This is a genomic window from Streptomyces sp. NPDC017993 (genome assembly GCF_044328065.1).
Classification (GTDB): Bacteria; Actinomycetota; Actinomycetes; order Streptomycetales; family Streptomycetaceae; genus Streptomyces.
Window position 1 is genome coordinate 110958 of the sequence record NZ_JBIRGO010000018.1, and the last position, 57545, is coordinate 168502.

Below are 57545 nucleotides of genomic sequence, written 5' to 3' on the forward strand. Positions count from 1 at the left end.
GCCGGCGGCGGCAGCGGGTGCGTCCAGGTCTCGTCACTGCCCGGCAGTTCGAGGGCGTGCGCGACGGCGGCCGCGATGCGGTCGTGGCCGAGCGGCCCTGCGTGCAGTCGGTCGGGGCTCCAGATCCGTGGGTCGGTGACGACGTCGTGGTGGGAGGTCTCCGCGACGACGACTCCGTGGCGCCCCGCGGCGGCGCGAATGCGGTGGTTCAGGGCGACGACGCGGGGGCTGATCGGGCGCGCGAGCGGGATGATCCGCGCGACGTCGGGAAAGGTCACCGTGGCCACGCGTGCCCCTGATCCGGTCAGGGCGGCGAACATCGCTTCCAGGTGGCCTGCCACCTCGTCGGCGTCGAAGCTCGGGCGCAGCAGGTCGTTCATTCCCGCGACGACGGTGACCAGGTCGGGTCGAAGGGCGAGGGCGGGCGCGAGCTGCTGGGTGTGCACCTGGGCCGCGACGCAGCCGCGAACGGCGAGATTGGCGTACCGCACCTCGGGGGTGGTCTGCGCGAGACGCTCGGCGAGCCGGTCCGCCCATCCTCTGAGGCCGGTGTCGTCGTCTCCGTCGCCGAGGCCCTCGGTCTGACTGTCCCCGAGTGCGACATAGCGCAGGTAAGCGGTGTTCGTCATGGTGTCGGCGCCTCTCCGGCTCGGTCGGCCCACGCCGTGCGGCGTGCCAGGATTTCCAGGACCTGTTGGCCCCATCGCAGGTTCTCCTCTTCGAAGGAGAAGCCCCGCAGCAGCGTCAGATAGGGGCCGATGCGCTCACCGTCCCGCAGATACTCCTCCTCGCTCATTCCACCGAGGAGATGCCGGCGCAGCCGCTCGTAGCGGGCGAGCTTCCCGCGCGCCCAGTCCATCCGCTCCTCGATGTGCGCCCGCACCGCCTCCACGTCTCCCCCGTCGACGGCCTGGACCTTGACCATGAGTTCGTCGCGGGCGGCGGTCGGCCGGGGAGGTTTGGCGGTGAAGGCCGCGAGGTCCTGCCGTCCGGCGTCGGACAGCGTGAACATCCGCTTGTTGGGCCTGCGTTCCTGCGGAACGACCCGCGCATCGATCAGGCCCTCCCCCGCCAGGCGCTCCAGTTCGCGGTAGAGCTGCTGAGGCGTCGCCGCCCAGAAGTTCGACACCGATACATCGAAGATCTTGGCCAGGTCATAGCCGGAGGACTCGCCCTCCAGGAGCGCCGCCAGGACCGCGTACTTCAAAGACATATGGACACGCTACATCGATGCGATTACTGTCATCCACACCTACTCACCAAATTGACTATGAGGTGACCCGCGTGCACGCATTCCGCAAGGCCGTGGAAGCGAACGATCACGAGGCCATCGAGGCGCTCCTGGCCGAGAACGTCGTCTTCACCAGCCCCGTCGCCTTCCGCCCGTATCCCGGCAAGGCCATCACCGCGGCGATCCTGCGCGGGGTGTCCCGCGTCTTCGAGGACTTCCACTACGTCCGGGAGATCAACGGCGCCGACGGCCGCGACCACGCCCTCGTCTTCGCTGCCCGGGTCGGCGACCGCGAGATCACCGGGTGCGACTTCCTGCACCTCGACGAGAACGGGCTCATCGACGACTTCACCGTCATGGTCCGCCCGCTCTCGGCCGCACAGGCCCTCTCCGACGCCATGGGCGCGCAGTTCGAGCAGATCAACAGGGAGGTGCGGGCGGCGGCCGGCTGAGCGCATGTCCGCCGGGCCGTCGCTACCAGGTGCGGGCGGACTGCAGCAGGTGGTCCCGGACCAGGGCGACGTGCGGGTTGTCCGAGGTACCGGGGCGCTGCACGAGAAAGCCGGTGTTGATCGGCGGGTCGTCCGGCTCGCCCAGCAGGACCAGAGCCCCGGAGGCGAGGTCGTCCAGGCAGAGGTAGCGGGGCAGCACGCTGAATCCGGAGCCGCCGACGACCGCGGCTTTGACGGCACGCAGGTCCGGCACGGTGACGGCGGCCTGGCAGACCAGCCGCTTGCCGAAGACGTGGCGCCAGTAGCGGCGGACGATCGGCAGATCCTCGGCGTACGAGACCAGCGGTATGCCGTGCAGGGCGGCCGGGCCTTCGGCGGCTATCCGGGCGGGCCCGCCGATCCGCTCCGCCCAGGAGGGTGCCGCGACCAGTACGAACTCCTCGTCCGTCAGGGGCACGGAGGCCAGTTGCCGGCCGCGGGGGCGGACCGTGGCGATCACCAGGTCGTGCCGCCCCGCGCGCATCTCGTCAAGAAGCGGCTCCGTCAGGCCGGTGGTGATGCGCAGCCGCACGCCCTTCTCCACCAGAGGCCCAAGGGTCGGCACGACACTGTGGGACAGGAGCTCGGCCGGGCCCGCGAGGTGCACGGGTTCGGCGGAGCCGTCGCCGGCGAATCCGCTCTGGCCGGCGACGGCGGCGAGGGTGTCCAGGGGCTCTACGACGCGGGCTGCCAGCTCGTCCGCGAACGGCGAGGGGGCGGCGCCGCGCGGCAACCGCGCGAACAGCTCCCGGCCCAGCTGCCCCTCCAGGGAACGCACCTGGGCGGTGACCGTGGGCTGTGACAGACCGAGCAGGCGCGCGGCAGCCGTGAAGGACCCCGAACGGTAGACCGCGAGGAAGGTGCGCAGGAGATTGAGGTCCGGCGGTGCGGTGCCCCCGACCTGCCCTCTTCCGTTCTCGCCATCGGGATTCCTATGCCTCATATGGCCGAGCCTATTGGATTCCGATGGCTGAGGGGGCCTACCTTCGAGGAGGTCGGCGCACCGACGAGTCGAGCACCGAGTGCCGGATTCCCGTACCCACGAGCCCGGAGCGTCCAAGCGTGCGCCGCGAAGTCCTCCGCCCGGCAGGACCCGCATCCCACACCGAAAGAGCCTCACCATGTCGAAGATCCTTTTCGTGATGACCGGCGCCGACCACTGGACGCTGGCCGACGGCACCAAGCACCCCACCGGCTTCTGGGCCGAGGAAGCCGCCGCCCCGTACGAGGTGTTCAAGGCGGCGGGTCACGAGACCGTCGTCGCCACCCCGGGCGGCGTCGTGCCGCACGTCGACAAGGGAAGCCTGGCCCCCGAGGCCAACGGCGGTCAGGAAGGCGCCGCCAAGGTGTCGCAGGCCCTCGCCTCCTTCGCCGAACTCCAGCACCCCGTCAAGCTGGAGGACGTACGCCTCGACGACTACGACGCGGTCTTCTACCCCGGTGGCCACGGCCCGATGGAGGACCTCGCCGTCAATGCCGACTCCGGCAAGCTGCTGACGCGTGCCCTGGAGTCCGGCAAGCCCCTGGCGCTGGTGTGTCACGCCCCGGCCGCCATGCTGGCCGCGACCGGGCCCGACGGCGCCAATTCCTTCGCGGGCTTCCGGCTGACCGGTTTCACCAACGCCGAGGAGCGCCAGGCGGGATTCGCCGACAAGGCGGCGTGGCTGCTCCAGGACCGCCTCGTCGAGGCCGGCGTCAACTTCCGGGAGAGCGAGCCGTGGGCACCGCACGTGATCATTGACCGGAACCTGGTCACCGGGCAGAACCCCTCCTCCGCCGCCCCGCTCGCGACCGAACTTCTCAAGAAGCTGGCCTGACGGCGGGACGGAAGGACTCGACGCTGCCTCGACGCCCGCCACGGCGGCCCGAGCGGGTACGGCGACGGGCGGTCCACGACGACGGTCCGTCAGTCGCCCTCTCCCGCTTCGAGCAGCTCGCGGACCTCGTCCTCGCCGGTCTCCCGGAGTTCCTCTCCGACGAGCAGCCAGCGGGTGATCCCGACCGACGCGAGGAAGGGGAGGTCGTGGCCGGCGATCACGAGCGCGCCCTGGTAGGAGTCGAGGGCACTTGTCAGCTGCCGGACGCTCGCCAAGTCGAGGTTGTTGGTCGGCTCGTCCAGCAGCAGTAGCTGCGGCGCCGGTGCGGCGAGCATCGTCGCCGCGAGGGCGGCCCGGAAGCGCTCTCCGCCCGAGAGGGTGCCTGCCGGCTGGTCGGCACGTGCCCCCTTGAACAGGAACCGCGCGAGCTGCGCACGGATGTGGTTGTCCGTGACCCCGGGGGCCGACCGGGCCACGTTCGCGGCGACGCCTTTCTCCTCGTCCAGCACATCGAGGCGCTGCGGAAGGAACCTCAGCGGCACGAAGGTGCGAGCTTCGCCGGACAGCGGTGCGAGCTCTCCCGTCAGGGTGCGCAGCAGCGTGGTCTTACCGGCTCCGTTGCGGCCGACCAGCGCGATGCGTTCGGGGCCGTGCACATGGAGGTTGCCTTCGCGCAGCGTGCCGAACGGAAGGCGTAGCTCGTGCAGGCTCAGGACGGTGCGGCCCGCGGGCACGGCGGTGTGGGGAAGGCTCACGCGGATCTCGGCGTCGTTGCGGATCGCCTCCGCGGCCTCCTCGCGTCGTTCACGCGCCTCGTGCAAGCGGTCCTCCTGGAGGCCACGGAGCTTGTCCGCCGATTCCTGCGCGGACCGTTTGCGTTCGCCGGCGACGATTCTCGGGGCGCGCCGCTCGGCGTCCATCTTCTTGCTGTGTCGCTGCCGGCGGGCCAACTTGACCTGGGTCTCCTCCAGTTCGCGCTTCTGCCGACGCACGTCCGCCTCGGCGGCCCGCAGCATCCGTCCGGCCGCTTCCTGCTGGGTCGCCAGGGCCTCCTGGTACGCGGACCAGCCTCCGCCGTACCACGTCAGCGAGCCGGATCGCAGGTCGGCGATGCGGTCCACGCGCTCCAGCAGTTCTCGGTCGTGACTGACCACGACCAGCACTCCGGAGCGCCAGGAGTCGACGGCGTCGTAGAGCCGACGGCGCGCGAACAGGTCGAGGTTGTTGGTCGGCTCGTCGAGCAGCAGCACGTCGGGACGCTCCAGCAGCAGCGCGGCGAGGCGAAGCAGTACAGTCTCCCCGCCGGACAACTGCCCTACGGTGCGGTCGAGTTCGACGTCGCGCAGCCCGAGTGAGCCCAGGGTCGCCAGGGCCCGCTCCTCGACGTCCCAGTCGTCGCCGATCGTCTCGAAGTGCGCCTCGCTCACGTCTCCGGTCTCGATGGCGCGCAGTGCGTCGCGTCGTTCGGCGATGCCCAGCGCCTGGTCGACGCGCAGCGTCGTGTCGAGGGTGATGTTCTGCGGTAGGTAGGCGAGGTTGCCGCCGACGGTCACCGAACCCCGGGAGGGGCGGAGCCGGCCGGCCAGCAGTCGCAGCAGGGTGGACTTGCCTGTGCCGTTGGCGCCGACGAGGCCGGTGCGGCCGCGGCCGATGCCGAGGGAGAGTCCGTCGAAGACGGTCGTGCCGTCCGGCCACCGGAAGGACAGGGCGGAGCAGGTCACGGAGGCGCTGGGGGTGCTGGGGTGAGCCATGTGATTCTCGCAGTCGCAAGCGCAGGGAAGGGGGCTTCGTTTGCGAGCACCACGCGGCGACCGAACCGGGAAAAGGAGGTGCGGCCCTCCAGAAGGGTGAGGACGGCTCATGCACCGAGGTCGCATCCGCGCGGGGTCACGGGCGGCAGGCATGCCGGCTGCAGCGTGACGGGAGTACGGGCGATGCCGTACCGCGCGATGATCGCGGACCTCAGATGCGCAACGTCCACCTCTATCGGAGACAACAGGACTCGAAAACCGTACCCCACCTCCTGCGCGGGCTGCGAGAGATTTATGCGGGCCGCGCGGCTTCGCCGGAGAACACGGTCATACGCGGGAGGCGGCTCCCGAGGGCGGTCGGCCATCGGCACCATCACCCCGGACAATCACAAAAGGGCCATAGTTCGCTTGACGCTTCCGTGCGTACCGACCATGATTATGCGGCTGTTCGTATTCTGGATTGCTTCGGGGGAGATATGAGTGACGGATACGGAGCGGATGCCGCGTCCATCGACGGCAGCGCACATCTTCTGGTGGAGATCGCGGGATTGCTCCACGAAGGCCGACTCGACAAAGATATCGGCACGCTTTCGCGGACACCGCATTCACATCGCGAAGTGGCCGACGAGGTGAATGAATTCGCCCGCTTCGCCGCCGACCAGCAGCAGGACCTCGTCCTGCTGCTCACCGCACTGTCCACCGCGCTCAAGACCACCGGAAACAACTACACGAAGGTCGACGAGCAGACGCGCGATGACTTGAGGGCGCTCCTTGATTCCTCCAAGTACGAGGCACCGAAGGAGGCCACCGCGTGACTTACTACGCCGATGTGAAGTTTCTCCAGGACTGCAATCCGGCTCTCATCGAGCGAAATGCCGACGAATTCAAGCGGATGTACGACCTGCTGCACTCCGCGGCGCCGTCCGTGAAGAAGGCGGAGCGGCTCGATTGGACGAGCGTCTCCCGCAGCCACTACGAAGCGCGGATTCGTGACGTCGAGGGTCTCGTCACCGGATTGACGGAGGGATACCAGAGGGCGTGGAAAGCGCTTCTGGATTATTCGGACGCGGTGTCGCACGCCAAGCAGTTCCTCACCACTGGCGAGGAAGCCCAGTCCGCCCTCTCGGACGTCATGTCGCGAGAGGCGACTCCCGTGACGTCCAAGGCCAAGGCCGCAGAACCCATGCGCCAGTGGGAGGACCTTCGGGGGACGACCGGTTTTCTGGACGCACTGGCCGAGCTGATGGTCGACGTGGACGCCATCCGGGAGGAAGCCGACAGGTGGCACAAGCGCGCGTCCGAGGCGTTCGGCAGCGCCTTGAGAACCGAGGAGACCGCGCGCCGGGCCTGCGTCGCCGGCCTGCAGTCGGCGCGCCACCTCATCCCGAATTTCCGTACGGACTTCAAGGACGCGGCCGGTTTGATGGAACGCGTGGGCGCCTTGCAGTCCGAGGCCCGGCAGGCCGGCGACAACCCCCTTACGAAACTGGCGGGCAGCGGCAGCAAGACGGACTACTTCCCCGGTGTGGGGCCGGCCACCGTGGTGTCCCCGGCTTTGATGCGGATCAAGCGACTCTGCGCAGGGCTGTCCGAGGGAACGGGGAACAACTACTGGCTGCCCTCCGATTCGGATGAGAGCCGCCGGGACTGGATCGGCGCCAATCGAGAGATCCTCAAGGCCGCGGCCAAGGAGAACGGGCTGCCCCCGGACATGATTGCCGGCATTGCCTGGAAAGAGGTCGAAGGGGACCCGGGTGTCATCGACGATGTCGCCGATACGGTGCGCGGTCTCGGTATCGGCGGAGATGCCGACAAGACGTCCATGGGGCCGATGTCCATTCAGATCCGTCGTGCGGCCGAGGTACTCGGCTACGATCCCACGCATCTCACCGGCATGCAGCGGGACCAGGTCGAGGAAGCGGTCAAGGATCCCGCTCAGAACGCCTTCATCACCTCCGAGTATCTGGCGCAGCTGAAGGCGGAGAGTTCCTTCGCCGACGTACCCGCTGACGAGATGTCCCCCGAGCAGTACCGGGAGTTGGCCGCTCGCTACAACGGTGGTCCCTACTGGGAGAGCGATGACGCGCAGCGCTACGGCGACAGCTTCATGACGCATCTGGGTAACGCAGGGCAGGCCCTGCGGTGAACCGTCCCAGGGCGCACACCGCCGACCGGCGCGCGGGCACGTCCGGAAGCGGACGCCGAAGCGGAGGCGAAGCCGTCGGTGCCGTCATCAGCGCCGCGGTGCTGACAGCGGCGAATACGGTGGTCCTCTACGTCGTGTACCTGGCTTTGGCCATCTCGCCGGACGGCCCCTGGGATGTGCGCGAGTCGGCCGACGACGTCCGGATCCTGTCCCTGACGGGCGGGGCACTCGCCTCCGCCGTGGCCCTCCTGACGGTGTTCCTTCTGGCGACCCGATGGCTGCGCAGCAGATGGTGGCTCGCGGCGCCGGCGCTGATGCTTCTGTGTGCCGTCGTCCGATGGCTCCTCCCCTCGTAACCCCTCACTCCCCAGGGCTCGTTGGCCGCCCGCGGCGTCCGGTCTGACGCCGCGGGCGGTTCAGCGGTCGAGCAGGAGGGAGCACCCGGATGGTGCGGCGGTGCTCCGTTCAGGGATCAGAAGGTGAGCTTCCAGCTGTCGAGGTAGCCGGTGTCCTGTGCTGCCACGTCCTGCACCCGTAGCTTCCACGTCCCGTTGGCGGTCTCGCCGGCGGCGTTGACGGTGTAGGTCGCCAGGACGTTGTCCGCGGAGTCGTTGGCGCTGGAACTCTTCAGCCGGTAGGCGCTCCCATCCGGGGCCAGGAGGTCGATGACGAGGTCGCCGCGCCAGGTGTGCTTGATGTCGACGCTCACCTTGAGGGCGTCGGGGGCGTTGCCGCTGCGGCCGCTGACGCCGACCGACGAGGTCACCGCCGCGCCGGCGTCCGGCACGGGAAGGTCGGCGGCGTTCTCGTAGACGTCTCCGGACGGGGGCGTGCTGCCCGCGCTCAGCGTCCAGACGGCGTGCGCGACGGCATCGCTGTTGCGGTCCAGCGCGGTGTCGTTGATGTTCGCCGTGGTGTCGCACGAGGAGTGGTAGCAGCGGTCGAAGGACGCGCCTGCCGTGCCGCCCCACTTCTGCGCCTGGGCGGACGTCTTGGTGTAGTCGGCGCCGGTGAACAGGCCACCCACCGGGATGCCGACGTTCTTGAAGGGCGCGTGGTCCGAGCGTCCGTCGCCCTCGGTCTCGATCTCGGTGGGGATGTTGAGCGAGGCGAAGTAGCCCTTGAACACCGACTCGATCTGCGGGTCGTCGTCGTAGACGAAGTAGCCGGGGTTGGGCGACCCGATCATGTCGAAGTTCAGGTAGCCGGCGACCTTCGCACGCTCGGTGGAGGACAGGTTGTTCACGTAGTACTTGGAGCCGAGCAGGCCGAGTTCCTCCGCGCCCCACCAGCCGAAACGCAGGTGCTTCGTGGGCTGGAGGCCCTCGCGGGAGACCGCGAGCGCCGTCTCCAGAACGGCGGACGACCCCGAGCCGTTGTCGTTGATTCCGGGGCCCGAGGTGACCGAGTCGAGGTGTGCGCCGGCCATCAGGACCTGTTGGGGGTCGCCGCCCGGCCAGTCGGCGATCAGGTTCCAGCCGGTGGCACCGCCGGCGGTGAACTGCTGGAGGGTCGTGGTGTAGCCGGCCGCGTCCAGCTTGCCCTTGATGTAGTCGATCGAGGCCCGGTATCCGGCACGGCCGTGGGCCCGGTTGCCGCCGTTGGCGGTGGCTATCGACTGCAGCTGGCTCAAGTGGGCCTTGACGTTGGCCACGGGTATGTCAGGGGCGGCGACGGCCGGGGCGGCGGGCTGCGGCGGGGCGGCGGCCGTGGCCGTGGGGGCCGTGGCGAGCAACCCGAGCACCGCGCCGGCCGCGGTCACCGCCAGGGCGGCCCGGCGCGACCACGATCTTCGGTGGGTGGGCGCGGTGCGTCTTTCGGCGTGCGAGGTCATGAGGGGTCTCCGGATTCCGTAAGGGAACGAGACGGACCGTGCATGGCGCGAAGCCGATCGTCGGGGTGACCCGCCCCCACGACAAGCCTGTATTCGGACACGCCACGCCGGATATCGACCCCGGGGCCGAGCCGTGGCTCCTGAGGTGCGTCTTCGAGGCGCTGGGCGCTGTCACGAGTCGGCCTTCCTCACTCACGTCACCGTCGCCGCGAGCCGCACCACGCCCCTTCAGGACGGGTCAGCGGAAGACTTCACCACCAGGCGCTCCGGGGCCGTCCTCGGCGGAGAGGGAAGACGCAGCCCGCCCGCACCAGGGGTGATCGAGCCCAGGACGCTGGGGTGCCGGGCGCCGGTGCACGAGGGAGCCGTGGCGGGCAGGCCGTGTGCGGTGAGAAAGCCGAGGACCGCGAAGGCGTACGCCTCCTTGGCGGCAGCCGGCAGGCCGAGGTCGTCGGAGGTCTGGAGTCGGATGGCGCCGAGTTCCGTGCGGAGCAGGGTCATCAGGGTCGGGTTCCTTGTGCCGCCGCCCGAGGCGATGACCTCCGACGCCCCCACGGAGCGTGCCGCGTCGGCGACGGTCCGGGCCGTGAGCAAGGTGACCGTCGCGGTGACGTCCTCGGCCGGCAGCGGCCCGCACTCGGCCAACGCCGCCAGGAGGTACGGGAGATGGAAGAGTTCCTTGCCCGTCGTCTTGGGGGCCGGCTGGGCGTAGTACGGCTCATCGAGGAGCCGGTGGAGCAGGTGTTCGCTGAAGGAACCCCGCGCGGCCAGGGCCCCGCCCGTGTCGTAGTCCAGGCGGCCGTTGGTGAGGTGCTGGACCGCGGCGTCGATGAGGGCGTTCGCGGGGCCCGTGTCGAAGGCGATGGGGTCCTTGCCTTCCGGGAGCGCGGTGATGTTGGCGATTCCGCCGAGGTTGAGAGCAACGGGGGCTCCCGGCCTGCCTCGTAGCCACAGGGTGTCGAAGATGCTGACCAGGGGCGCGCCCTGGCCCCCGGCGGCGACGTCGCGGGCGCGCAGGTCGGAGACGACGGGGCGGCCGGTGGCCTCGGCGATCCAGGCAGGCCGGCCGATCTGGAGGGTGCCGTGGACACGTCCGTCGTCCGTCCAGTGATAGACGGTCTGTCCGTGGGAGGCGATCAGTTCGGCGCGTCCTGCGCACAGTTCACGGTCGGCGCGGGCGGCCAGGGACGCGAAGGACTGGCCGATCCGCGTATCGAGCCGGCATACGTCCTCCATCGTGGTCCCCGCCGGGGGCAGGGCCGCGGCGAGCGCGGCGCGCAGAGCGTCCGGGTACGGCTCGCTCAGCATGCCCAGGGGGGACAGTTCGAGGGTGTCGCCGACGAGTTGGAGGTCCGCTGCCGCGGCGTCGACGGCGTCGTAGGACGTGCCGGACATCAGGCCGATCACCCGCATCGCTTCGCTCTCCTCCGTCTTCGGTGGCACTGAAACTCGGTATTGGGCCCCCGGGACGGAAGCCCCGGTCGCCGCCGGGTCCCCGTCTCCGGTCGGCTCGGCCTCCGGCGGCCCGGCCGGCCCATCGTCAGTCGCGCAGGGACCGGCGATGGTCGTCGCCACGCAGTGTCAGCAGTGCCGCCACGCTGATGGCGCAGGTCACGGCCACGTAGTAGGCGGGGATGTCGGCGTCGCCGGTCCGCTTGACCAGCTCGGTGATGATGAGGCCCGCGCAGCCCGAAAAGACGGCGTTGGACAGGGCGTAGGACAGGCCGAGGCCGGTACATCTGACGCGGGTGGGGAACATCTCGGCGAGCATGGCGGGCCCGGGACCCGCCATGAGACCGACGACGGCGCCCGCGGCGAGGACCGCCAGTCCCTTGGCCGTGGTCGGGGCCGCGGGGTCCTGGAGCAGGTTCAGCAGCGGGAAGGCCAGGGCGACCACCAGGGCCGCGCCGGCCGTCATCACGGGGCGTCTGCCGATGCGGTCGCTGAGTGCGCCGGCCGGGAGGATGGCGAGGGCGAAGCCCAGGTTGGCCAGGACGGTGGCGAGGAGTGCCTGCCGGAAGCTCGCGTTCAGCGTGCTCTGCAGATACGTGGGCAGCACGACGAGGAAGGTGTAGCCGGCCGCGGACCAGCCCATCAGCCGTCCGGCGCCGAGGGCGATCGCCCGCGCCAGCTCCCCCGGCCCGGGCGCCACGGCGGGCCCGCTGACCGGCACCTCCAGTCGGGGCCCTCGCCCCGGTTGCTCCTGTCGGTCAGGGTGGTCAGGCCGGTGCAGTCGGTCCGGTGCCTCGCCGGGCTCCCCGTGCGTGCGGGTGAAGGCGGGGGTTTCCTCGATCCTCAGACGCAGCCAGAGCGCGGCGAGCCCCATGGGCAGGGTCAAAAGGAAGGGCAGGCGCCAGCCCCAGGAGTCGAGGTCCGCCTGTGTCAGCAGGAGGGTCAGCAGAGCCGCAACACCTGCGCCCCCGAGCAACCCCAGGGCCACCGTGAAGGACTGCCACGCGCCGTAGAGACCGCGTTTCCCGGGCGGCGCGAACTCCGTCATGATCGACACCGCTCCGCCGAACTCACCGCCCGCCGACAGCCCTTGTACGACGCGCAGCAGCGTGAGCAGCCACGGTGCCGCCGCTCCCAGGGTCGCGTAGGTCGGCAGCAGTCCGATGAGCGTGGTGGCTCCGGTCATCAGCAAAATGACCAGGACAAGCGTCGGCCGGCGGCCGATCCGGTCTCCGAGCCGCCCGAAGAGCGCGGCACCGACGGGGCGGAAGAAGAACGCCAGCGCGAAGGACGCGTACGTCTTGATGAGCGCCTCGACGTCGCTGCCGCCCTCGGGCGTGAAGAAGTTCGCGGCGATGACCGTCGCGAAGTAGCCGTAGACGCCGAATTCGTACCACTCGATGAAATTGCCGACGGATCCCGCCACCAGCGCCCGGCGGGAGCGGGACGGCGCGACGGTGTCCTGGGGCTGGTTGTGCACAGAGGCGGTCATGGGGCCCTCTCGCGTCGCGGATTCCGGGCGGAGACGGGAGTCCGGGAGAAGAGTCAGTTTCTCCGGCCCCTGAGAGGTCGTCAATAACCTTCACCCGCTCGCTGGATGTCGGCTTCCACGAGGCAGCACGGACACGGGCCAGGGGCGAGCCGGGTGGTCGCGTCACCGTGGAGCGGCCCGGCCTGACCAGGAGCTTCTCATTTCACTGGGTGTCGCCCGGAATCCGCACTGTATGCGCGTACACAGATGCTCGTCAATGGCTCCTGTACGCGCATACATGCCCCTTGACGTGGGCTGATCGCACAGCGGTTTCGGCGGCCAACACCCGTCCCCTCGAAGGCCGCAGAAAGTCTTGACATCCCCGCAACAAGCCCTTTAACTCCAAGCCAACTTGTGTAACGAGAACCCCGAAAATTGCCGACCTTTGTTAAAAGGATGAACTCATGGCTGGTATTCAACGGCGGACCGTGCTGGCTGCGGTGGGGGGCACGGTCGCCGCGGGCGGCGCTGTCGGCAGCGGGCTGATGGGCAGCGGTACCGCGCATGCCGCGCAACCCGCCGCCGTGCCGGCCCCCGCGAAGGCCCCTTCCGGCCCGCACGAGGCGAAGGTCAGGTCGCTGCTCGCCCGTATGACGGTCGAGGAGAAGCTCGGCCAGTTGCAGCAGTTGCCGTGGTCGTACAACACCGGGCCGGGCGGCTCGGAGACCAAGGACGTCGAGGACGCGGCCCGCAAGGGTCGGCTGGGGTCCGTCCTCAGCATCTTCGGTGCGCGCAGCAGCAACGCCCTGCAGCGGATCGCCGTGGAGGAGTCGCGGCTGGGCATCCCGCTGCTGTTCGGGCTGGACGTGATCCACGGCTTCTGGACCACCTTCCCCATCCCCCTCGCCCAGGCGGCCAGTTTCGACCCGGAGGTGAGCAAGCGGGACGGGGAGGTGTCGGCGAAGGAGGCCCGCTCCAGCGGGGTGCACTGGACGTTCGCCCCGATGATGGACGTCACGCACGAGCCACGCTGGGGACGCATCGCCGAGAGCTGCGGCGAGGACCCGTACCTCACCTCTGCGTTCGCCGCCGCCAAGGTCCACGGCTACCAGGGCAAGGACGCCGGTGACCTCGGCGCGAAGGACCGCCTGGCCGCCTGCGCAAAGCACTTCGTCGCCTACGGGGGCGCCGAGGGCGGGCGCGACTACAACACGGTCGACGTCTCCGAGTCCCGGCTGCGCAATCTCTATCTGCCGCCGTTCAAGGCAGCGCTGGATGCCGGCGTGGCGACCGTGATGGCGTCGTTCAACACCATCGGCGGCGTGCCGGCCCACGGCAACACCCACACCCTCACCGAAATCCTCAAGGGTGAGTGGGGCTTCGACGGCATGGTGGTGAGCGACTGGACCGGTGTCCAGGAGCTGATCGCCCACGGCTTCGCGGAGGACGGCGCGGACGCCGCACAGATCAGCCTCAATGCCGGTGTCGACATGGAGATGACCAGCACCAACCTCACCGCGCACGGCAAGCAGCTGCTCAAGAGCGGCCGGATCAAGGCCGACCGGCTGGACGAGGCGGTGTCACGGATCCTGCGGCTGAAGTTCGAGCTCGGTCTCTTCGCGCATCCGTATGTGGAGCAGTCCGCCGAGATCACCGAGCCGTCGAAGGAGGCGCGGGCCGCGGCGCGGGAGACCGGGGCGCGGTCGATGGTGCTGCTGAAGAACGCGGACGACATGCTGCCGCTGAGCGCGTCCGCCTCCTCTATCGCCGTGGTGGGGCCGTTCGGCGACTCCTCGGACCTGCTGGGGACCTGGGTGATGCCCGCTGCGCAGGAGAAGTTCCCCTCGGTGAAGGTGCTGGACGCGGTGCGCAAGGCCGCGCCCGGTGCGAAGGTCCGCTACGCCCGGGGCGTGGACGCGGAGGGCAAGGACGTGAGCGGCATCCCCGAGGCCGTCGCGGCGGCCAAGGCTGCCGACGTCACCATCGTCGTGGTCGGCGAGCCCCCGGCGATCAGCGGGGAGGCCGCCGCGCGCAGCGACATCGGCCTGCCCGGTGCGCAGGAGAAGCTGATCGCCGCGGTCGCGAAGACCGGCAAGCCCTTTGTCGTCGTCCTGGTCAACGGCCGCCCGCTGACCATCGGCGACTGGCTGGAGCAGGCTCCCGCCGTCCTGGAGGCGTGGCACCCGGGCATCGAGGCCGGAAACGCCATCGCGGACGTGCTCTTCGGCGCCGTCAATCCGGGCGGCAAGCTTCCGGCGACCTTCCCGCGCAGCGCCGGGCAGATCCCCGTCTACTACAACCACGAGAACACGGGCCGCCCTTACGACCCCGACAACAAGTACACCTCCAAGTACCTGGACCTGCCCAACGGGCCGCAGTTCGCCTTCGGATACGGGCTCAGCTACACCACCTTCGAGGTCGGTGAGCCTCGGCTGAGCAGCAGCGGTGTCACGGCCACGGCCCTGCGCAAGGGAGACACAGTCGAGGTCGCGGTCTCCGTCACGAACACCGGGAATCGTGCGGGCGATGAGGTCGTGCAGCTGTACGTCCACGACCGCGCGGCCAGCATCGCCCAGCCCGTACGCAGGCTGCGCGGTTTCCGCCGGGTCGGCCTCGCGGCGGGCAAGAGCCGGACCGTACGCTTCCAGCTCGGCGCCGAGGACCTCGGCTTCTGGAGCAACGATCCGGACGGCGAATTCCGCATCGAGCCGGGTGCGATCGATGTGTATGTCGGTAACAGTTCGCAGGCCAAGGCCAAGGGCACGCTGACGATCCGCTAGAGCAGCCGGAGGAAACGGGCTCGCCTTCCCGGAGGGCTCCCCGGTTTGGAGGTCGGGGACGGACGTCGACATCCGTCCCCGGCCCGCCGGCTTCACCGCGCCGCGGGACAGCCACAACTCCCAGAACCCACGCCCCGCCCACTCCGCCGCGCCACGGCCTACGTCGGAGCGCAACCACAGCTTTCGCGCAGTACGACCTGCACGGGCAGTTGGCGGTGTGCCGGGGTGCGCCGCTCCTGACTCACCTGATCGGTGAGGAGCTCCACCGCGACCCGCCCGAGGGCGTCCATCGGCTGGCGGACGGTGGTCAGGCCCGGCCGCAGAAAGCGGCCCGCGTCGAGGCCGTCGAAGCCCGTGACCGCGATGTCGCCCGGCACCTTCACGCCGTTGCGGACCAGCACATCGATGACTCCGAGCGCGATCTGATCGCTGCTGCACACGATCGCCTCCGGCAGGCTTCCCCCGCTCAGCATCTCTTCGGTCATCGCACGGGCGTCGACGCGGAAGCCCGTGCCGCGCAGCTGAGGTTCGTCGGGAACGGGCAGCTGCGCAGCCCGCAGGGCCGAGCGGAAGCCCTGGAAACGTTCCGCGCCATCGGCGCTCCGCCGCTCCTCCAGACCGACGAACCACACATCCCGCAACCCGTGCCCGGCCAGCAGATGGTCCGTCATCGCCCGCATCCCGCCGAAGTTGTCCACCGTCACATGGCTGAGCGGCGAGTCGGCCTCGGGGGGAGCGGCGATCACGACGACCGGGATACGGCGGGCGACGTGTTCGAGCACCTCGTCCGGCACCACGCCCGGCAGCACCACGAGTCCGTCGACGCGGCCCGCCACCTCGCTGATCATCGCGTGGCCCGGGTCGTCGTCACCCCATCCGAGCATCAGCGCGAAGCCGCGGACCGTGCACTCCAGCTGGGCACCGCGCAGCACCTCGTCGGCGAACAAGGGGTAGAGCCGCGGCTCGGCCAGGTCCCGGGTGAACGATACGGGTGCGCCCTTCTCCAGCGGCGGAAGGGCGAACTCGTCCGGCTCGTGCCTGCCCCAGGTGCACAGCCCGAGCACGCCGGTCCGCCGAGCTGCCAGACCCCGGGCGCTCCCACTGGGGACGTACCCCAACGCGACCACGACCGAGCGGATCTTCTCCCGGGTGGCCTCCGCCACCTTCTCGGGCTGCCGGAAATACCGCGACACCGTCGCAGTAGAGACACCCGCGACGGAAGCGACGTCATAAACCGTCGGCACTCTGTCCACCTGCACCGCCGCATCCCTCCCCCGCCAGGATACGCGCCCGCTTCGCGCCGGCACCGGTGAGATCGCAGGTCAGGCCTTGGTGAAGCACATCGTGTAGCGGGTGTACTTGCTCGAGTAGTGCATGACGTAGACGTACTGCGGTCCACACTTGGCGTCCGCGCCGAAGTTCCTCTCACCCATCTTGTACTCGGCCTCGGCGGAGCCGCATTCGACGATCACCGGAAGCGGATCCTCCTGGGAGCCTTCGACCTTGATGCAGTCACCGACCTTCGGATCGTGCGTCTTGTTCTCCTCGGCCTGCGCGGACTGCGAGGCCTCGGCCTTGGCCTTGCCGCCGTTGGGGTTGGTGTTGTAGTCCCACACGTACCAGGCACCGCCACCGAAGATCGCCAGGACCACGACGACGGTCAGCAGCGCCTGCAAGGGGCTCCTCTGCTGGGGCCGCTGGGGCCCGCGCGGCGGCTGCGGGGCCCCGTACTGCTGCGGGGCCTTCGGAGCCCCGTACTGCTGGGGAGCCTGCGGAGCGCCGTACTGCTGCTGGTATGCCTGCGGAGCACCGTACGGCTGCTGCGGCGGCTGATACTGCGGCTGGTGCTGGTAGGGCGGCGGCGGTGTGGACACGACTGAGATCCCCCATGAATGAACTGCAAGAACGGAGGTCAACGCGCTGTTGACCGATGCAGGCTACCTGCCGACGCGTGCCTGTCGACCGGCAGCCCGGGTGGGGGCGGCTTATCAGTGCCTGCGGGCAGGTTGATGGCCTGTCACGTCCTTGGATAGGGAACATTCCCCCCTCGCGGGACACCTTCGCCACCGCGTCCGCGGCCGGACGCTGCCGGGAGCCGACCCGGCCCTGAGGCGCCCCGGTCGCGGGTGGGCCCTCGCGATGAGACGGTGGAACCGGGAAGAGTCGGCAAAGCGCCATGCCCATAAATGGACATGGGACCTCGCAGCGCGGCAGCGCCGTGCGGGATCGCCGTGTGCCCGCTTCGCGCCGACATCCATCCGCAAGCGTTCGCAGCCTCGATGGTGCGCACAAGCCGTGCGGACTGCGCCCGGGGTGGCGGCAAGGGGAGAGTCATGAAGGCAGCCGTATACGAGGGACCGCGCACAGTGACCATCAAGGATGTGCCGGACCCGACGATCGAGCATCCCTGCGACATCCTGGTGAAGATCACCAGCACCAACATCTGCGGCTCCGACCTGCACATGTACGAAGGGCGCACGTCCTTCGAGACGGGCCGCACCCTGGGGCACGAGAACCTGGGAATGGTCGTCGAGGTCGGCACCGCGGTGACGAAGGTCAAGGTCGGCGAGTATGTGGTGCTGCCGTTCAACATCGCGTGCGGCTTCTGCAAGCAGTGTGAGCGCGGCCTGACGAACTACTGCCTGACCATGCAGCCGGAGCCGGACATGGCCGGGGCCGCCTACGGTTTCGCGGAGATGGGGTCCTACCAGGGCGGACAGGCGGAGTACCTGCGGGTGCCCTACGGCGACTTCAACGCCCTGCGGCTGGGTGAGGACGCCGCCGAGCGCCAGGTGGACTACGTGATGCTGGCGGACATCTTCCCCACCGGCTACCACGCCGCGGAGATGGCCAACGTCAAACCGGGAGACCAGACGATCGTCTACGGCGCGGGCCCGGTGGGGCTGATGGCTGCCTACTCCGCATTGCTCAAGGGCGCGGGCCGGGTCTGGGTGGCCGACCACCACCCCGACCGGTTGCGCGTGGCGGAGGAGCTCGGCGCCATCCCGATCAACACCGCCGAGCAGAACCCCTCGGACGTCGTGAAGGAAGCCACCCTCGGGCTGGGCGCCGACAACGGCTGCGAGTGCGTCGGCTACCAGGCGCACGACGCGCAGGGACATGAGGACGCCACCCTCACGCTGAACGGGCTGATCGACTCGGTCCGCTTCACCGGCGACCTCGGCGTGGTGGGTGTGTTCCTGCCCGAGGACCCCGGCGGGAAGGAGGCGCAGGGAAAGCTCGAAGCCCAGGGCAAGGTCCCGCTCGACTACGGCCTGATGTGGTTCAAGGGGCAGAAGATGGGCACCGGCCAGGCGCCGGTGAAGCGGTACAACCGGGCCCTGCGAGATCTGATCGCCGCCGGGAAGGCCGAACCCAGCGTCATCGTCTCCCACGAACTCAGCCTCGACGAGGCCCCCAGCGCCTACGAGCACTTCGACGACCGCGACGAGGGCTGGACCAAGATCGTCCTGCATCCCGGCGGCGCCGCGTAACGGCTGAGGCCAGGGTGACCCGCCAGGCGCCCGCCGCTCTCCCGGCCCGCTGTGGTGGGCCGGGAGAAGTGCTGTGGGGCGCGGCGTCCGGGTAGCCCCCAAGCATCCCCGGAGGGGAAGACGGGTACGGACCTACTTCGCTTGCGGGGTGTCGGCCTTCTTCAGCATCGCCTTGATCGCGTAGACGTCGCTGTAGTTGGCGGGGCCGCTCATGGTGTCGTTGTAGTGGGCGTTGGCGGAGAAGTAACTCATGTTCACGGCGAGGCGGTCCTGGCCGAGTTCGAGCCGGTAGGTGGTGCCCTTCTTCAGCCGTGCCTTGGCGAAGGTCGAGCCGCGCACCGTGGACCAACTGCCGGTGTTCGGCATGGCGATGACGTCTTCGGTGACCAGCTCGCCGGTGGCGTCGTCGTAGACGCGCAGCATCTTCATGCCGCCGGCCACACCGGTGTTGACGGGGTTGCCGACTGCCGCGTCGGCCTGGAGGAGGTACTCGCCGTCGGCCTTCGGCGTGATCCGGGCGGCAAGCTTGTCGCCCGGCGCGGTTCCCCAGTCGGCGTAGTAGGTCCCGTTGTCGTTGGTGGTCTTCTTCCCACCGGTCGCCTCGAAGTCCTCACCGGTGACCTTCTGGACGCGGTCGTGGCCCGGCCCCCAGTAGCACTCCGGCTCGGCGTGCTGGGAGGTGTTACCGCTGGAGGCGTAGCGCAGGCGGGCGCTGTAGCAGTGGGATACGGAGTCCATGTCGGCGGAACGGTCGTCCACCCAGGTCTGCCGGCCGCCCTTGACGGGGACGCCCTTGGCGATCACGGCGCCGTCCCGCAGGACGTCCATGGTGACCTCGGAGGGGTCCTCGTCGCTGGTGTCGACGGACAACTGAAGCCTGTTTCCAACGGAGTTGGGGGCTACGCGCCGCACATCGGGCGTGGTGGGGCCGTACAACGCCTCCTTGGAGGAAAGGTCCACAGGTTGCGCGGCGGCCTCGCCGGAACCCACTGTCGGCGCGCCCATCGTGACCACCAGCTCGGCGGTACCGTCGCCGAGCATGTCCTCGGTGAGCGGCCGGTCGGCGTTGATCCGCTTGCCGTTCAGCGTCATCGACGACACCTCGAAGGCGCCCTGCTCGGCCTTCCCCGAAGGGAGGTCGAGCGTGATGTCCAGCTTGTGGCCGCGGTAGTTCAGGCCGTTGAGGGTGGCGCGCCGGCTGTCGGCGAAGTAGGTGTCGCGGAGTTTCGCCGGCAGGAACGGCGTGATGCGCAGGCCGTCTTCCTGGGCGTCGATACCGAAGATGCTCTGCTGCACCATCGACATCATCCCGGCCACGCTCCACAGCTGCCGGTCCGAGTTGATGGCGGTGTCGGTCTCGCCGGTGGTGAGGTTGATGTTCTCCTTGTTGGTACCGAACAGCGCGGCTCCCCGTACCAAGGAGTTGGCCTGTTGCGTCGCCACGCCGTCGTTGCCGGTCTTGGCCGCCGCCCGCATCATGTAGGCGGTGACGAAGGGCCAGATGCCGTTGTTGTGATAAGCCTCGACGCCCTGCTGCTGCGGCCAGAGCACGGACGGGCCGTACTGCGTCTGCGGGTAGTTCTTGACGGCCTTCGCCGCCTGACCGGGCGTCGCCACGCCGGTGAGCACGGCAAGCGAGGTGCCCAGCGCGTCGTAGCGGTCGACCGGCGAGGTGTCCAGTTCGGTGGAGAGCATCTGGGAGAACTGGCCCTTCTCCGGCAGCCAGAACTTCGTACGGACCGCCTTGAGCAGGTCGTCGGCCCACCTGCGGTACTTCCCGGCCGCCGCCCGCTCACCGGCGCCGGCCGCGAGGTGGGAAGCGGTGTCGAGGGCGACCCAGTGGGCGACGTTCGTGGACAGCGAGCGGGACGAGGCGATGGTCGCCACATCGTCCTTGGTCCAGTCCGGGTAGCTCTGCTCACGCCAGTCGAGGAAGGAATGCTCGCCCCGGTACAGCCCGTCGCCGGTGTCGAAGACGACCTTCCGGTCGTGCTCGACGGTGTTACGGATGGCGTCGTATGCCTTGGCGGCGAACGCCTGGCGCTTGCCGTCCGGAAGCCAGTTGATGATTTCGCCGGCCCCCAGGGCCCACACGACCCGGTCGGTGGAGTTGGGGTAGCTGCCGCCGGTGCCGGTGTCCTGGATGATCTGGGTGTCCCCGGACCCGTCGCGGCGGTCGCTGAGCTTGAAGGCCAGCGTATTGCGCATCCGTTCCGGGTCGGCCGGGGTCAGGCCCAGGTCGGCGGAGTAGGAGACGTCCCGGGTCCAGACGTACGTCCAGGACTTGCCGGTGATGTAACAGCCGCCGGGGCAGTCGACCGGATCGCCGTGGTTGTAGGAGCCGTCGCTGACCCGGTCGGTCCTGTTGAGGGCCGCGTCGTCGTGGGCCATCGCGTACAGCCCGTCGAGCAGCACCGACCCGGACCTCAGTGTCGGCGTGCCGGGCGCCTCCGTGAAGACGCGTTCGCCGGTGAGCGAGCTGCTCAGCTTGTACGTACGCCGGCAGTCGTCACTGACGTCGGTCACGGTCAGGGTTGCGGAGCCGGTGCCGTCCTTGAACCGGCCGGGCCCTGCGGGAACATGACATTCTGCAGTGCCTTTCGCGCCGCCGGCCCTCGATGAGGTGGCGGTCGCCGGCTGAACGGTGGAGAGCAGGGCAGCCGTGACAGCGAAGGTCAGGACGGCCTTCGCCGAGGGCCTGCCGGAGGTACGCCGCGGCTGCGGGCGCGAGGAGGTACTCATACTGCTCCTTGGCGGTGTCGCCCGACCGACGAGCGGTGGCGGACCGGCGTAGCTGCGTCTACGCCTTCCTCCGCATCCGGTCGGGGAGAAGGGGCGGAATGCACGGGGCGGATACGCGGTGAGCGGAGAACGGTACGGAGGTGAGGAGGGGCGGTGGGATCAGCCCATCTCCTCCAGTGCCTTGCCCTTGGTCTCCGGCACCCACTTGAGGATGAAGGGGATCGAGAGCGCGGCAAAGGCCGTGTAGATGAGGTACGCGCCCGACAGGTTCCAGTCGGACAGGTTGGGGAAGGTCACGGTGATCAGCCAGTTGGCGACCCACTGGGCCGAGGCGGCGACGCCCAGCGCCGCGGCCCGGATCCGGTTCGGGAACATCTCGCCGAGCAGCACCCAGACGACCACTCCCCAGGAGAGCGCGAAGAAGAGGACGAAGGAGTGCGCGGCGACGAGCGCGACGGTGCCCTGAAGGTCGGGCATGGCGATGTCCGTGCCGGTACCGGTCTTGTACGAGAAAGCCCAGGCGGCGATGCCCAGGGAGACCGCCATGCCGGCGGAGCCGATGAGCGCCAGCGGCTTGCGGCCGATGCGGTCGACGAAGGCCATCGCGATGACGGTGCCGACGATGTTGATGATCGAGGTCGTGAAGCTGTAGAAGAACGAGCTGCTCGGGTCGATGCCGACGGACTGCCACAGCGATGACGAGTAGTAGAAGATCACGTTGATGCCGACGAGCTGCTGGAAGACCGAAAGCCCGATGCCGATCCAGACGACCGGGAGCAGGCCGGCCCGGCCGCCCAGCAGGTCCTTGAAGGTCGACTTCAGCTCGCCGCGCAGGGCGGTCTCGATCTCGCCGACGCGGACGTCGAGGTCGACCCGCTTCCCCTCGACCTCGGCAAGCACCTGCTTCGCCGCGTCGAGGCGACCGACCGAGATCAGGAAGCGGGGCGACTCGGGGATCCGGTACGAGAGCAGTCCGTAGAGCACGGCGGGCAGAACCATCACGCCGAGCATCCACTGCCAGGCTTCCAGGCCCGCCAGCGTGCCGCGCTGGTCACCGTCGGCGAGACCGAGGATGCCCCAGTTCACCAGCTGGGAGACGGCGATACCGATGACGATCGCGGCCTGTTGGAAGGACGCGAGCCGGCCACGGTAGGCGGGCGGGGCCACCTCGGCGATGTAGGCCGGCCCGATGACCGAGGCCATACCGATGGCGCCGCCACCCAGAACGCGCCACATCGTCAGGTCCCACAGGCCGAACGGCAGCGCCGAGCCGACCGCGCTGAGAGTGAACAGCGCCGCGGCTATCCGCATGACCTTGATGCGGCCGAGCCGATCGGCGAGGCGTCCCGCTGTCGCGGCACCCAGGGCACATCCGATGAGGGCGGCGGCGATGACCTGGGCGAGGGTGGAGGGGCCGACGCCGAAGCGACCCCGGATGGCTTCGACCGCACCGTTGATGACGGAGCTGTCGTATCCGAAGAGGAAGCCGCCCATCGCGGCGGCTGCCGTGATGAAGATGACGTGGCCGAGTTGCTCCGGCCCGGCCTCACGGCCCTCGGTCGGCGGTGACTGCACGGTGCTGCTCACGGTGTACTCCTTGACCCCGCCGAGCGGCGGGGCGCGCGGCGACGTTCCGGGACAGGCAGATTGCCCTTCGGGCGGCGCACGACGCAGCCGCTAGGTGAAGGTGAAAACGACGTTGCAGAGACTATGCGTTCGGATTTCGAAGTCAACAGTCTTCACACGACGGATATTGGGATGCAGCCTCAGGTTTTGCTTACAAGCCTTGAAGAAATGGCTCCCGTCATCACCGAAGGGCGCGAGCGGAACTCCCGACGCACCGAAGAGGGAAGGAAACGGTGGATACGGGACGCACGTGACCCAAGTGCGCACAGTGGCCACGCGGCAGGCTGGGACGGCGAAGGCGGAACGGGCTCGACCGCAAAGACGTCCGAGAGCTACCTCGCCGGCCTCCACCTCCGCGCCTCGATGATCTGGGCCCGACCTCGTGCAGGCAACTGGTGGTCCCCGGCCATCCCGGTTGGCCGGGTTGAACACGGCAGTTGGCCACCGGAGTGCTGCCCTGGGCGTGGCTCCGCGCCTACCGGAAGCCGAGCTGCGGATCGGTGCCGACCAGATCGGCGCCGGCGGCCCACAGGCGCGCAGCGACGGCCGGGTCTGCCATATGAGCGGGGACAGGCTCACGCCGAGGTCGGCCACGCAGGCCGAAGACCCTCGGCCCCCACAGCTGCCCTCCCTGCACTTCCGAGTCGAGGACGGCACGGACGACGGGCCATGCTCCGGCGTCCTTGCCCTGCACGACGAGCCCGGCGGGCGAGGCTCGCAGCCGCTCGCCTGGGGTTGTCGTGCTTACCGGCGGGCGGGACGGGGTGAGGGAATCCAGTGCGCCGCCGGGGTGGGCCACCACACTGAGCACCGTGCTGCCGACGGCTCGCAGGCGGCGATCGAGTTCGAAGCCAAAACTCATCTGCGCCACCTTCGACCGGCCGTAGGTGCGCTTGGGCCGGTAGTCCCGGGTCGACTGCAGATCGTCGAGGTCCAGTCGCTCGGACCGCGCCGCGAAGCTTCCCACCGTCACGATGCGGGCCGCCGACGCCGCGGACAGCAGGGGGGCCAGCCACCGGGTGAGTGCGAAGTGGCCGAGGTGGTTGGTGCCGAACATCAGCTCGTGGCCGTCCTCGGTCTCCCGACGCGGCGGGTCGTCGAGCGCGACCCCTGCGTTGTGGACCACCGCGTCGAGATGATCGAGGTCCAGCCTGTCCACGGCGGCCTTCAGGGACGACAGGTCGGCAAGGTCCAGTTGAAGGTGCCGCACCTGCGCGCCGGCGACGCGCGAGCGGATCGAGGCCATGGCGGCGTCGGCCTTCGCGGCGTCCCGGCTGCCGAGTACGACGACGGCGCCGGTGGCGGCGAGCTGCTCCGCGGCGAAGTAGCCGATCCCGGCGTTACCCCCGGTGACCAGGAAGATCCTGCCCTCGGCAGACGGCAGCCGGTGAACGTCCCACGGCCGGCTCCGGGATACGGAAGACACGATGACAGGCTCCTCGCGCTCTGGGTCCCATGGTCATGGGAAGCCTCAACCCGACCACGGTCGCAACCTTCACCGACAGACCGCCGACAGACTTCCGACACTCCTCCGGAGAACGGCAGGGAGCCAGAAGGCCGCTACGCCACGACCGGCGCGGAACTGGGAGCGAGCGCAGCCGGGGGACACACTCAGTGGTCAACTCGGGCGCTCAGCCACACCGCTTGATCACAACCGCACACCGACCCTGGTGCGACCGTCACGTAGCGGGACTGTCGCACCGAGAGGATCGGAGGGCGGCGGCGCTCAGTCCTCGACGCTCTCCGCCAGCCGGAAGGGCCCCGCGGCCCCGGGACCGAACATCACCGGCAGGCTGCGCCCATGCGGCAGAACGACGAGCGGCTCGTCACGATATTCCCTGAGAAAGTTCTCCAGCGGCTCCCAGATGAGGCTCCGATAGCCGGACTCCGACCGCTGCCCCTCGAAGGAGAGGGTCAGCGCAGCATCCATCACCGTGACGCTTATCGAGTCCACCCCCAGCCACTCTCCGCCGATCCACGCTTCGAGCCTTACGTATGACATGGCGTAAGAGTGCCTTGTTCAGCAGGTCAGCCGCAATCGTCTGCGTGCGCGCCGCCGGCGAGGAGAGTGCAATGAGGTGCCGGGAAGTCGGCCGGCGGGTGATCGCGAGGCCCCACTGCGTCGGCGCACGGCGTCAGCCACGGCGCCGGGCGCGGCATCGACCCGCTCCCCACGTCGCCCCGCGCCTTCCGGCCGCGACGTGGCGCGTGACAACGGCGGCCCGCGCGGGACCGGACCGTGCACCGGTGAGGGCAGGCACGGGCGATCTCCGCAGGGGCGGCACACGTACGATGCCCACCAGCGGTGTCATGAGTGAGGACACTACGAGTCAGAACGCCGTTCAGCAATACTGAACAGGGAGCTGTTTCATGGTCCAGGCGGTGCACAGGGCTGTCCACGTCCTCCGGGAGCTCGCCACGGCGACCCCGCGCCTCGGCGTGACCGAACTGGCCGACCGCATCGGGATCGCGAAGCCGACCGTCCACGCCCTGCTGCGCACGCTGGAGGCGGAGAGCCTGGTCGTCCAGGACCGGGAGACGGGCAAATACCAGCTGGGGCCCGGCCTGGTGGCCCTGAGCAATGCCTACCTGGACTCGCACGAGCTGCGCACCCGCGCGGTGACCTGGGCCGATCTCCTCGCCACCCAGGCCGGTGCGGCCGTATGGGTGGGCGTTCTGACGAACCATCACATCCTTGTCATCCACCACGCGTTCCGCCCCGGCGGGTCGGTGCAGGTACTGGAGACCGGGGCCAGCCTGCCCTGGAACACCTGCGCCCTCGGGAAGGCCGTCGCGGCATTCCTCCCGGCCGACCGCCGTACCGAGCTACTGGCGGGCGAGCTGCCGAGGGTCACCGGCTCCAGCATCGACGATCCGGCACAGCTCTCCGCGCAGCTGGATCAGGTGCGCAAGACCGGATACGCCCTGGACGACCAGGAGTTGACGTTGGGCGATGCCGGTATCGCGGCACCCGTGTTCGACCGCACCGGCGAGGTGGTGGGCGGCCTCGGCCTGGTGGGACCCGTCGAGCGCCTGCTGGTGGACAGTGCGCGGCAGGAGTGCGCCATCGCCGTACGCGAAGTGGCGCGGAGCCTTTCGCGGGACCTGGGAGCGCCGCGCAACGCGGGGTTGCGCGCCGGCGGCTGACAGCCGACCGGGCAGCGCCGTCCGTTCGTTGAGCGTTCATCAACTCGCCCCCGTCGGGCGGCAATCGGCCGGAGATGCACTCTCGACCGGACCACCCTGCGAGAAGTCCTTGACGGAGTCGGGGTCGCTGGGCTTTGCTCTGCATGGGCATTCGGTAATGCCGAACGCCTTTCGGATCGATTCAGTGGTCCGAGTCTCACCGCTCAAGGCTGCGCGGGTCACGGGGGAGCGAAGGAGCGCCTGGCATGCGGAGAACTGCAGAGAAAACTGATGATTTACCCGAGGCGCCTCCCGGCGTCCCCTCCGCCACCGGAGGTCCGGGGGCGGCCTCCCCTCCTGCCAACGGCCTTGGCAGCACGGCCGTGCGGGAGCGGTGCGTGGTCCTCGCCGACGCCGCCGGAGTCGTGACGCCGCGCGGCACAGCACCGACGCGCAGCGCTGGACGATCCGCACCCGAAGGAGGACCGGTGGATTTTTCACTCGCCCTTGGCTGGATGCAGAACACTGCCGCGGCCATGAACCGAAATCAGGAGTACCTGACCCAACTTGATTCGGCCATCGGGGACGGCGATCACGGAGCCAATATGGCGCGTGGCTTCGGAGCGGTGCGCGACCGGCTCGACGACGGATCGCGAAGACCCGCCTCGGTCAGCGAGATCCTGGTGATGACCGGCAGCTCCCTGCTGTCCGTGGTCGGGGGCGCCTCCGGGCCGCTGTTCGGCAGCGCGTTCCGGGCCGTCGGCGAGGCGCTCGGCACCGCGTCGCGCATCGACGCCCCACACTTCGCGGCAGCGCTCGCCGCCGGACTGGAAAAGGCCCAGCAGCTGGGTGCGGCCGTGCCCGGCGACAAGACCATGATCGACGCTTACGCACCCGCCGTCAGCGCCTTCCGCGACGCGGCAGCAGCCGGTGCCGACTTCCGCACGGCCGCCCACGCCGCGGCCGACGCGGCCGAAGCCGGCATGCGGGCCACGGTCCCCTTGCAGGCCAGGAAGGGCCGGGCGGCGTACCTCGGGTTGCGCAGCATCGGCCACAAGGACCCGGGCGCGGCATCGACGGCCTATGTCTTCCGTGCTCTCGCCGACACGACAGACGCACGGTGAACGGCACCGCCTCCACCACCTCGCGCCTCGGCGGAATTTCGCGTACGGGCATGGTGCAGTCCGGGCCCTGGCGCCCGTAGGACGGCATCCCGCCGTACGGACGACGTCGCGACGGGCCGGCAGGCGCCGTCGCCCCTCATCAGCCGAGCCCCGTGGCCGGGGCTGTCGGTGGGCTGCTCGCCCGCAGCGCCGACGCAGCGCATCCGGCCGCCAAGCCGGGGCGGCACCATGCCGCCCCGGACCTCATCCGCAACCACAGATCGGATCAACGTGACCGCCCATTCCATCGACCATGTCGAGTTCTTCGTGGGGGACGTCAACCAGGCCGCCCACTACTACCGCGGTACCTACGGCTTCCGGGTAGTGGCCGAGGCGGGCCCGCTCACCGGACTCGCCGGGGCACGCTCCCTCGTACTGGCCCACGGGGGCGTCCGCGTGGTGCTGACCTCGGCCCTGCACGCCGATCACGCCGCGGCACGGTTCGTCCGCAAGCACGGCGACGGCGTACGCGACGTGGCCCTGCGGACCACCGACGCCGCCGGCGACTTCGAGCGGGCGGTGGCGGCCGGGGCATACGCTGTCGCCGAACCCGCGACCTTCGGGGACGACGGCGGCCGGGTCATCCGGGCCACCGTCGCCGCGACCAACGACCTGGTGCACACCTTCGTCCAACGTGACGATCCGTCAGGTGCTTTTCTCCCGGGCCGGTATCGCCCCACGGGCGAAGCCGACGCGACGGATCCGGGGCTGCTCCGCTCGATCGATCACCTGGCTCTGTGCCTGCGCCCCGGCTCGCTGGAGAGCATGGTCGACTTCTACCAGCGCGCCCTGGGCCTGCGGCACACCTACGACGAGTACATCGTCGTCGGCGGCCAGGCCATGGCATCCAAGGTCGTGCAGGACGAGACCAGAGGCGTCACCTTCACCATGGTGGAGCCGGACCCCGTCAGTAACCGCGGGCAGCTCAACGACTTCCTCGACGGCTTCGACGGCCCCGGCGTCCAGCATGTCGCCTACGGAACCGACGACATCGTCCGGGCGGCACGCGAACTACGCTCCACCGGCGTGGAGTTGCTCTCGACACCGGCGGGCTACTACGCAGCCCTGGCCGAGCGGGGCATCGAGGTGGACATCGACACCGCGGTGCTCCAGGACCTGGGCCTCCTCGCCGACCGGGACGAATGGGGCCAGCTGGTCCAGGTGTTCACCCGCTCCCCCTACGCCCGCCGGACGGTCTTCTTCGAGCTGATCCAGCGGCTCGAAGCCCGCACCTTCGGGAGCGGCAACATCAAGGCTCTCTACGAGGCCGTGGAGCGCGAGCGCACCGACGATGCACAGGTCGCCGTGCCTGTCGGTGCCGCGGCGGGGGCCGAGGGGTGACCCCGCCATCGACTGTCCCGGCCGACCCGCACAGCGGGCCGGAGGGGCCCACGGCGCTGTTACCGCGGGACTATGCGGCGGCGGCCCGCGAGCGGCTCGACGGGCCGGTGTGGGACTACATCGCCGGCGGCAGCGGCGACGAGGTGAGCCTGCGCGGCGACCGTGCGGCCTACGACCGCTACCGGCTGCGCCCGCGGGTCCTCGTGGACGTGTCCCACTGCGAGTTGAGCACCACGCTGCTCGGCCGTCCGGTGGCGTTCCCCGTGGGCATCGCGCCGATGGCGTACCACCGTCTGGTCCACCCGGAGGGCGAGACCGCCACGGTCCGTGCGGCCGGCGAGGTGGGGGCGCTCACCATCGCCAGCACCTTCGCGAGCAAGACGCTGGAGGAGACCGCCCGCGCCGCGACCGGTCCGCTGTGGCTGCAGCTGTACGTGTTGCGCCGCAGGGAGATCACCGAGTCGCTGGTCCGCCGGGCCGAGGCCGCCGGCTACCGGGCCCTGGTGATCACCGTCGACACTCCGCGCATGGCGCGCCGGGAGCGGGACCTGCGCAACGGCTTCAGCCTGCCGTCGCACATCCGGCCGGTCAATCTCGACGCGGACCACACGGCCGGGCTGCACCGGGGCCGATCCGGCAGTTCCACGCTGGCCGAACACTCCGCCCGGCACCATGACGCCGCCTTCACCTGGGAGGACCTGGCCTGGTTGCGCTCGCTGACCGATCTGCCTCTGGTGCTCAAGGGGGTACTCACCGCGCAGGACGCCCTTCGGGCGGCCGATCTGGGCGTCGAGGGGCTGGTCGTCTCGACCCACGGGGGCCGTCAACTCGACGGCGCGGTGGCGGCCTTGGACGCGCTGCCGGAAGTCGTCGCGGCGGTCGAGGGCCGGTGCGAGGTCCTGGTCGACGGCGGTGTCCGGCGCGGTACGGACGTACTCAAGGCGCTGGCGCTCGGAGCGCGCGCGGTGCTGGTCGGCCGCCCCGTCCTCTGGGGGCTGGCCGTCGACGGCGCCGCCGGTGTCGAGCAGGTGCTGTCCACCCTCCAGGACGAGTTGGCGGAGGCCATGGCACTGACCGGCCGGCCCCGCCTGGACACGATCGACCGGGAGCTCCTGAACGGCCCCTCCGGTTTCGCGAACCACTCCATCACTCACGACAGGGACATGGCATGACGACGAACGATTCCCGCTTTGCGCTGACCGCTGCCGAGCAGGAGCTGCTGCCCTCCGACGACGAGGTGCAGTTCTACCAGGAGCACGGCTGGTATCTGTCGAAGAAGCTGCTGAGCGACGAGGAGGTCGACCTCCTCGACTCCGCGACCGACCGCTTCTACGCCGGGCACCGGGACCGTTCCCTGCCGACGCGGCCGCCGCGCCTCGCGTACTGGGAGCCCGACAAGGGCGACATCCACCGCCACAACGACTACATCTTCTACGAGGACGACACGATCCGCAGCATCCTGTCGAAGCCGATCATCGCGGCGGTCGCGGCACGCATCGCGGAAACCAGCCAAATACGGCTGTGGAACAGCACCCTCATCCACAAGCCGCCGCGCGCGGACGACGCCCGCAACATCGTGCCCTGGCACTTCGACCGCCACTACTGGCAGACCTGCTCCTCCGACGAGATGCTCACCGCCTTCATCCCCTTCCACGACTGTGGCGAGGAGATGGGGACGATCACGATGGTCGACGGCAGCCACCGGTGGAAGGAGATCGGCGGCGACGACTCCACCAACCGCCACTTCGCCGAGCGCGACCGCTCCGAACTGGAGGACATGCTCTCGGAGAACGCCGCCTTCAACCAGGCGGAGGTGCGCAAGGTCCCGGTCACCATCCCGAAGGGACACATCAACTTCCACCACTGCCGCACCTACCACGGCAGCGGATACAACGTCAGCGACCGTCCCCGCCGGGCCATTTCCCTGCACCTTCAGGACCGCTCCAACCAGTGGCGCCCCTTCGAGCTGTCCTCCGGGGACCAGGTCATCTACAACAACGACGTGCTCGTCCGGGCGGACGAGCAGGGCAACCCCGACTACACCGACCCGAGCTTCTGCCCCGTCCTGTGGGAGGGCCCCCGGTGAGTGACGGCTCCCCCACCACCGTTCTGCCTGCCGGAGAGCTGCACGGCTCGCTCGGTGATCCGCTCATGGAGGTGATGAACTTCCTCAACGAGGTCACCTCCCGCCATCCGGAGGCGATCTCCTTCGGTCCCGGCCGCCCCTACGAGGGGCTGTTCGAGGTCGAGCGCATCGGCTACTACCTCGACGCCTACAAGCGGCACCTCTCCGAGGATCTGGGCCGCACCCCGGACGAGGTCCGGACCATGCTGTTCCAGTACGGGCGCACCAACGGCCAGATCCACGAGCTGGTGGCCCGCACCCTGCGCAACGACGAGGGCATCGACGCGGACCCCGCGTCCCTGGTGGTCACCGTGGGCTGCCAGGAGGGCATGTTCATCACCTTGCGCGCCCTGTTCGCCGAGCCCTCGGACGTCCTGCTCGTCTCGTCACCGTGCTACGTCGGCATCACCGGAGCGGCACGGCTGCTCGACATCGAGACCGCACATGTCCCCGAGGGCGAGAGCGGACTCGATCCCGACGTGCTGCGACGGACGGTCGCCGAGCTGCGGGCGGCCGGCAAGCGGCCGCGAGCGCTCTATGTGGTGCCGGACTTCTCCAACCCGACCGGCACCTGCATGCCCCTGGCCACCCGCCATCGACTGCTCGGCCTGGCCGAGGAGGAGGATCTGCTCCTCCTGGAGGACAATCCGTACGGCTTCTTCACCCGGACCGGCACCGGCCTGCCCACGCTCAAGGCGCTGGACGACCGACAGCGAGTGATCTACCTGGGCTCCTTCGCCAAGACCTGCTTCCCGGGAGCCCGCGTCGGCTACGTGGTCGCGGACCAGCAGGTGCAGGCCCGGGACGGCAGCCGGACGCTCCTGGCGGACGAACTGTCCAAGATCAAAGGCATGGTGACGGTCAACACGCCGGCGCTCAGTCAGGCGGTCATCGGAGGGATGCTCCTCACCCACGACTTCCGCCTGCGGGAGGCCAACAAGCCGGCCGCCGACTTCTACCAGGGGAACCTGACGGTCCTGCTGGACTCTCTTGAGCGTCTGCTTCCCCGGAAGCGGCGTGAGGCGGCAGGCATCCACTGGAACTCGCCGGAAGGTGGCTTCTTTCTCACCCTGACGCTCCCCGTCCCGGCGGACAATGCGCTCCTCGAAGAGTCCGCCCGCGACCATGGAGTGATCTGGACGCCTATGAGTTACTTCTATCCCGACGGCGGCGGCAAGCATCAGCTGAGGCTGTCTCTCAGCTATCTGACGCCTGATCAAGTTATTGAAGGCGCACGGCGGTTGGTCGGCCTGCTCGAGGGGAGCTGCCTGTGAACGCCGTGCTCTATGTCGTGACCGTGCTGATCTGGGGATCCACCTGGCTGGCCATCAAGGGCCAGCTCGGGGATGTGCACCCCACGGCGTCGGTCGCCTACCGGTTCGCGCTGGCCGCCGTCATCCTGCTGGCATTCGCCCGCCTGCGCGGCCTGCCGCTGCGCTATCCACTGCGCGTCCACGGGCAGTTCGCCCTGATGGGCCTGCTGATGTTCTCCACCAACTTCGTCTGCTTCTACTTCGCGGAAGGCCACCTCACCACCGGTCTGGTCTCGATCATCTTCGCGATGTCGCTGGTGCTGAACATGGCATTCGCCCGCCTCTTCTTCCGGCGCACGGTCACCGCGAAGATGCTGGTCGGCGGAGGCATCGGGCTGCTGGGGATCGCCACCGTGTTCTGGCCGGAGTTCCAGAACTTCAATCTGTCCTCGGGGTCGGGGCGCGGCATCGTGCTCTCCGCCCTCGGCACCCTGGTGTTCTGCCTGGGCAACGTGGTCTCCGGCAAGACGCAGGCCGCGGGCATCCCGGTGATCCAGGGCACCGGGTACGCCATGGCGTACGGGGCGTTGCTGATGGCGCCGTTCGCCGCATTCCTGGGTGACGGCGCCCTGTTCGAACCCACGCTGGAGTACACCGGCTCGCTCGTCTACCTCGCCGTTTTCGGCTCGGTGGTCGGCTTCGGTGCCTATCTCACCCTGCTCGGCCGGATCGGCGGGGAGCGTGCGGCCTACGCGATGGTGCTCTTCCCGATCGTGGCGCTCCTGCTGTCCACGGTGTTCGAGGACTTCCACTGGACACTGCGGGACGTGCTGGGCGTCGTCCTGATCCTGATCGGCAACGCCGTGATGCTGACCAACCCGGCGCTGTTGCGGCGGCTGACCGGCAACCGGGCGCCCACGGAACCGGCAGCACCCGCGCCGGCCGAACGGTAACCCTTCCGGAGTCCCGTACGGTCCCGCCCGCCCGGGCGGGCCCGTGCGGGTCCACCGTCCACCCCACCATGGTCGAGGAGCCCCCCTTGCACACCGCTGCAGTCGTCGGCACCGGTCTCATCGGCACATCGATCGCCCTGGCGCTGACCGGCCGGGGAGTGACCACCCACATCATCGACCGCGACCCGGAAAGCCTGCGCCTGGCTGTCGCACGCGGCGCGGGAACGCCCGAGCCACCGCCGGCCCCCGTGGACATCGCGGTCATCGCCGTGCCGCCGTCCGCCGTCGCCCGTACCCTCGCGGACCACCAGAAAGCCGAGTTGGCCCGGGTGTACACGGATGTGGCGAGCGTCAAGGCACTCCCCCACGCCGAGTACCTGGCCCTCGGCTGTGACACCACCACCGTGGTGGGCGGGCACCCGCTGGCCGGACGGGAACGTTCCGGCCCGCTGTCGGCGCGCGCCGACCTCTTCCACGACCGTCACTGGGTGCTCACGCCCACTCCGGAGACCGGCGAGAGCACACTCAACCGCGCCCTGGAGCTGGTGTCGCTGTGCGGGGCGGTACCCGTACTGCTCGACGCGGCAGCCCACGACCGGGCCGTGGCACTGGTCTCCCATCTCCCCCACCTGATGGCGAGCCTCACCGCTGCCCGGCTGCTGGACGGGGAGGACTTCGCCGTACGGCTGGCCGGCCGTGGCATGCGCGACGTCACCCGGATCGCCGCGGGCGACGCCGGGCTGTGGGCCGACATCCTCGCCGCCAACGCCGCCGCCGTCGGACCCCTGCTGGCGGAACTGACCACGGACCTCCGCAGAACGGCCGATGCCCTGAGCCTGCTCACCGAAGCGGCACCGGAGCAGCAGGACGCCGCGCTTTCGGACCTGACCGAGATCTTGCGGCGCGGCAGCGAGGGCCGGGCCCGCATCGCCACCACCCACGGCGGCGGAGGCGCGGACGCCCATGCCCTCCTCTCGGTCGCCGTCGGTGACCAGGGCCGGCAGCTGGCGCGGCTGCTCGATGACGTCGGTGAGGCGAGAGTGGATCTGGAGGGCATGGTGCTCCCGGAGGCCGGCGCGCCCGCTCACGCGTCGGTCGGCCTGCGTGTCGCCCCGGACGTCGCACGCCCGCTGACCGACGCCCTGCGCGATCGGGGCTGGGCGGTCCGCTAGGGCTGTCTTCAAGTCCCGTCTGCCTCGCGGCGTCCGGCACGCACGCTCGCGCACGTCGAACCACACCTGCCGACCGACCCGGCGCAGCCGCGTAGCGCAAGGCGCCGGAGCCCTGTTGAGCCGGCGGAGTCCCGATGCGAGAGTGTCGGCGGGGCCCGCCGGGAACCGACCAGCCGTACCGAGCCCGACCGCCCGACCAGCCCGGACAAGGAGCAGCAGGAGCATGCCGCACATCACCGTCGAGTACGACAAAGCCCTGGACCGTTCGTTCGACCGCCGCCGCTTCGCACTCGAACTGCACGCGCTGGCGGCCAAAACGGTCGAAGGAATCACCGTCGAGAGCTGCAAGACACGCTTCCGGCACGCCGAAGAGGTCGTCATCGCGAACGGTGAGCCGGGGCAGGCGCTGATCCATATCGACTTCGCGATCCTGCCGGGCCGTACGGCCGAGGCCAAGTCGGCACTGAGCGGTGCGGTACTCGAACTCGTCCGCCTCCACACCGCGTCGGTGCCGGGCACCGCGGTACACGCCTCCGTGGATATCTGGGATCTCAGCACGGCATACAGCAAGCACGTGGAGCCCGCGCCGGCCGAACCGCGGCTTCAAGCATGAGTGCGCCCGTACGCTCGCGCATCTCCACGTACGCGATCGCCACCTCGGACGGTCAGTTGTTGTTGACGCGGCTCTCCGAGGCGTCAGCGGTCTTCGCACCCGGGTTGTGGCATCTGCCCGGTGGGGGCGTCGATCCAGGTGAGCAACCTCCCGAGGCCCTCGCGCGCGAGCTGCACGAGGAGACCGGCCTCGAACTGCTCGACGCCCGCCTGGTCGACGCACGAACCTATACGGCCGACCGGCTCGGGGTGCGCTGGCATTTGGTGGGACTCTTCTATGCCGTCGAGTTCGCCCCGGGACCTCTCGCGGTCACCAAGGCCGGTGACTCGACCGACGCCGCCGCGTGGATGCCGCCGGCCGGGCTCCGGGAGTCGTCACTGTCCCCGGCGGCGATCGACGCAGTGGCGATGATCCGTACGGGACAGGTGCGGCCGTGACGACTCCCCGATCCGTTCGCACGACTGCCACGCCCTCGTAACGTCACGCCGTTGACCAGGCCGGTAGCGCGCTGCGAGCATCGACGCATGGTTTCCACGCTGTGTTGTCCGGGCCGCGGCCACTGATCCTCCGGGGGTCCGGTGGCCGACGTCGTCGTCCTGCCGACCGAGCGAGGAGCCCATGGCCGCCGTTGCCACCCCTGCCCGCCCGCCCCTGCTGATCGCACCCGCGCTGCCGTACCCGCCACCGGAGGTACGGGCCGCGCCGAGGGACGGTGCGGGCGTGGTGCTGCGGGCGGTCCTGCGTGGCGGTCCGCTCGCCCGCACCGCCCTGGCGCGGGCGACCGGCCTCAGCCCCGCCGCCGTCTCCCGGCACACCGCGGAACTCATCGGGCTCGGGCTGCTGCGTGAGCTGCCGCCGGTGGCCGGGCCACCGCGGGCCGGACGTCCGCAGATGCCGGTGGAGGTGGATCCCGCCCACCACGCGGCGTGCGGGGTGCACATAGCCGTGGACATGATGACGTTCACGCTGGTGGATCTGCGCGGGGCGGTGCTGGCCGAGGAGCGGATCCGGCACCGGCGGTCGGCGGGCGACGTGCTGGGGCGGATCCGGTCGTACCTGCCGGGATTCCTGGCGCGCCGGTCGCGTCACCGCTCGGTGCTGGGACTGGGCGTGGTGACCGGTGGCTGGGTGGACAGCGAGCGGGGCACGGTCGTCGAGCACTCCCTGCTGGGGTGGCGCAACGTCCCCGTGCGCCAGGTGCTCTCCGCGGCGACGCGGCTTCCGGTGCACGTGGACGGGCACGCGCGGGCCCTCGCGCGGGCGGAGCTGCTGTTCGGCGCCGGGAGCGGCAGCGCGGAGCTGGTGCAGCTGTTCGTCGGCAATGTGGTGGACGCGGCCATCGCGACCGGTGGCGGGGTGCTGCGCGGCCGCAGCTCCGGGGCGGGGGACATCGCGCATCTGCCGCTGGGGGTGCCGGGGCCGCCGTGCGCGTGCGGCCGCAGCGGATGCCTCCAGGCCACGGTGTCCGAACACACCCTGGGCCGAAGGGCGTTCGCGGAAGGACTGATCGAGAGGCCGGATTTCGCGCTGTTGCTGGAGCGGGCCCTGGACGGCCATCCGGCGGCATTGCGCATGTTCCGGGAGCGGTTGCGGATGGTGGGCCGGGCGGCGGCACTGCTGCTGGACGTGCTCAATCCGGAGCTGCTGGTGGTCGCCGAGGCCGCCGTGGTGCACCTGCCGGACCTCATGGCCGACCTGCACGAGGAGGTCGCCGCGCATTCCCACCTGTGCGCCGACCCCGAGCACGTCGTGGTGCCCACCAGCTTCGGTGAGCAGGTGCTGGCGGTGTCGGCGGGCGCGGTGGTGCTGGACGCCGTCCACCGCCGCCCCATGGAGTTGCGTACGGCCGGTTCCGCATGAGGGCCGACGCCAACGGGCCGGAGGAAGCGCCTGCTTCGAGGGTCTCCGGGGCGCCGGCGGGGGTTTCTTCCACCGCGTCGCAAACCATTGCCCGGGGCGCGCAGCCCGACAAGAATCGAGGCATGGACGCGACAGTGAGGACCGCGGCGCACAGCGCCGCCGGGCGAGGGGCGGCAGTGGGCCGCCCGGGGGAATCCCTCCGCACTCGCCTCCCTCAGCGCGCCTCCCGGCCCGACGGTCCCGGCAGTTGTCGCCGCGACTGTCCCCTCTGTCTGCGCTGTCCGCGCCGTCCGCACGCGCTGCGCTGACCCCCTCGGGTCCCGCAGCTCCCCTTGATGCGCCTCAGGCGCCGACAGCCCCGTTGCCGCATGTGCTTCTTCGTGCTCCGGAGGCCCGCTGCGGCCTGTCCGGATCCCTCCCCCGCTTCTCCCCGGCGCCTGCCTCTCGCTGCGCTCCCCATTCCGAGGAACTGTTGATGACCACAAACGACCGGCAACTCCATCTCAATCTCTTCCTGATGGGTGTCGGCCACCACGAGGCCGCGTGGCGACATCCGCGCACCGATCCCTCACGGGTGTCCGACATCGCGCACTTCCAGGACTTGGCGCGCAAGGCGGAGGAGGCCGCGTTCGACTCGGTGTTCCTCGCCGACGGCCTGGAGGTGCGCAGCCCCGTCCAGTACGGGCTGGTGAACCACTTCGAGCCGCTGACCCTGCTGTCCGCGATCGCGGCCGTCACCACGCGCATCGGGGTGATCGGCACCGCCTCGACGGGATTCAGCGAACCGTTCAACCTGGCCCGGCAGTTCGCCTCGCTGGACCATCTCAGCCACGGCCGCGCCGGGTGGAACATCGTCACCTCCGCCGGTGACCGGGCCGCTCAGAACTTCAGCCGGGACGCCAATCAGGCGCACGCGGAACGCTACGCGCGGGCCGCGGAGTTCCTGGAGGTCACCCAGGCGCTGTGGGACAGCTGGGAGGACGGCGCGCTCGTGCTGGACCGGGATTCCGGTGCGTACGCGGATCCGTCGAAGGTGCACGAGATCAACCACAGCGGAGCGCACTTCCGCGTCCGGGGCCCGCTGAACGTACCGCGCAGCCCGCAGGGCAGGCCGCTGCTGGTGCAGGCGGGATCGTCGGAGGACGGCAAGGCGTTCGCGGCGCGCTACGCGGAGGCGGTGTTCACCGCCCAGCAGACACTGGCGGACGCACAAGCCTTCTACCAGGACCTCAAGCGGCGATCCGCCGCGCACGGCCGCGATCCGGAGGGGCTGAAGGTGCTTCCCGGCATCGTGCCGGTGATCGGGTCCACGGAGGCCGAGGCTCGGGAACTGGACCGGGAGCTGAACGAGCTGATCACCCCGCAGCGCGCGGTGTCCGTGCTCTCCACGACCCTGGGCGTCGACCTCACGGACCATCCGCTCGATGCGCCGCTGCCCCCACTGCCGCCGGTCAGCGCCGTCAACGGTGCGAAGAGCCGATTCGAACTGATCCGGGACCTGGCCGAACGCGAGGGGCTGACTTTGCGTCAGCTGATCGGGCGGCTCGGTGGTGGCCGCGGGCACCAGGTGTTCGCCGGTACGCCGGAGCAGATCGCCGATTTCATCGAGGAGTGGTTCCGCGAGGGCGCGGCGGACGGCTTCAATGTGATGCCTCCGCTGCTGCCGGCGGGGCTCGACGACTTCGTCGACCACGTCCTGCCCCTGCTGCGCAAGCGCGGGCTGTTCCGCGAGGGATACACCGGCTCGACCCTGCGCGAGCACTACGGCCTGCCGCTGCCGACAGCCGGGGCGGTGGCGGCATGAGCCTCACCCGACGCGCGCTGGCCGCCGGCATCGGCGGGGCGGTGGTCGCCGCCGGCCTGGGCGCCACCGGAATCGCCACGGCCCGCGAGGACCGGGGCCGCTCGGGCCGCCGGCCGCAGACCCGGACCATCCGCTACCAGGGCTCGGCGGGCGCGGTCACTCCTCTTGAACTCGCTGCCGGGCTCGGATACTTGGAGGACGTGCGGCTGGAGTGGATCGGCAACAGCACCAGCGGCCCGCAGGACATCCAGGCCACGGTCACCGGCGACACCGATATCGGCGGGGCCTTCAACGGCGCCATCATCCGGCTGGTCGCGGCGGGCGCCCCTATCACGTCGCTGTACAGCTACTACGGCGTCGACGCCAAGGTGTGGTCGGGGTACTACGTCCGCGAGGACAGCCCGGTACGCACCGTGCGGGACCTCGCCGACCGTACGGTGGGCGCCAACACGCTGGGCGGGCAGGCCGACGACGTGCTGCGGATGCGGCTGCGGTCGGCGGGCCTTCCCGCGGACCGGGCGCGGTCGGCGCAGATCGTGGTGGTCCCGCCGGTCAGCGCCGAACAGGCTCTGCGTTCGGGCCAGTTGGATGTGGCCGTGCTCGGCGGCATCCTGCGCGACGCCGCGCTGGAACGTGGCGGCATCCGGCCGGTCTTCAACGACTACCAGGTGCTGGGTGCCTTCAGCTGCGGGTGCCAGGTGATGCGGGACGGCTTCGTGCACGACAACCCGGACACCGTACGCGCCGTGGTCGGCGCGGTGGCCCGCGCGCTCGCCTGGAGCCAGCGCCGGCCCGCCCCGCAGGTCATCGACCGGTTCCGGCGCATCCTCAAGGACCGAAAGCGCGCCGAGGACGCCGCGGCGCTGCAGTTCTGGAAGGGCTACGGCGTCGCCGGACGGGGCGGCGTGATCGCCGCACGTGAACTGTCCGTGTGGCGGGACCGGCTGGTGGACGACGGCATCGTCGACCGCCGCGACGCACCTCTCGACCGGCTGTACACCAACCGGTTCAACCCCTACTCAGGAGCGGCATGAGCAGCTCGATCGTCTTCGAAAACGTCACCAAGACCTTTCCGTCCCGTGAGGGCGAGGAGTTGACCGCGCTGCGGGACGTCGGCCTGGAGATCGCCCCCGGTGAGTTCACGGTGGTGGTCGGCCCGAGCGGATGCGGCAAGTCCACCCTGCTGGATCTGCTGGCCGGGCTGGCCACGCCGAGCAGCGGCCGTGTCCTGGTGGACGGGGTGCCGGTGCTCGGGCCCGGCCTGGACCGGGGCGTGGTCTTCCAGCAGTACGCGCTGCTGCCGTGGCGCGACGCACGCGGCAATGTCGAGTTCGGTCTGGAGGCGAAGGGCGTGCCGCGCCGGGAGCGCCGCGAGCGGGCGCAGGAGTACCTCGAACTCGTCGGCCTGACCGGCTTCGGCGACCGCTATCCGCACGAGCTGTCGGGCGGGATGCGGCAGCGGGTGGCCATTGCCCGCTCCCTGGCCTTCGACCCCGATGTACTGCTGATGGACGAGCCGTTCGCCGCACTGGACGCCCAGACGCGGGAGCTGCTGCAGGAGGAGTTGCTGCGCATCTGGGAGCGGACCGGCAAGACCGTCGTGTTCATCACGCACGGCATCGACGAGGCCGTGTACCTGGGGCAGCGGGTGGCCGTACTTACCTCGCGCCCCGGGCGGATCAAGGAAGTCATCGACGTCGGTCTCGGCGACCGGCGTACCGGAGATGTGCGCTCCAGCCCGGAGTTCGCGCAGCTCAGGCACCGTATTTGGGAGCAACTGCAGGACGAGGTCCGGCAGGCGGCCCGCGAGGGAGAGGAGGCGGTGGCGCGTGTCTGAGACATTGCAGCTCGACCGCGAACGGACAGTTGCCGAGCCTGTAGCCGCCGGAGCCGCGCTACCACCCCGACCGAACCCGGCGCGGCGTGCGGCACGCCTCGCGGGCGCCGTGGCCAAGCGCTCGGTGGCCATCGTCGCGCTGCTCGCCCTGTGGGAGGTGACGCCGCGAGCGGGTCTGGTCGACAGTGTGTTCCTGCCGCCGTTCTCCGAGGTGGTCGGCGCGTGGCTGGAGGCGGCGGGCAGCGGGCTGCTCTGGGACAACCTCCAGGCCAGCGTGGTCCGTTCGGTGGCGGGTCTGGCCATCGCGGTGGTGATCGCGATCCCGCTGGGAGTGCTGATCGGCTGGTACAGGACCGCTGCCGAGCTGCTGGGGCCGTTGCTGGAGCTGTTCCGCAACACCGCCGCGTTGGCCCTGCTGCCGGTCTTCGTCCTGCTGCTCGGCCTCGGTGAGAACTCCAAGATCTCGCTGGTCGTCTACGCATCCACCTGGCCCATCCTGCTCAACACCGTCAGCGCGGTACGCGGAGTGGACGCCCTGCTGGTCAAGTCCGCCCGCTCGCTGGGCTTCTCCTCCCTGCAGCTCTTTCGCAAGGTGGTGCTGCCCGCGTCGCTGCCCACCATCTTCACCGGTATCCGGCTGGCCGGCGCCGCGTCCATCCTGGTGCTGGTCGCCGCGGAGATGACCGGGGCGAAGGCGGGCCTCGGCTACATGATCAACGCCGCGCAGTTCAACTTCGCGGTGCCGCAGATGTACGCGGGCATCGTGACCATCGCGCTGCTCGGCCTGGCCTTCAATCAGGTCCTGGTGTCGCTGGAGCGCCGTTTCTCACGCTGGCGCGTCGAGCCCTCCCAGTAGCCCTCCGCGCAGCCGGCCGGCGCATCTCTCCACCCACCCGATCCCTCCGTACCTCACCCGTCATCACCTCCGGCTTCACGCCCCACCCCCCACCCCCCACACCCCACGCCTCACGCCTCACGCCTCACGCCTCCGAAAGGACATCCGTCATGACCGCACCCGTTTCCTCCGCCGTCTCCCTCGACGTCGTCAAGGTCTCCGGGAACATCGGCGCCGAGATCCACGGCGTCGACCTCTCGGCAGACCTGCCCGCCCCGGCCATCGAGGCCATCCGGGCCGCCCTGCTGGAGCACAAGGTGATCTTCTTCCGCGGCCAGGATCTGGACGCCGCGCGCCAGGAGCGCTTCGCCCGCCGGTTCGGCAGCCCGACCACGGCGCACCCCACGATCCCCTCGCTGGACGGCGCCCCTGCCGTGCTCGACCTGGACTACGGCCGTACCGCCGGGCGCGCCAACCACTGGCACACCGACGTGACCTTCGTGCAGCGGCCGCCGCTCGGCTCCATCCTGCGCGCGGTGACACTGCCCCCGTACGGCGGCGACACGGTGTGGGCGAACACGGTCACCGCGTACGAGCGGCTGCCGAAGGAACTGCGCACGCTGGCCGACGAGTTGTGGGCGGTGCATTCCAACGCGTACGACTACGCCGCCTACAAGCCGTCGGACGACAGCGAGGCCGCCCGCCGGCACCGCGAGATCTTCACCTCGACCGAGTACGTCACTGAGCACCCGGTGGTGCGGGTGCACCCCGAGACCGGTGAACGCTCACTGGTGCTGGGCGGCTTCGTGCGGCGTTTCGTCGGCTGGAACGCCGACGACTCCCGTGAGCTGTTCAAGCTGTTCCAGTCCTATGTGACGAGCCTGGAGAACACCGTGCGGTGGCGCTGGGCGCCGGGCGATGTGGCCTTCTGGGACAACCGCGCCACGCAGCACTACGCCGTCGCCGACTACGGCACCCTGGCCCGCCGCGTGCAGCGGATCACCCTGGCGGGCGACACACCCGTGGCCGTCGACGGCTCGACCAGCCGCTCGGTCACCGGCGACGACACCGCCTACAACACGGCCCTGGCCCAGCCGGGTGATGCCACGCAGTAACGCGCACCCGGACACGGCGACCGCTCGCTCTGCGGGCCCGGCATCTGCGCCGGGCCCGCAGGCGTGCGTGCGCACACATGAGAGCCCCGACTGGACGGGGGAGACCAGCCGGGGCGTTTGTGGGTGTGCGCTACCAAAGGCGGTCACCTCTCGGCGAAAGGCTCCATGAGACTTCAGCCGAACGATCTTTCTCATGGGCAATAAGTCGGGCCCGGGGTCACAGTTCCCTTGGCAGCCACATAGACAACAACGACGACCTGTCCCCATTTGTTCCCGCGGAAGCCCGGCGGGAACAGGTTGTTCCAGGTCTTTTTGCGGGCTGCCGCGACCGGCAGGAGCGCGGCAGGTGGACGGCCGGCTGCGACCCACCGACGTGCGAAGGACAGTGGGCCGCAGCCTGTTCCCGCCGGGTGGCGGGCCGTAGCCCGACGGTAACGGCGAACAGCCCTCGGCGCGACGAAGCCACCGCCGAACGGAGCCCCGCCCGTACGCCGCGAGGCCCCACGCCCTCCCCGCCGCGCAAGCCGGCCCCATCTGCCCGGCCGGTCCCGGCCCGGCGACACTTCCCGCCACGCGCCCCAGATCACCGTCGCGCCACACGCGTCCCGCCGTGCGGCGTGGAACGAATGCGGGATGGTGGATACAGGGTGTTCATTCACCGAGGAAATGCGCTGAGGAAGGTGGCTGCATGAGCGGCACGGGCCTGGGGCCCGCTGACCGGATGCTGGGTGACCTCATCGCCGCCAGTCACGTGATCACGCTGGAGCAGATCCCGGAGGTGGTCGCCAAGCACGCCGTGCGCGTGGGCTGGTCGCAGGTGCTGATCTATCTGGCCGACCTGCAACAGGAGTCCTTGCACCTGTTGGCCGCAGGCGGGTCGGCCACGGGGGCGGGGAGCGCGGACGAGCCCACCGAGTTGCAGGTGGAGGGCACACTCGCCGGACGGGCCTTCCAGACGGGCGGCATCGTCAGGGGCGCGGCGTCCTCGGCGGGGCAGTGGTGGGTGCCGTTGCTGGACGGTACGGAACGTCTGGGGGTGGTGCGGGTGTCCGCCGGTGAAGCCGGTGCCCCGGTCGCCGACGATCTGCGCACCGTGGCCGGGATGATCGCCTTCATGGTGGTCAGCAAGCGCGCGACCAGCGACGTGTACGCGGGTCTGGTGCGGCGCCGAGGGATGAACGTGGCGGCCGAGATGGAGTGGCGCCTGATGCCCCCGCGGACCTGCGCCACCGACCGGGTGCTGATCAGCGCCGTGATGGAACCCGCCTACGAGATCAGCGGCGACGTCTTCGACTACGCGGTCGGCGTGGACACCGTCCACTTCGCCGTCTTCGACGCCATGGGCCACGACACGGCCGCAGGACTGACCGCGGCGCTCGCCCTGGCCGCCTACCGCAACCACAGGCGCGACGGTTCCGACATGCCGGAGACGGCCGCAGCCATCGAAAGAGCCCTGGTCGAACAGTTCAGCGGCGCGCGCTACGCCACCGGGATCATGGCCGAGTTGAACTTCGCGACGGGATTGCTGAGCTGGACGAGCCTGGGGCACCCCGAACCGGTGATCATCCGACGCGGCCGTACGGCCTGGAGCCTGGCCTGCTCGCCCGCGCCGCCCGCGGGAGCCGACCTCGGCCTGGAACCCGCCGTGTGCCACGAGCAGCTGGAGCCCGGCGACCGTCTGCTCCTGTACAGCGACGGCATCACCGAGGCGCGCAACAGGGACGGAGAGGAGTTCGGCCTGGACGGCCTGACCGACTTCCTGCTGCGCCACCACGCCGATGGCCTGCCGGTGCCGGAAACGCTGCGCCGTCTCATCCGGCACCATCTGCGGTACCACAACGGCCGGCTCAACGATGACGCGACCGTCCTGCTGCTGGAGTGGAGCGGACCCGATCCCTACCGCCCCGCCCGGGTCGAGGCCCTGACCGGCCTGCCTCCGCACACCACGCCGAAGGACGCCATGGCGGAGCGCGACGTGCCGCCCGGCACGGACGTCGAGGAAGGGTAAGACGTCCTCGACGTGCTGGGTCTCGTATCGAGACCCGCCGTATCCTGAGCCCATGAGACGGTCCTCCTTCGCCAACTGGCCCTGCTCGATCGCCCGCACCATGGACCTGCTGGGCGACTGGTGGACGCCGCTGGTGCTGCGGGAGGCGTTCTACGGAGTCCGGCGGTTCGACGAGTTCCAGCAGTCGCTGGGCATCGCCCGCAACACCCTCACGGACCGGTTGCGGCGGCTGGTGGAGGAGGGGCTGATGGAGAAGCGGCCCTACCAGACCCAGCCGGTGCGGCACGACTACGTCCTCACCGAGATGGGCCGTGACTTCTTCGGCGTGCTGTTGGCCATGAATGCCTGGGGCGACCGGTGGCTCGCCGACGAGCAGGGGCCGCCGATCGTGTTCCACCACGACCGCTGCGGGCACGAGAGCCGCGCCGCGGTGGTCTGCGACGACTGCGGTGAGCCGATGACCGCCGACGACACCCGGCCGCGGCTGGGCCCGGGCTACCCCGCGCGGCTGGCCGAGCGCCCGGACGTACGCGAGCGGTTCGCGGACTGACGCGACGGTCCCACCGGTCCGAAGATCCCCTTCTGTCTCGGCACCCTCTTGACGAGTGAGTTCATCTACGCAACTTTAGAGGCCAGCCCCTGTTTTGCAGGGATCTTCGGACGGTCGAGGAGGCTTCACGGTCGTGGAGTGGACGGGCGCGCGCTATGCGGACAAGCCGACGGTCGAGGTGTCGATCCGGATCGACGCACCACCGGAGCGGGTGTGGGAAGTGGTCTGCGACATCGAGACGATGCCGCGGATGAGTCCCGAGCTGTGGTCGGTGGAGTGGCTGGACGGCCGCACCGGGCCGTGTCTCGGGGCGCGCTTCGTCGGACACAACCGGCACGAGGCCTTCGGGGAGTGGTCCACCACCTCGCACCTCGTGGAGTACGAGCCGCCGCGCGTCTTCGCCTGGGCGGTCGAGGACATCGAGCGCCCCTCCGCCGTCTGGCGGTTCACCCTCACCCCGCAGGAAGGCGGCGGCACGCTGCTTCGCCAGTGGATGCAGCTGGGGCCCGGCCGCTCCGGACTCTCGTACGCCATCGATCGCATGCCGGTGAAAGAGCAGTCGATCGTCTTTGTGCGCATGCGGGAATTCGAGACCAATATCGGCAGCACTCTCACCGCGATCAAGGAGCTGGCCGAAGGCGGGCCTGACCTGCCTTCCGTCCTCCCGGACGGGACCTTCGGAAAGGCGAGTGAATAATGCGTACGTCCACCACGATCGAGGCGTCCGGCGGTAATTGGCGGGAAACCGTCGACTTTGTGCGCGAGGCGGAGCAGCTGGGCCTGGACATCTGCTGGGTGGCCGAGGCGTGGGGATCCGAGGCGCCGTCACCCCTGGGATTTCTCGCCGCACGCACCGAGCGCATGCTGCTCGGCTCCGGGATCATTCAGCTCGGTACGCGCACACCAACGGCCATCGCCCGGGCGGCAATCACCCTGTCGAACATTTCCGAGGGACGTTTCCTGCTGGGCCTCGGCCCGTCCGGTCCGCAGGTCATCGAGGGTCTGCACGGCGTACCGTTCGCCCGGCCGCTGGCGCGCACGCGGGAAACCGTCGACATCGTGCGGCAGGCCGCGACCGGCGGGAAAATCTCCTACGCCGGGCGAGAGTTCACCATTCCGCTGCCCGATAACGACGCCAGATCCATGCGCCTTTCGATGCGCTCCGAATACGACATCCCGGTCTACCTCGCGACCCTCTCGCCGAAAATGCTCCAGCTGACCGGGGAGGTCGCGGACGGCTGGCTGGGCACCAGCTTCGTACCGGAGGGCGCAGGCCAGGCCTATTTCTCCCACCTGGACAAGGGCCTTGCCACCGCGGGCCGTAAGCGCACCGATCTCGATATCTGCCAGGGCGCGGAGGTCGCGTTCGCCGAGGACGAGGACGCATTGCGGGCGATGGTCGCCGGCCGGAAGAAGGAGCTGGCATTCAGTCTGGGCGGGATGGGCTCCGCCACCACGAACTTCTACAACGACGCCTACAGCCGCCAGGGCTGGGCCGAGACCGCGGCCGAGGTACGGGAGCGCTGGCAGTGCGGTGACCGGGACGGCGCGGCCGAACTCGTCACCGACGAGATGGTGCTCGGCACGACGCTGATCGGCACCGAGGACATGGTGCGGGAGCGCCTGCGGGTATGGCGCGACGCCGGGGTCGACACCGTCCGCTTCTACCCCGCGGGCGAGACCCTCGAAGCCCGGCTCACGACTCTCGGCAGGGCTCTGGACCTGACCCGCGCCATGGAGCCGAAGGCGGCCGGGTAGCGGAGCGCGGGCTCGGGCGGCGTCGTGCGGGACACCGCTTCGCTACCGGGCGGGAGGTGGGGCAGCGACACCACCCAGGCGTACGACGACGAGCGCGATGTCGTCGCGGGCGCCGGCGCTGACGCCGAGACGGGCCAGCAGCGCATCGGCGAGCCGCTCGGGGCTGAGGCGGCTCACGCGCGCGAGGGCGTCGGTCAGGCGGGCGAGGCCGGCGTCGATGTCCTCGCCTCGGCGTTCGATGAGCCCGTCGGTGTACAGCACCAGGGTGTCACCCGCGCCGTAGGAGAGCTGCGCCTCGGGACGGGCGACATGGTCGGGGCGGGCGCCCAGCGGCGGGTCGGTGGCCCGGTCCAGGAGGTCACAGGTGCCGTCCGGGTGCAGAAGTACGGGCGGCGGGTGGCCGGCGCTGCTGTAGGTGATGCGGTGCGCGCCGACGTTGATCATCACCTTGATCGCGGTGGTGGCCAGCGCCCCCTCGACCGAGCGGGCGTACAGGCCGAGCACCTCCAGCGCCTTCGCAGGTCCCTCCACGGCACGGGTGGCGGCACTCAGCGCACTGCGCAGCATCCCCATGACGGTGGCGGCTTCCAGCCCGTGGCCGACGACATCGCCGACCGCGACGGCGAAGCCGTTTCCCGGCAGGTCGACGACGTCGTACCAGTCGCCGCACACATTCAGCGAGCCGATGGCGGGCAGATAGCGCACCGCGATGTCGCGGTGCCCGGCCAGGTCCGGCGAGTGGAGCATCGCCTCCTGCAGGGTGACGGCCACCTGGCGTTCGCGGGCATGCGCCTGGCGCAGCTCCTCGTTGAGGCGTTGCAGCTCCCGGGCCCGGGCGTAGAGCTCGCTCTCCATCCCCTCCTCCCGCTCGCTCAGGTTGCCGCCGGTCATCCGCAGCTGGGTACGGCGGGCGCGGACGAACGCGGTCACGTCCTCGACCCGGTGAAGGATCCACGCCACCGAGCCGTCCACGCCGAGGACGGGAGTGTTGATCGTGGACCACCAACGCTCCTCGAACCGGCCCGGCCGGTGCACGAGGGGGATGTCGTACTTCTGCAGCGCCATGGGGTCCTGGGTGCGGGACGACAGCACGCGGTGCAGGGACGCGTTCAGTGTGCGCACCCCGTCGGCGTCCGGGTCCGCGGGATTGTCCGGGAAAGCATCGAAGACGTACTGCCCCACGAGGTGGGCACGGCTGCGCCCGGTGGCCCTGCAGTAGGCCCGGTTCGCATCGACGATCACCAGGTCAGGTCCCAGCACCAGACAGGGGCTCGGGGTGGCGGCGAACAGCGCCGCGTAGTCGATCTGAGATGTCGTCACATGCTCCTGCCAGGTGGCCCGCGAGATCGAGATCATCCCAATTTACGAGCCGTGCGCCCCGAGCAGGCGCCGCAACACCGCCCGCCATCGACTCGGAAGGGCCACCGCGACGTTCCGCGGCGCCACCGATGCCGGCGAAGGGCCGAGCCCGACTTTCCCTCGGCGGACCCGCGGTGTCGCGGGCGGGGAGGACCGGGCCGTCATGAGGGGCGGCAGGAATCGAACCCACATCTTCCGGTTCTGGAGACCGGTGCTCTGGCCCTTTGAGCTACGCCCCTCGGCAAGGGAGCTTGGCACCGGTCGGCGAAGGGGTAAAGCCCTTTCTCTCATCCCGGCATTTCGGGCGCTGAAGATCCACAGAAAGGACCACGGAACGGGCGCGCGACGGGCGGGGACCCTGGTCGTCGAGGTGCGCTCGGGGCCGGCGGCCCCTCGGGCCGCCGCGGCCGCACCGGACGCCGGAAGTGACCGCAATCACAGCGCGCGAGGTCCCGTCTTGACGGATTGGCTCTGCCCGATCTTGACTGCCAGGTACCCCACCACGTTTCCCTCCACGTTTCCCTCCACGACGAAGGTCTAGAACACATGCCGGTTGACGTCTCCGCCGCCACTGAAGTCGCGCAGTTCCTGCTCGGCGACTCCTTCGCCTGCCTGGCCGGTCGTTCGGCCTGGCGGCAGGGTGGCATCACCCACCGCCATTACACGTGGCTCGGGGACGATACGGCGGCCATGGAGATGACCGCGGACCTGGAGGCCTACGTGAAGACGGTGGACTGGGCCGCCAAGCCCTTCACGAGCTTCATCGCCACCTTCTCCGGCCCGCTGGACCTGCCGGAGACCGAGTTCGAGCGTCTGATGTGGCAGCAGCTGCAGGCCGTGCACGACCACGACAGCCTGACCCACCCCTGGGCCGACGGCTACGACCACGACCCGGCGTCCGGCGCCTTCGCCTACAGCGTCGCCGGTCACCCGTTCTTCGTGATCGGACTGCACGAGTCGCACCGCCGCGTGGGCCGCCGCCCACCCTTCCCGATGCTCGCCTTCAACTCCCACGAGCAGTTCAACCGAATAAAGGCAGCCGGCCTGTGGGACCGCCTGCAGGAGAAGATCCGCAAGCAGGACATCGAGCTGCAGGGCGACATCAACCCCAACCTCCTGGAGTACGAGCAGCTCTCCGAGGCCCGGCGCTACTCGGGCCGGCCGAAGCCGGCCGACTGGGAGTGCCCCTTCAGCGCCCGCACGGACCGCGAGCCCGTCGGCGCGCAGCCGAGCGTGGTCGGCCAACCCGTCGGGTGACCGCAGGCCCCGGCGCGGCCCGGGGCCCGGCCGGACGCGGCACCTGAGGCAGGCCCGACCGCTGGGCCCGCCCGCGGCCGCCGGACTGTCCGGCGGCGCGCTCATGGGGGCGTACGGCCGCCCGTCGCACCGCGGACCGTCCACCGCTGCGGTCCGTCGCACCGCGGCATCAGGAGACGACGTCCCCCAGCGGCTTGCCCTCGATGTGGTTCACGGCGTTCTGCACGGCGGCCAGGGCGATGCGGACGAGGGTTTCGCGGGTGACGCCGCCGACGTGCGGCGAGAGCACGACGTTGGGGGCGCGGAGCAGCCGCAGGCCCGCCGTGGGCGGTTCGGGGTCGAAGACGTCGATGCCCGCGCCGGCGAGCGCGCCGGCCTCCAGCGCGTCCGCGAGAGCGTCCTGGTCGATCAGGGCGCCCCGCGCGGTGTTGATGACGAAGGCGGTCGGCTTGAGGAGCGCCAGCCGCTCGGCGTCGAGGAGATGTCGGGTCCGGTCGGTGAGCGGGGCGTGCAGGCTGACGTAATCGGACGTCCGCAGCAGCTCCTCCAGCTCCACATGGCGCGCGCCACCGAGCGCGGTCTCGGTCTCCGGGGCGGCGGGCCTCGGACCTGCGTAGACCACGCTCATGTCGAACGCGACGGCACGGCGGGCGACCTCCTGACCGATGTGGCCGAGCCCGACGACGCCGAGGGTCTTGCCGGACAGCTCGGTGAGGGAGTGCTGGAGTCGCGGCAGCGCCCAGTCGGCGTCGACGAGCGCGGTGTGGGCCGGGATCAGTTGCTTGGCGAGGGCGAGCATGAGCGCGAAGGTCTGCTCTGCGACGTTCTGCTTCTCCGCGCCGCTGGAGCCGATGCTGCACACGAGGACACCGCGCTCACGCGCCGCCTCCAGGTCGACGTAGTCGAACCCGTGGCTGGCGCACTGGACCAGCTCCAGGGCCGGCGCCGCCGCGATGTGCTCGGCGGTGACCGGCCCGAGCCCGGTGATGATGACGTGGGCCTCGCGCAGGGCCGTGGGGTCCTCGTCGGCGGTCTCCACGACGGTGACGCGGGCCTGTCCGGGGAAGACCTGGGCGAGCGCGCCTCCGGCGGCGCGGCCGCCCACATGGGGCGAGACGACGGCAAGGACGTTCTTCACGGTGTTCGTCGCGGTGGTGGTCACGTGGCTCCTAGGGAAATCGTGCGAGGGGTGGCGGGAGGGCATCTGCGCACCTGAGGGGGCTACGCCACGCGCTGGAGTGCTTCCGGGGTGAGCCCGTCCAAGGTGGGGTACCCGTCGACGGCCATGATCAGGTCGGCTTCGGCCAGCAGGGAGCGGAGGACGTGCACGATGCCCTCGGTGCCGCCGAGAGCCAGACCGTAGGCGTAGGGACGCCCGATCCCCACGGCGGTGGCCCCCAGCGCGATGGCCTTCACGATGTCCGCGCCACTGCGGACGCCTGAGTCGAACAGCACCGGCAGCCCGTCGGCGGCCTCCACGACCGCGGGGAGCATGTCGAGGGCGGGCAGCCCCCCGTTGGCCTGCCGGCCTCCGTGGTTGGAGCAGTAGATGCCGTCCACGCCCCCGTCCTTGGCGCGGCGTACGTCCTCGGGATGGCAGATGCCCTTGACGATCAGCGGCAGGTCGGTCAGCGACCGCAGCCAGGGCAGGTCCGCCCAGGTCAGCGGATTGCCGAAGATCTGCGTCCAGCGCAGCACGGCGGCCTGCGGCGCCTCCTCCGGGGTGCGCTCCAGACCGGCGCGGAACACCGGATCCGAGGTGTAGTTGGCCAGGCAATGTCCCCGTAGCTGCGGGAAGTTGCCGGTCGCCAGGTCCCGCGGTCGCCAGCCGGTCACCCAGGTGTCCAGGGTGACCACGATGCCCTTGAAGCCGGCTTCCTCGGCGCGCCGCACCAGGCTCTGCGCCAAGTCCCGGTCGGTCGGGGTGTAGAGCTGGAAGAAGCCGGGCGTGTCGCCGAGTTCGGCTGCGACCTGCTCCATCGGGTCGACGGACAGCGTGGAGGCGACCATCGGCACCCCGGTGTGGGCGGCGGCCCGCGCGGTGGCCACGTCGCCGTGCCCGTCCTGCGCGCACAGACCGATGACACCGATCGGCGCCGCGAAGACGGGCGAGGGCAGTGTCATCCCGAACAGCTCGACCGACAGGTCACGCTCCGCGGCGCCGACGAACATCCTCGGGATGAGCCCCCACCGGGCGAACGCGCTGACATTGGCCCGCTGCGTTCGCTCGTCCCCGGCGCCACCGCAGACGTACGACCACACGGAGGGCGGCAGCACCGCCTCCGCTCTGGCCTCCAGTTCCTCGAAGCTCATCGGGAAGCGTGGCATCACGCCGCCGAGCCCGTTGAGGTAGATCTCGTCCTGATAGGAACCGAACGTCCGACGCATCAGCCCGCCTCTTCCTTCCCGGAGCACCAGTGACGAGCACGCTGTGCTCGCCCGACAAGGTTGCGATACTGCACTGTGCCGCCCGCCTTATTGCAGGAATCCCGCAGAGGAGAGGTGCAGATGCAGGATCCGGCCACGTTGCTGAGCGAGGACGACCTGGCGCTCATCAACGCACTGCAACTGCGACCACGCGCCTCCTGGACCGAACTGGGACGCGCCCTCGGGGTGGATCCCGTCACCGTGGCCCGGCGCTGGAGCCGGCTGTCCGAGCGCGGCGAGGCGTGGATCGGCCTCTCCCCCGGGCCGCGGCTCTTCGAGCAGGTCTGCACCGCCTTCCTGGAGATCGAGTGCTCCCTCGGCGACCCCGCCGCCGTGGCACGCTCGCTGAGCCGGCACCCCCATATGCTCACCATCGAGCGCGCGGCCGGCGCGCACGATCTCCTCGCGACCGTGGCCACCCGCGACCTGCCCGCCCTGTCCCGCTACGCCCTCGACATCCTGCCCGCGGTATCCGGTGTGAGCGCCGTCCGCCCGCGGATCGTGACCCATATGTTCACCGAGGGCGGGCACTGGCGGATCGCCGCACTCGCCCCGGGGCAGCGTGCCCAACTCGCCGCCGGTGCCGAGGCGTTGCCCACCGACCACGGCCCGGGCGAAATCACCGCATCCGACCGAGCGATCCTCGGTCACCTGGTGAACGACGGCAGAGCCTCCTACCAGTCACTGGCGGCCGCGCTGGACGTCAGTGCCTCCACGGTCAAGCGGCGCACCGACCAGCTCAGCCGCCTCGGCCTGCTCCGCTTCCGCTGCGACTTCGCCCGCCCGCTCGGCGGCTGGCCCGTCTCCGTCACTTTCTGGGCCAAGGTGCCGCCGTCGGACCTGCCCGACGTCGGGCAGGCCCTCATCCGGCTCCCGGAGACCCGCAACTGCGCCGCGATCAGCGGCACCGAAAACCTCATCCTCCAGGCGAGCCTGCATTCCGTCACCGACGTCCTCCGCTTCGAGACCCAGCTCGCCGCGACCCACCCCAGCCTCGACATCGCCGAGCGGGTGATCACCCTCCGGCACGAGAAACTCCTGGGCCACCTTCTGGACGCGCACGGCCGCTCGGTGAGCGTCATCCCGCCCGACGTCTGGAGCGACGTCGGCGCCTGGCCTGACTCCGAGGTCTGATCCGACCGCGGGCCGGTCGGCGGAGAGCCGCGCGCATTGCGGTCGTTCATTCCCGGAGAGCGAACGACGCCCGCTCGTGCCACCGCACGCCGTCGTGCACCATGAGTTCCACCGACGAGACGTGTGACGTGCGGGGCAGGCCGGCAAGGAGCTCGGCCTCGATCCTGTCCAGGACGTCGGCTTCCTGACCTTGAGCGTCGGTCAGGTGGGGGATGACGTCGGCGAACCGGCCGCCGAACGGCGGGGCCTCCGGCCACCGGTCGCCGATGGCCCGCGTGAGCTGCCGCAGCGGCGTATCCGGTTCCGGAACGAGATACTGCACCTCGGGAAACCGCCCGCATCGCGCGAATCGCACATCGAATGCCCTGTGCTTCTCCAGGACTTCGGCGATGGCGGCGCGGACGCGAACGTCGATGCGGCCCGCTTCGAGGAACGGAAAGAGCACCGTCACATGCGCGGGCACACCGGCTCGGGCCGAGGGATCCAGCCGCTCCCGCCAGGCGCGGACCGTCGCTTCCACCTCGGGCACCTTGACCACGAGGCCCGTCCGTCCCGCGTGAAAATCACTGGAGTTGTCCGCCATGACACACCAGGATGGCACTTGCGATCATGGGTACGTTCAGCGGCCACAGCCGCGCCGGACGGGTCGGCCGATCCGTCGCCACGGAGAGGGAGTCGCCTCGTGTCACCTGTCATTCCCCCGGACCCGACCGTGGTGCACCCGATGCCCGACCAGCCGCGGGTGGTGCTGTTGAAGCCCCTGGTCACCTCGCCGTTGATCGAGGTCGGGGAGTTCTCCTACTACGACGATCCGGACGACCCCACCGCGTTCGAGACCCGCAACGTGCTGTACCACTACGGACCGGAGAAGCTGCGCATCGGGAAGTTCTGCGCGCTGGGCGAGGGCGTGCGGTTCGTCATGAACGGCGCCAATCACCGCATGGACGGGCCCTCCACGTTCCCGTTCCCGATCATGGGAGGTTCGTGGGCCGAGCACTTCGGTCTGATCACCGGCCTTCCCGGACGGGGCGACACGGTGGTCGGCCACGACGTCTGGTTCGGGTACCGGGCCATGGTCATGCCCGGCGTTCGTATCGGCCACGGAGCGATCGTCGCGTCCGGTTCCGTCGTCGTCGATGACGTACCGGATTACGGCATCGTCGGAGGCAACCCGGCCAAGCTCGTCCGCCGCCGGTACGACGACGCGGACATCGCCCGTCTGCTGGCGCTGGCCTGGTGGGACTGGCCCATCCAGCACCTGAGCGAGCACCTGCCGACGATCATGTCCGGCAGCGTCGACGACCTGGAAGCCGCGGCCCCGAGCAAGGGGTAGCGGCGGGTGCGCCCCGGAGCGGGTGGACGCAGGAGTCCGGCGGCCTTGGGGCGGCGAACGTCCGGGCGGATACTTGATGCATGAACGTCTCGGCACGAGGGCTCCTCGGTCTGCGCGAGCGGATAGGCAGCAGCCTGTTCCACCGCGTCGCAGGCCCGGAGGGGCCGGTCAACCGAGCCCGCATCCACGGCGCGCCGGGGCCTCGCTGGTTCGGCCCGGACCGGCCCATCCGTACCGTCCACGGCGACGCCTCGATGTTCATCGGTGGCCTGCGTGCCTTGTTGTTGCAGTCGCTGCATCCGCTGGCCATGGCCGCCGTGGCGGCGCATTCCGGCTACCGCGGCGACCCCTGGGGCCGGCTCCAGCGCACCAGCACATTCCTCGCCGTGACGACGTTCGGCCCCGCCGCGGACGCACAGCAGACGGTCGACCACGTACGAGCGGTGCACGAGCGCGTGGCGGGGACCACCGCCACCGGGGAGAAGTACCACGCCGCGGATCCGCACCTCCTCGCCTGGGTGCACATCGCCGAGGTCGACAGCTTTCTGTGCGCTCACCGGCTCTACGGCGCGCACCCACTGGACGCCGCGGGGCGCGACGCGTACATCGCCGACGCCGCACGGGTGGCGACCGCACTCGGCGTGCTCGACCCGCCGCGTGACCAGGCCGAGCTGGAGGACCGGTTGGCCGCCTACCTGCCGGAGCTCCGCGCCTCACAAGAGGCGCGCGAGGCGGCGCGCTTCATCCTCCTGCACCCGCCCCTGCCCTGGGTCGCCCGGCTCCCCTACGCCGTCCTGGCCCTGAACGCGGTCGCCTCCCTCCCGCCATGGGCCCGCAGACACCTCGGGTTGCCTCGCGTCCCGGGGACCGAGAGCCGCTTCATCCGCATGACCGGACGTGCCCTCACCTCGGCCATCCGATGGGCCATGACACCTCCCCGGGCGACCTCCCGCACCGACTGACCTCGGGGTGGTCGACCGAGCACGGCGCACTCCGGCGGACCTTCCTCCCGGCACGCGTGGCGGGGGCTCTCCGCAGCGCCTGGCGCGCCTGCGGTGCGCACTCCGCGCATATGCCCCTCAACATTTCCGGAGGCAACCCGATTGCCCTCCACCTGTTGCGCCATCGGTTCGTGTGCCTGCCCCTTGGAAGAGCAAGGAAAAGCAGGACAACACCCCCACTCGATGACCTCGCCAGGCGGTAGGTTCCCATGCCAGCTACGCCCAAGACGCTCAAGGAACTGGACAAGCAGGCCAGAGCCGCCGCTCGTCGCTACGGCGAAACGAGTGCCCAGCGGCAGGCGACCCGACGTGAGCTGGACGAAGGGGTGAAGTTCCCCGATTCGCCGGAGGCCCTCGCGGCCCGCGCGACCCGGCTGCTCGACCGGGGCGGCGTACCGGCCGCGGCTGCCGTGGCGAAGATCCACGCGGATCCGCTGGATGTGCCCGTGACGAACGAGCGCATCATCGGTACCTCCAAGGAGCTCCAGGCATGGAACTTCCTGCCGCGCGGCGTGCGGGCCGCAGGCACCGTCGCCCGGATCTCGATCCGCGAGAACGGCCGGGAGCTGCCGCAGGGCACCGGCTTCCTGGTGTCGCCCCGGCTGCTGATGACCAATCATCATGTGCTGCCCGACGAGGCCACCGCACAGAGCTGCTTCGTGGAGTTCAACGCCCAGGTCACCATCGACAACACCCCGGACGCGGCGACGCGTCTGGAACTCGACCCGGGGGCCTTCTTCCTCGCGGACGAGCGGCTCGACTTCGCGCTGGTGCAGCTCGCGCACGCCGCCGGTACCCCCGCCCCGGGCGAGACGTTCGGCTGGAACAGGATCAGCGTCCAACAGGGCAAGCTGGTCGTCGGCGAACCCGTGAACGTCATCGGCCACCCCAGTGGCCGCTTCAAGGAGATCGCCGTACGCGACAACGCCCTGCTCGTCCGGCTGGACGACTTCCTGCACTACGAGACCGACACCGAGCCAGGCAACTCCGGCTCCCCGGTCTTCAACGACCAGTGGGAAGTGGTCGCGCTGCACCACTCCGGCGTGCCCAGGACGGACGGCGAGGGACGCATTCTGCGCAAGGACGGCCAGCTGTGGCAGCCGGGTGACGGCGACGACGCCGTCGACTACGTTTCCAACGAGGGCGTGCGCATCAGCTCCATCCTGCGTCATCTCGCCGGGGCGCAACTGGATCCCGCCCGCCGTGCGCTCCTGGCCGAGATGGGCCCCGACTCCGGGCTCCAGCAGGGCGCCGACATCACCGCCCAGCCGGACAGGGCGCCGACTCCCCCGCCCGCCGTGCGCGCCACCACCGAGAGCGCCGGGGTGCGTGTCGGTCTCCGGGCTCGGAGCACCGCGTTCGGCGGCCGTCGGCATCTGGTCTTCCTGCACGGCAGGAGCCAGGAGGAAAAGTATCCCGAGGAGATGCGGCGGGAGTGGACCGGCGGGCTGAACAAGGGGCTCACCCTCGCGGGCGTCGCTCCGATCGACCCGGCGGACGTCTGGCTGCCGTTCTACGGCACCACGTTGATGGGTGCTCTCGCGCGGCAGGAATCCGCCCCACGCCAATTCGAGGAACTGACCACCGGTTCCACGGCTGAGGCCTTCGCGCCCGCAGGTGCCGCGAGGGATACGTACGAGGAGCTGATCGCCGAGGCCGCGGGCCGGGCGGGCATGCCCCAGGACGGCCCGCCCGCCACCGAAGGGTTCGGGAACACGCTGGTGGGCGCCCTGCAAGGGCAGTTGAGCTGGCTCGCCGCCAAGACGGACCTGGACGAGTGGGTGATCGCCACGATCCTCCGGGACGTCGCCGCCTACCTCGACGACCGTGCCGTCCGGCAGGCAGTCCTGGACTGCGTCCTTGAGACGATGCCCACCTCCGGCAAGCTCGTCCTGGTCACCCACAGCCTCGGCACCGTGGTCGGCATGGACCTCATCCCGAAGCTCCCGAAGGAGCTGGAGGTCGACCTGCTGGTCACCGCCGGCAGCCCGTTGGGCATGAACGGCGTCTACGAGCGATTGCTCATCCCCGGCGCCAAGCGCCCGCAAGGCATTCGCGAGTGGGTCAACGCCTGGTGCCCGACCGACACCGTGGCGATCGGCTGCCCGCTCGACGACTCCTGGGGGAAGCTGACCGAGCGGGCCGTCACCAATCCGCGCGACCGGTCCCACAACATCGACGAGTACCTCGCCCACCCGGAAGTCGCGTCGGAGATCGGACGGGCGATCACCGCGGCCTGACGGGAACCTGTCCGCGCCTCGTGCCCTCGGCCGGTCACGGCCGAGCGGCGTCCTTCCTGTCGTTGTCGGTCTCGCCGGAGCCCTGCACGTCGTCAGGGACTTGCCGCGGAGGCGTCGGAACGGACGGGTCCGCCCGCCGCGGCAGGCGTCCCTGGGTCGCGGCAAGGGCGGCGCCGCACAGCAGGACGAGCGCGCCCACCGCCTGCAAGGACCCAAAGGTCTCCCCGAGGAAGAGCGTGGCGCATACGGTGTTGACGACCGGGACCGTGAACATCATCAACGAAGCGGAAGCGGGCCCCACGGCTTGCACGCCCCGGTAGTACAGGAGGTTGGCGACGGCGGCGGCGCACAGCGCCAGGTATGCCGCGTTCAGCCAGACACCGGGCGGGAGTTCGCCCCAGCGGACGTCCGGAAGGTCGGGCGTGGCGACGAGGCCCAGGAGCACG

At 70.1% G+C, this 57545-nt stretch carries 49 protein-coding genes, 1 tRNA gene and 2 pseudogenes (2 of these 52 cut by a window edge); 32 read left to right on the forward strand and 20 right to left on the reverse strand.

Annotation, left to right across the window (positions count from 1 at the left end; all coding sequences use genetic code 11):
• Together ACH4FH_RS29125 and ACH4FH_RS29130 are read right to left on the reverse strand one after the other, a co-directional pair.
• On the reverse strand, positions 1 to 629 hold the 5' portion of the coding sequence (locus tag ACH4FH_RS29125; protein WP_398558913.1) for an SGNH/GDSL hydrolase family protein. The gene continues 166 nt to the left of window position 1, outside the view; only the first 629 of its 795 coding nucleotides appear in the window; its start codon is at positions 627 to 629; the stop codon falls past the left edge of the window.
• Positions 626 to 1213, reverse strand: a complete 588-nt coding sequence (locus ACH4FH_RS29130) for a PadR family transcriptional regulator (RefSeq protein ID WP_398558914.1) — start codon at positions 1211 to 1213, stop codon at positions 626 to 628. Before ACH4FH_RS29130 ends, ACH4FH_RS29125 begins: the two co-directional genes overlap by 4 nt.
• Positions 1214 to 1284: 71 nt before the next feature.
• On the opposite strand from ACH4FH_RS29130, the gene ACH4FH_RS29135 reads away from it, so the two are divergent.
• Positions 1285 to 1683, forward strand: a complete 399-nt coding sequence (locus tag ACH4FH_RS29135; protein ID WP_398558915.1) for a nuclear transport factor 2 family protein — start codon at positions 1285 to 1287, stop codon at positions 1681 to 1683.
• A 22-nt stretch (positions 1684 to 1705) separates the two neighbouring features.
• Here the strand turns inward: ACH4FH_RS29135 and ACH4FH_RS29140 are convergent, their stop codons facing one another.
• Positions 1706 to 2665, reverse strand: coding sequence for a LysR family transcriptional regulator (locus tag ACH4FH_RS29140; RefSeq protein WP_398558916.1), 960 nt, complete (start codon positions 2663 to 2665; stop codon positions 1706 to 1708).
• Positions 2666 to 2843: 178 nt separating this feature from the next.
• Here ACH4FH_RS29140 and ACH4FH_RS29145 point away from each other — a divergent pair, with 178 nt between their 5' ends.
• Entirely contained in the window at positions 2844 to 3539 is a 696-nt protein-coding gene (locus ACH4FH_RS29145; protein WP_398558917.1) for a type 1 glutamine amidotransferase domain-containing protein, read from the forward strand.
• Between the two features lie 274 nt (positions 3540 to 3813).
• Here ACH4FH_RS29145 and ACH4FH_RS29150 read toward each other — a convergent pair.
• A pseudogene (locus ACH4FH_RS29150) lies at positions 3814 to 4555 on the reverse strand (ATP-binding cassette domain-containing protein); the annotation flags it as partial.
• A gap of 123 nt (positions 4556 to 4678) precedes the next feature.
• A pseudogene (locus ACH4FH_RS29155) lies at positions 4679 to 5443 on the reverse strand (ATP-binding cassette domain-containing protein); the annotation flags it as partial.
• A gap of 266 nt (positions 5444 to 5709) precedes the next feature.
• On the opposite strand from ACH4FH_RS29155, the gene ACH4FH_RS29160 reads away from it, so the two are divergent.
• From ACH4FH_RS29160 to ACH4FH_RS29170, 3 genes are read left to right on the forward strand one after another with little or no spacing between them, the layout of a single operon-like run.
• Complete coding sequence (locus ACH4FH_RS29160) at positions 5710 to 6105, forward strand: hypothetical protein (protein ID WP_398558918.1); 396 nt, start codon at positions 5710 to 5712, stop codon at positions 6103 to 6105.
• Positions 6102 to 7436 (forward strand): hypothetical protein, encoded by a 1335-nt coding sequence (locus tag ACH4FH_RS29165; protein ID WP_398558919.1) that lies wholly within the window; start codon positions 6102 to 6104, stop codon positions 7434 to 7436. The genes ACH4FH_RS29160 and ACH4FH_RS29165 overlap by 4 nt, the downstream gene beginning before the upstream one ends.
• Positions 7433 to 7792 (forward strand): hypothetical protein, encoded by a 360-nt coding sequence (locus ACH4FH_RS29170; RefSeq protein WP_398558920.1) that lies wholly within the window; start codon positions 7433 to 7435, stop codon positions 7790 to 7792. Before ACH4FH_RS29165 ends, ACH4FH_RS29170 begins: the two co-directional genes overlap by 4 nt.
• Before the next feature lie 116 nt (positions 7793 to 7908).
• Here ACH4FH_RS29170 and ACH4FH_RS29175 read toward each other — a convergent pair whose 3' ends face one another.
• From ACH4FH_RS29175 to ACH4FH_RS29185, 3 genes are all read right to left on the reverse strand, one after another.
• Positions 7909 to 9270 carry a M28 family metallopeptidase gene (locus tag ACH4FH_RS29175; protein ID WP_398558921.1) on the reverse strand — a complete coding sequence of 454 codons (1362 nt, stop codon included), beginning with the start codon at positions 9268 to 9270 and terminating at the stop codon, positions 7909 to 7911.
• Between the two features lie 228 nt (positions 9271 to 9498).
• Positions 9499 to 10713 (reverse strand): anhydro-N-acetylmuramic acid kinase, encoded by a 1215-nt coding sequence (locus ACH4FH_RS29180; RefSeq protein WP_398558922.1) that lies wholly within the window; start codon positions 10711 to 10713, stop codon positions 9499 to 9501.
• A 97-nt stretch (positions 10714 to 10810) separates the two neighbouring features.
• Positions 10811 to 12214, reverse strand: coding sequence for an MFS transporter (locus tag ACH4FH_RS29185; protein WP_398558923.1), 1404 nt, complete (start codon positions 12212 to 12214; stop codon positions 10811 to 10813).
• Positions 12215 to 12657: 443 nt separating this feature from the next.
• Here ACH4FH_RS29185 and bglX point away from each other — a divergent pair, with 443 nt between their 5' ends.
• A complete protein-coding gene (gene bglX / locus ACH4FH_RS29190; protein WP_398558924.1) occupies positions 12658 to 14973 on the forward strand; it encodes a beta-glucosidase BglX in 2316 nt (771 codons plus the stop codon).
• 158 nt (positions 14974 to 15131) lie between these two features.
• On the opposite strand, the gene ACH4FH_RS29195 is transcribed toward bglX, so the two are convergent.
• Together ACH4FH_RS29195 and ACH4FH_RS29200 are read right to left on the reverse strand one after the other, a co-directional pair.
• Positions 15132 to 16232, reverse strand: a complete 1101-nt coding sequence (locus tag ACH4FH_RS29195) for a LacI family DNA-binding transcriptional regulator (protein ID WP_398558925.1) — start codon at positions 16230 to 16232, stop codon at positions 15132 to 15134.
• Between the two features lie 63 nt (positions 16233 to 16295).
• Positions 16296 to 16847, reverse strand: coding sequence for a hypothetical protein (locus tag ACH4FH_RS29200; RefSeq protein WP_398558926.1), 552 nt, complete (start codon positions 16845 to 16847; stop codon positions 16296 to 16298).
• A gap of 459 nt (positions 16848 to 17306) precedes the next feature.
• Here ACH4FH_RS29200 and ACH4FH_RS29205 point away from each other — a divergent pair, with 459 nt between their 5' ends.
• Positions 17307 to 18467 (forward strand): glutathione-independent formaldehyde dehydrogenase, encoded by a 1161-nt coding sequence (locus ACH4FH_RS29205; RefSeq protein WP_398558927.1) that lies wholly within the window; start codon positions 17307 to 17309, stop codon positions 18465 to 18467.
• 132 nt (positions 18468 to 18599) lie between these two features.
• Here the strand turns inward: ACH4FH_RS29205 and ACH4FH_RS29210 are convergent, their stop codons facing one another.
• The 4 genes from ACH4FH_RS29210 to ACH4FH_RS29225 all read right to left on the reverse strand — a co-directional run bounded on the left by ACH4FH_RS29210 (position 18600) and on the right by ACH4FH_RS29225 (position 24837).
• Positions 18600 to 21209, reverse strand: coding sequence for a hypothetical protein (locus tag ACH4FH_RS29210; protein ID WP_398558928.1), 2610 nt, complete (start codon positions 21207 to 21209; stop codon positions 18600 to 18602).
• A gap of 159 nt (positions 21210 to 21368) precedes the next feature.
• The gene (locus tag ACH4FH_RS29215; RefSeq protein WP_398558929.1) at positions 21369 to 22796 is read right to left on the reverse strand and encodes a sugar porter family MFS transporter; all 1428 of its coding nucleotides are present in this window, start codon (positions 22794 to 22796) and stop codon (positions 21369 to 21371) included.
• A gap of 514 nt (positions 22797 to 23310) precedes the next feature.
• The gene (locus ACH4FH_RS29220) at positions 23311 to 24261 is read right to left on the reverse strand and encodes an SDR family NAD(P)-dependent oxidoreductase (protein WP_398558930.1); all 951 of its coding nucleotides are present in this window, start codon (positions 24259 to 24261) and stop codon (positions 23311 to 23313) included.
• A gap of 300 nt (positions 24262 to 24561) precedes the next feature.
• On the reverse strand, positions 24562 to 24837 hold the full coding sequence (locus ACH4FH_RS29225) for a hypothetical protein (protein WP_398558931.1): 276 nt from the start codon (positions 24835 to 24837) through the stop codon (positions 24562 to 24564).
• A gap of 368 nt (positions 24838 to 25205) precedes the next feature.
• Here ACH4FH_RS29225 and ACH4FH_RS29230 point away from each other — a divergent pair, with 368 nt between their 5' ends.
• The 20 genes from ACH4FH_RS29230 (at position 25206) to ACH4FH_RS29325 (ending at position 46348) form a co-directional block, all read left to right on the forward strand.
• Entirely contained in the window at positions 25206 to 25982 is a 777-nt protein-coding gene (locus tag ACH4FH_RS29230; protein ID WP_398558932.1) for an IclR family transcriptional regulator, read from the forward strand.
• Between the two features lie 467 nt (positions 25983 to 26449).
• Positions 26450 to 27085 (forward strand): dihydroxyacetone kinase subunit DhaL, encoded by a 636-nt coding sequence (gene dhaL, locus ACH4FH_RS29235; RefSeq protein WP_398558933.1) that lies wholly within the window; start codon positions 26450 to 26452, stop codon positions 27083 to 27085.
• 270 nt (positions 27086 to 27355) lie between these two features.
• Positions 27356 to 28465, forward strand: a complete 1110-nt coding sequence (gene hppD, locus ACH4FH_RS29240; protein ID WP_398558934.1) for a 4-hydroxyphenylpyruvate dioxygenase — start codon at positions 27356 to 27358, stop codon at positions 28463 to 28465.
• The gene (locus tag ACH4FH_RS29245) at positions 28462 to 29637 is read left to right on the forward strand and encodes an alpha-hydroxy acid oxidase (protein WP_398558935.1); all 1176 of its coding nucleotides are present in this window, start codon (positions 28462 to 28464) and stop codon (positions 29635 to 29637) included. Before hppD ends, ACH4FH_RS29245 begins: the two co-directional genes overlap by 4 nt.
• Positions 29634 to 30551, forward strand: a complete 918-nt coding sequence (locus ACH4FH_RS29250; protein WP_398558936.1) for a phytanoyl-CoA dioxygenase family protein — start codon at positions 29634 to 29636, stop codon at positions 30549 to 30551. The genes ACH4FH_RS29245 and ACH4FH_RS29250 overlap by 4 nt, the downstream gene beginning before the upstream one ends.
• 65 nt (positions 30552 to 30616) lie before the next feature.
• Positions 30617 to 31864 carry a PLP-dependent aminotransferase family protein gene (locus tag ACH4FH_RS29255; protein WP_398558972.1) on the forward strand — a complete coding sequence of 416 codons (1248 nt, stop codon included), beginning with the start codon at positions 30617 to 30619 and terminating at the stop codon, positions 31862 to 31864.
• On the forward strand, positions 31861 to 32796 hold the full coding sequence (locus ACH4FH_RS29260; RefSeq protein ID WP_398558937.1) for a DMT family transporter: 936 nt from the start codon (positions 31861 to 31863) through the stop codon (positions 32794 to 32796). The genes ACH4FH_RS29255 and ACH4FH_RS29260 overlap by 4 nt, the downstream gene beginning before the upstream one ends.
• Positions 32797 to 32882: 86 nt before the next feature.
• Entirely contained in the window at positions 32883 to 33968 is a 1086-nt protein-coding gene (locus tag ACH4FH_RS29265) for a prephenate dehydrogenase (RefSeq protein ID WP_398558938.1), read from the forward strand.
• Positions 33969 to 34191: 223 nt separating this feature from the next.
• Entirely contained in the window at positions 34192 to 34581 is a 390-nt protein-coding gene (locus ACH4FH_RS29270; protein ID WP_398558939.1) for a 5-carboxymethyl-2-hydroxymuconate Delta-isomerase, read from the forward strand.
• Positions 34578 to 35018 carry an NUDIX hydrolase gene (locus tag ACH4FH_RS29275; RefSeq protein ID WP_398558940.1) on the forward strand — a complete coding sequence of 147 codons (441 nt, stop codon included), beginning with the start codon at positions 34578 to 34580 and terminating at the stop codon, positions 35016 to 35018. The genes ACH4FH_RS29270 and ACH4FH_RS29275 overlap by 4 nt, the downstream gene beginning before the upstream one ends.
• A gap of 181 nt (positions 35019 to 35199) precedes the next feature.
• The gene (locus ACH4FH_RS29280) at positions 35200 to 36441 is read left to right on the forward strand and encodes an ROK family protein (protein ID WP_398558941.1); all 1242 of its coding nucleotides are present in this window, start codon (positions 35200 to 35202) and stop codon (positions 36439 to 36441) included.
• Between the two features lie 475 nt (positions 36442 to 36916).
• A complete protein-coding gene (locus ACH4FH_RS29285; protein WP_398558942.1) occupies positions 36917 to 38245 on the forward strand; it encodes an LLM class flavin-dependent oxidoreductase in 1329 nt (442 codons plus the stop codon).
• Positions 38242 to 39279 (forward strand): ABC transporter substrate-binding protein, encoded by a 1038-nt coding sequence (locus ACH4FH_RS29290; protein ID WP_398558943.1) that lies wholly within the window; start codon positions 38242 to 38244, stop codon positions 39277 to 39279. The genes ACH4FH_RS29285 and ACH4FH_RS29290 overlap by 4 nt, the downstream gene beginning before the upstream one ends.
• A complete protein-coding gene (locus ACH4FH_RS29295; protein WP_398558944.1) occupies positions 39276 to 40082 on the forward strand; it encodes an ABC transporter ATP-binding protein in 807 nt (268 codons plus the stop codon). Before ACH4FH_RS29290 ends, ACH4FH_RS29295 begins: the two co-directional genes overlap by 4 nt.
• A complete protein-coding gene (locus ACH4FH_RS29300; RefSeq protein ID WP_398558945.1) occupies positions 40075 to 40938 on the forward strand; it encodes an ABC transporter permease in 864 nt (287 codons plus the stop codon). Before ACH4FH_RS29295 ends, ACH4FH_RS29300 begins: the two co-directional genes overlap by 8 nt.
• Before the next feature lie 149 nt (positions 40939 to 41087).
• Positions 41088 to 42032 carry a TauD/TfdA dioxygenase family protein gene (locus ACH4FH_RS29305; protein WP_398558946.1) on the forward strand — a complete coding sequence of 315 codons (945 nt, stop codon included), beginning with the start codon at positions 41088 to 41090 and terminating at the stop codon, positions 42030 to 42032.
• A gap of 688 nt (positions 42033 to 42720) precedes the next feature.
• Positions 42721 to 44040: a PP2C family protein-serine/threonine phosphatase gene (locus ACH4FH_RS29310; protein ID WP_398558947.1), complete on the forward strand. Its 1320-nt coding sequence runs from the start codon at positions 42721 to 42723 to the stop codon at positions 44038 to 44040.
• A 52-nt stretch (positions 44041 to 44092) separates the two neighbouring features.
• A complete protein-coding gene (locus ACH4FH_RS29315; protein ID WP_398558948.1) occupies positions 44093 to 44590 on the forward strand; it encodes a winged helix-turn-helix transcriptional regulator in 498 nt (165 codons plus the stop codon).
• A 133-nt stretch (positions 44591 to 44723) separates the two neighbouring features.
• Positions 44724 to 45287: an SRPBCC family protein gene (locus ACH4FH_RS29320; RefSeq protein WP_398558949.1), complete on the forward strand. Its 564-nt coding sequence runs from the start codon at positions 44724 to 44726 to the stop codon at positions 45285 to 45287.
• Entirely contained in the window at positions 45287 to 46348 is a 1062-nt protein-coding gene (locus ACH4FH_RS29325; RefSeq protein ID WP_398558950.1) for an LLM class flavin-dependent oxidoreductase, read from the forward strand. Before ACH4FH_RS29320 ends, ACH4FH_RS29325 begins: the two co-directional genes overlap by 1 nt.
• A gap of 42 nt (positions 46349 to 46390) precedes the next feature.
• Here the strand turns inward: ACH4FH_RS29325 and ACH4FH_RS29330 are convergent, their stop codons facing one another.
• A complete protein-coding gene (locus tag ACH4FH_RS29330; protein WP_398558951.1) occupies positions 46391 to 47668 on the reverse strand; it encodes a SpoIIE family protein phosphatase in 1278 nt (425 codons plus the stop codon).
• 204 nt (positions 47669 to 47872) lie between these two features.
• Positions 47873 to 47946 (reverse strand) — tRNA-Trp (locus tag ACH4FH_RS29335).
• 307 nt (positions 47947 to 48253) lie between these two features.
• Here ACH4FH_RS29335 and gntA point away from each other — a divergent pair.
• Complete coding sequence (gene gntA / locus ACH4FH_RS29340) at positions 48254 to 48964, forward strand: guanitoxin biosynthesis heme-dependent pre-guanitoxin N-hydroxylase GntA (RefSeq protein WP_398558952.1); 711 nt, start codon at positions 48254 to 48256, stop codon at positions 48962 to 48964.
• A 169-nt stretch (positions 48965 to 49133) separates the two neighbouring features.
• Here the strand turns inward: gntA and ACH4FH_RS29345 are convergent, their stop codons facing one another.
• Entirely contained in the window at positions 49134 to 50168 is a 1035-nt protein-coding gene (locus ACH4FH_RS29345) for a 2-hydroxyacid dehydrogenase (RefSeq protein ID WP_398558953.1), read from the reverse strand.
• A gap of 17 nt (positions 50169 to 50185) precedes the next feature.
• Positions 50186 to 51352, reverse strand: a complete 1167-nt coding sequence (locus ACH4FH_RS29350) for a lactate 2-monooxygenase (RefSeq protein ID WP_398558954.1) — start codon at positions 51350 to 51352, stop codon at positions 50186 to 50188.
• Between the two features lie 120 nt (positions 51353 to 51472).
• Between ACH4FH_RS29350 and ACH4FH_RS29355 the strand changes: the two genes are divergently transcribed.
• On the forward strand, positions 51473 to 52525 hold the full coding sequence (locus tag ACH4FH_RS29355; RefSeq protein WP_398558955.1) for an Lrp/AsnC family transcriptional regulator: 1053 nt from the start codon (positions 51473 to 51475) through the stop codon (positions 52523 to 52525).
• A 46-nt stretch (positions 52526 to 52571) separates the two neighbouring features.
• On the opposite strand, the gene ACH4FH_RS29360 is transcribed toward ACH4FH_RS29355, so the two are convergent.
• Positions 52572 to 53108, reverse strand: coding sequence for a 2'-5' RNA ligase family protein (locus ACH4FH_RS29360; protein WP_398558956.1), 537 nt, complete (start codon positions 53106 to 53108; stop codon positions 52572 to 52574).
• 141 nt (positions 53109 to 53249) lie between these two features.
• Here ACH4FH_RS29360 and ACH4FH_RS29365 point away from each other — a divergent pair, with 141 nt between their 5' ends.
• The 3 genes from ACH4FH_RS29365 to ACH4FH_RS29375 all read left to right on the forward strand — a co-directional run bounded on the left by ACH4FH_RS29365 (position 53250) and on the right by ACH4FH_RS29375 (position 57099).
• Positions 53250 to 53858, forward strand: coding sequence for a CatB-related O-acetyltransferase (locus ACH4FH_RS29365; RefSeq protein WP_398558973.1), 609 nt, complete (start codon positions 53250 to 53252; stop codon positions 53856 to 53858).
• Positions 53859 to 53938: 80 nt separating this feature from the next.
• Positions 53939 to 54820 carry an oxygenase MpaB family protein gene (locus ACH4FH_RS29370; protein ID WP_398558957.1) on the forward strand — a complete coding sequence of 294 codons (882 nt, stop codon included), beginning with the start codon at positions 53939 to 53941 and terminating at the stop codon, positions 54818 to 54820.
• Positions 54821 to 55068: 248 nt separating this feature from the next.
• Positions 55069 to 57099 (forward strand): trypsin-like serine peptidase, encoded by a 2031-nt coding sequence (locus tag ACH4FH_RS29375; RefSeq protein ID WP_398558958.1) that lies wholly within the window; start codon positions 55069 to 55071, stop codon positions 57097 to 57099.
• A 34-nt stretch (positions 57100 to 57133) separates the two neighbouring features.
• Here the strand turns inward: ACH4FH_RS29375 and ACH4FH_RS29380 are convergent, their stop codons facing one another.
• Positions 57134 to 57545, reverse strand: partial view of a DMT family transporter gene (locus ACH4FH_RS29380; protein WP_398558959.1) — the end only. It continues 596 nt past the right edge of the window; the window shows 412 of its 1008 coding nt (coding positions 597-1008); its start codon lies off the right edge, out of view; its stop codon occupies positions 57134 to 57136.

Bases quoted from the DNA above. Each gene is read 5' to 3' on its own strand.
- bglX (WP_398558924.1), top strand. From the start codon at position 12,658: ATGGCTGGTATTCAACGGCGGACCGTGCTGGCTGCGGTGGGGGGCACG.
- ACH4FH_RS29205 (WP_398558927.1), top strand. From the start codon at position 17,307: ATGAAGGCAGCCGTATACGAGGGACCGCGCACAGTGACCATCAAGGAT.
- ACH4FH_RS29365 (WP_398558973.1), top strand. From the start codon at position 53,250: ATGCCCGACCAGCCGCGGGTGGTGCTGTTGAAGCCCCTGGTCACCTCG.
- ACH4FH_RS29210 (WP_398558928.1), bottom strand. From the start codon at position 21,209: ATGAGTACCTCCTCGCGCCCGCAGCCGCGGCGTACCTCCGGCAGGCCC.
- gntA (WP_398558952.1), top strand. From the start codon at position 48,254: ATGCCGGTTGACGTCTCCGCCGCCACTGAAGTCGCGCAGTTCCTGCTC.
- ACH4FH_RS29360 (WP_398558956.1), bottom strand. From the start codon at position 53,108: ATGGCGGACAACTCCAGTGATTTTCACGCGGGACGGACGGGCCTCGTG.
- ACH4FH_RS29140 (WP_398558916.1), bottom strand. From the start codon at position 2,665: ATGAGGCATAGGAATCCCGATGGCGAGAACGGAAGAGGGCAGGTCGGG.
- ACH4FH_RS29255 (WP_398558972.1), top strand. From the start codon at position 30,617: ATGGAGGTGATGAACTTCCTCAACGAGGTCACCTCCCGCCATCCGGAG.
- ACH4FH_RS29145 (WP_398558917.1), top strand. From the start codon at position 2,844: ATGTCGAAGATCCTTTTCGTGATGACCGGCGCCGACCACTGGACGCTG.
- ACH4FH_RS29270 (WP_398558939.1), top strand. From the start codon at position 34,192: ATGCCGCACATCACCGTCGAGTACGACAAAGCCCTGGACCGTTCGTTC.
- ACH4FH_RS29310 (WP_398558947.1), top strand. From the start codon at position 42,721: ATGAGCGGCACGGGCCTGGGGCCCGCTGACCGGATGCTGGGTGACCTC.
- ACH4FH_RS29305 (WP_398558946.1), top strand. From the start codon at position 41,088: ATGACCGCACCCGTTTCCTCCGCCGTCTCCCTCGACGTCGTCAAGGTC.
- ACH4FH_RS29225 (WP_398558931.1), bottom strand. From the start codon at position 24,837: ATGTCATACGTAAGGCTCGAAGCGTGGATCGGCGGAGAGTGGCTGGGG.
- ACH4FH_RS29325 (WP_398558950.1), top strand. From the start codon at position 45,287: ATGCGTACGTCCACCACGATCGAGGCGTCCGGCGGTAATTGGCGGGAA.
- ACH4FH_RS29285 (WP_398558942.1), top strand. From the start codon at position 36,917: ATGACCACAAACGACCGGCAACTCCATCTCAATCTCTTCCTGATGGGT.
- ACH4FH_RS29355 (WP_398558955.1), top strand. From the start codon at position 51,473: ATGCAGGATCCGGCCACGTTGCTGAGCGAGGACGACCTGGCGCTCATC.
- ACH4FH_RS29230 (WP_398558932.1), top strand. From the start codon at position 25,206: ATGGTCCAGGCGGTGCACAGGGCTGTCCACGTCCTCCGGGAGCTCGCC.
- ACH4FH_RS29130 (WP_398558914.1), bottom strand. From the start codon at position 1,213: ATGTCTTTGAAGTACGCGGTCCTGGCGGCGCTCCTGGAGGGCGAGTCC.
- ACH4FH_RS29315 (WP_398558948.1), top strand. From the start codon at position 44,093: ATGAGACGGTCCTCCTTCGCCAACTGGCCCTGCTCGATCGCCCGCACC.
- ACH4FH_RS29370 (WP_398558957.1), top strand. From the start codon at position 53,939: ATGAACGTCTCGGCACGAGGGCTCCTCGGTCTGCGCGAGCGGATAGGC.
- ACH4FH_RS29350 (WP_398558954.1), bottom strand. From the start codon at position 51,352: ATGCGTCGGACGTTCGGTTCCTATCAGGACGAGATCTACCTCAACGGG.
- ACH4FH_RS29250 (WP_398558936.1), top strand. From the start codon at position 29,634: ATGACGACGAACGATTCCCGCTTTGCGCTGACCGCTGCCGAGCAGGAG.
- ACH4FH_RS29280 (WP_398558941.1), top strand. From the start codon at position 35,200: ATGGCCGCCGTTGCCACCCCTGCCCGCCCGCCCCTGCTGATCGCACCC.
- ACH4FH_RS29185 (WP_398558923.1), bottom strand. From the start codon at position 12,214: ATGACCGCCTCTGTGCACAACCAGCCCCAGGACACCGTCGCGCCGTCC.
- ACH4FH_RS29275 (WP_398558940.1), top strand. From the start codon at position 34,578: ATGAGTGCGCCCGTACGCTCGCGCATCTCCACGTACGCGATCGCCACC.
- ACH4FH_RS29295 (WP_398558944.1), top strand. From the start codon at position 39,276: ATGAGCAGCTCGATCGTCTTCGAAAACGTCACCAAGACCTTTCCGTCC.
- ACH4FH_RS29175 (WP_398558921.1), bottom strand. From the start codon at position 9,270: ATGACCTCGCACGCCGAAAGACGCACCGCGCCCACCCACCGAAGATCG.
- ACH4FH_RS29345 (WP_398558953.1), bottom strand. From the start codon at position 50,168: ATGCCCTCCCGCCACCCCTCGCACGATTTCCCTAGGAGCCACGTGACC.
- ACH4FH_RS29290 (WP_398558943.1), top strand. From the start codon at position 38,242: ATGAGCCTCACCCGACGCGCGCTGGCCGCCGGCATCGGCGGGGCGGTG.
- ACH4FH_RS29375 (WP_398558958.1), top strand. From the start codon at position 55,069: ATGCCAGCTACGCCCAAGACGCTCAAGGAACTGGACAAGCAGGCCAGA.